The following is a 57671-nucleotide window of genomic DNA, read 5'->3' as shown; positions in this document are numbered from 1 at the left end:
TATTAGGACATTCCTTGGCGAGACAGTTATCGACAGTACTGGTAACAAACGGAAATACCGGCGAGCCTTCAGTCACATTAACCAACTCACCAATATCACCACTTTGTGTGCCATTGGCCCAAGATCGCACTTTGACAAAATCGGCCAATGTTTGCGCGTCAAGTTGGCCACGCGATTGTTGATATTGCTCCAAACGATATATACAAAGGTAGTTGGCGCGGCCTTTTAATAATGCCACTTGTGCATTACTGGCCAGTGCTTTTCGAATTAACGGTAAGTCTTTATGAAATAATTGTTCTTGGAGGTTTTTTGTCCCAGTTGAAACAATAATTTTTTTCTGTCCCTCATTATTTTCAGCATTGGCTTTGTTAGCCAATAACGCCGGAATTAGGTAGGCAAATGTTTTGCCGGTACCTGTCCCCGCTTCAACAATGAGCGAACTTTTTTGCTCGATAGCTTTAGTAACTTCTAGTGCCATATCTAGCTGAGCTTGGCGTGGAGAAAAGCCATTAATAGCTTTCGCTAAAGCACCTTGATGTGAAAACGCATGTTCAACAGCACTCATAAAGGTACGACATTGGTAAATTTGCGCTCATTATAATCATCACAGACAAAAATAACAGAAAAAATAACGCTAAGCTTGACTAATAATAGCGCTAATATGATGCAGTTCCAAAAGCATTAATGGCAAAATAGAATAGCTAATAAAATGCAGGATAAGGTGAAAAATAAAATGGGAGTCGAGAGTAGAATAGAGAATAAAATCAAGAGTTAGGTGGAAAATAACTACAACGTATACTTTAAGTCATGCATTGATATTACTAGCTTAACTCAGACGGCCTAATTCGGGTTTATGTCAATAGCTTAATTTTATACAAAAATATCTAGGTGGGGTTTATCATCTTTTTCTGAATGAGTGCACTCACTATCCTCAAAAATATCAATATTATGACCAGTATTATCGGTTGGCACTGGCGATATTTCAACAACTTCTGGCGCTGTCTTGTCAGTACTTTCTTCTTGATCAAATGATTGTTTAAAATATACTGCCGGCTCCTCTAAACCGTCTATATCGTCAGAAACAGCATGAGTTGCAGCCGCTTTCATCAACGCTTTAACTTTTAAGCCAATAGGTTTTATAGGAACAGGGACAACACGGGTTAATACGGTAGTGAAAATGTCCATTGTTATCTTCCTAATTAAAATATAATGTATCTGCTTTACTATAGCTATGTGGTCATCGTTATATATCGGCAATACTCGCTTAATCTTTACTTTTTCTACTCTACACACTTTAGAACAAAACAATACTAGCTTAGTTCAAAAAATCATATTGAGTTAACATTAAACACTTGCTCTAGCTTAAGAATCCACGTATCGTTGAATCTAAATTAAAGTAAGTACTTTAAAAAGTTTTTTTTCAGTGGCTCTTATAAAATCATTTAAAGTCACTTAAAAGTAACGCTTTAACTTAAAAAATAGCCAAATAAATTATTATCTTACAACTATGCTAACTGAAGCAATAATAGAGTAAATACAATATGACTTTAAACTTGATTGCCATTCATCACCATCATCACACAGATTAGCTGCTCAGGTTTATTCGCTGAGGGCTATGAACCTTTCAGCGGTGTAAGATAAATAAAAATTAATTTCTAAACCCCCGAAAGAGTTCATCTCTCTCGGGGGTTTTCGCATTTTTATGGCTTTGAAATTGTATATACATGCTTTTTTGAACAATGATAAAACACATAAAAAGCGACTAAATAGCACAAAAAATTTAAAAATTAATAGGAAAAATCATGACAACAGAACCACGTTTACGCATTGCAATGCAAAAATCAGGTCGCTTAAGCGACGACACACAAGCGTTATTAAAGCGTTGTGGCCTTAAACTCAATGTCTCTGATCGCCTATTACTTGCTCATGTTTCTAACATGCCAATTGATATCATGCGCGTACGTAGTAGCGATATTCCAGGCTTGGTCATGGACGGCGTTTGTGATTTAGGTATCGTTGGCGACAACACCTTGGAAGAAGCCGCATTAGAGCGTGAGTTAATGGGCCAAAAATCAAAATATATTCGCACCTTAGGTTTAAACTTTGGTGGCTGCCGTTTGTCAATAGCTATGCCGGAAGGCTTCGATTATAAAGGTATAAAAAGTCTAGATGGCCTTAGATTTGCCACCACCTATCCACAGTTACTGAATCGTTTTGCCAAAAACAACGGTATTAACGTCGAATTTTGCTTACTAAAAGGCTCTGTTGAAGTCGCGCCTCGTGTTGGCTTGGCTGATGGCATTTGTGACATAGTATCAACAGGCGCAACATTAGAAGCGAATGGTCTAGTTGAAGTAGAAGAAATTTTTCGCTCGCACGCGTCATTAATTCAAACCAACAAGACTTTAATGCCAGAGAAACAAGCGATTCTTGACACTTTATTACCTCGTATTCAAGGCGTGATGAAAGCCAAAGAAAGTAAATACATCATGCTGCATGCACCAAAAGACAAAATCGCCCAAGTAAGCGCGCTTATGCCAGGTAAGGAAACACCCACTATATTACCTTTAGCTGGACGTGAAGACATTGTTGCTGTGCACGTGGTCGCGACAGAAACATTTTTTTGGGAAACCATGGAGCAACTTAACGCTTTAGGTTGTAACTCTATTTTAGTAATGCCAATTGAAAAAATGATGGGCTAACACATGAATATAAATAACCAAAATACCAGTAGACTAAAAGACCTAATCACCTGGGAAAATTTGTCCAGCGCTGAACGTAATTATGCACTTGCCCGCCCGGCCATTGCAGAAAGCGCTTTGTTATCACAACAAGTAGAAAATATTCTCACCAATGTAAGAAAAAATGGTGATAAAGCCTTATTCGATTTTACCGAAAAATTTGATGGCGTATCGCTTGACACTTTAAAAGTGACACCAGAGCAAATTGCTGCAGCAAAAACCAGATTAACGCCTAAACGATTAAAAGCCATTGAAACAGCTTATGGACAAATAAAACGTTTTCACCAGGCACAAATCAGTGCTGACATTCGTGTTGAAACTACGCCCGGTGTTGTATGTACCTTAAAAACTGAAGCTATTGCTAGTGTCGGTTTGTATATTCCAGCCGGTAGCGCACCATTACCATCAACGGTATTAATGTTAGGTGTACCAGCACAATTAGCACAATGCCCACGCAAAGTCCTAGTTTGCCCGCCCAATAAAGACGGCCAATTAGCTGACGAAATTCTAGTAGCGGCTTCATTATGCGATATTGAAGAAATATATAGTGTCGGTGGCGCACAAGCTTGTGCCGCATTAGCTTTTGGTACACAAACAATTAAAGCGGTGAACAAAATTTTTGGTCCGGGCAATAAATATGTCACCGAAGCCAAAAAACAACTATCACAGCAAGTCAATGGTTTTGCTATTGATATGCCCGCAGGACCGTCAGAAGTACTCGTTATAGCAGACGCTAATGCTAATGCAGGATTTGTCGCTGCTGATTTATTATCGCAAGCCGAACATGGTCCCGATAGCCAAGTTATTTTGTTATCAGATAGCATGGCACTTATCAACGCCGTTCAATTAGCCTTAGCAGAGCAACTAACCCTGTTGTCACGAGCAGAAATAGCGCGTCAAGCCTTGCAGCAAAGTCGATTGATACTGACTAAAGACTTATCACAAGCCATTGAGATATCAAATGAATATGGTCCAGAGCACTTAATAATTCAAACCGAAAATGCTCAGCAGTTATTAACTGAGCTACGTAATGCGGGTTCAATTTTTGTTGGCGCGTATACGCCAGAGTCGGCGGGTGATTATGCTAGCGGTACCAATCACGTGCTACCCACTTATGGTTATTCAAAAGTGATCAGTAGTTTGTCACTGGCTGACTTTTCAAGACGCTTTACTGTGCAAGAAATTACTCGTCAAGGCTTAAGTAGTTTGGCAGAATGTATTTGCGAGCTTACCGATGCTGAAGGACTAGACGGTCATAAACGTGCCGTCACTATTCGCTTAGAAGCCCCGTTAGAGCAGACAGGTAACAACACAGAAGCTGGCTTTGATCGTGAGAGTAACAGCGACTCTAACCAGAGTACGGAGGCATAAATGAGCATTGCAAAAAAACTTGCCCGCAAAGAACTCATAGATATGGTGCCTTACCAGTCTGCCCGCAGACTTTATGCTAATAGTGGTGCAATGCAAGGCAAAATTTGGCTCAACGCTAACGAAGCTTCAGGTCCAGGTATTTACCAAGTCAGCAGCGACAGTATCAATCGCTACCCTGACTTTCAGCCAGAAAGCCTGATCAATGCTTATAGTGCTTATAGTGCTATCGCTGCAGAAAACATGCTAGCCACTCGTGGCGCAGATGAAGGCATAGAGCTGATCATTAGAACCTTTTGCCAAGCATATCAAGACAGTATTGTCATCTGTCCGCCCACTTATGGCATGTATGCTATTAGCGCTGAAAATCATGGTACCGGTATTATTAAAGTGCCATTAACGACAGAGTCGTCATTAGATTTAGCCGGTTTAAAAGCACAAGTCGGTCAAGCAAAAGTGGTGTTTTTGTGCTCACCGGGTAACCCAACGGGTAATTTACTGGCACAGCAAGATATTAAAACCGTGCTTGAACTCTTTGCCGACTCAGCCATTGTTGTGGTTGATGAAGCCTATATCGAATTTAGCCCTGAACAATCGGTGTCTAGTTGGCTTAAAATATATCCACATTTAGTCATTTTAAGAACACTGTCAAAAGCTTTTGCTTTAGCGGGTTTACGTTGCGGATTTACCCTAGCTAATCGAGACATTATTTCGATGATCAGTAAAGTCATAGCGCCTTACCCTATATCAGCACCCGTTGCCGATATTGCTAGTGCCGCTTTAGCACCACCTGGCCTCGAACAAGTGAGTATTCGCGTACAAGAAACTGAAATTTTACGTAAACAATTAACCGCATGGCTAACCCAGCAAAGTTGGTGCAGCCAAGTATTTAAAAGTGATGCAAATTTTGTTTTGTTTCGTTGTCAAAATGAAACAGTAAAAAACTTTATTTTTAATGGCTTGGTAGAGCAAGGTATTTTAATACGTGATCAATCAAAACAGCAAAATTTAGCCAACTGTTTACGCATTAGTATTGGTAGTGAACGCGAACTTGGTCTATTACAGCAAACTATCACCAATAGTTTTATCACAACAACAGCCCAAACCGTGGCAAAAGAGAATTAATATGAGCCAACAAAATATTTTATTTATCGACCGAGACGGTACTTTAATTGAAGAACCTATTAGCGATAAACAAGTCGATAGTTTAGCCAAATTAGTTTTTGAGCCTAACGTGATCCCCGTGTTAATAGCCTTGCAGAAAAAAGGCTTTCGCTTAGTCATGGTATCAAACCAAGACGGTTTAGGTACCAAAAGCTACCCACAAGGTGAATTTGATTTGCCACATGACAAAATGATGGCCATGTTTGCATCGCAAGGGGTTAACTTTGACGACGTACTCCTTTGCCCACATTTTGAAGCAGACAATTGTAGCTGCCGTAAACCTAAACTAGGCTTAGTCAGTGACTATTTACAGCAAGGTAAAGTTAACTTTGCCAACTCTTATGTTATTGGCGACCGAGAAACTGATATCGCGCTTGCTGCCAACATGGGTATTAAAGCGCTTAAATATAACCGTCAATCGCTTAATTGGAACGACATCGCTGAGCAACTACTGACTAGTTCAAGAGTGTCGAAAGTCGTTAGAACAACAAAAGAAACCAATATCAATGTGGCGATCAACCTCGATAAAATCGGTGATATTAAGATCAAAACCGGTTTAGGCTTTTTTGATCACATGCTTGAACAAATTGCTGCACATGGTGGTTTTAGCATGCAAGTCAGTGTTGATGGTGACTATCACATTGACGAACACCACAGTGTTGAAGACACAGCTTTAGCTTTAGGCCAAGCGCTTAAGCAAGCCTTGGGTGACAAACGCGGTATTGGTCGCTTTGGTTTTGTTTTACCGATGGACGAATGTCGTGCTGAGTGCTCGATTGATCTTTCTGGTCGCCCTTGGTTAGAGTTTGATGCCAAATTTACTGATAATGTGGTCGGACAAATGTCGACCCAAATGGTGCCACATTTCTTTCGTTCATTGGCTGACTCGATGGCAATCACCCTGCACCTTTCAACGACTGAAGGCAATTGTCATCACCAAGTGGAAAGCTTATTTAAAGTGTTTGGTCGTGCTTTGCGTCAAGCCATAGCGGTTGACGGTGATGACCTACCTAGCACAAAGGGATGTTTATAGCATGAGCGAAAACCCGCAAGCTAACTTTGTTATTGTTGACACCGGTTGTGCAAACCTGGCATCGGTAAAGTTTGCCGTCGAACGTTTAGGTTTTACTATTACTATTTCTGATGACACCCATGTTATAAAAAATGCAGACAAAGTTATTTTACCTGGTGTGGGCAGTGCTCGCCACGCCATGGAAAATATCAGGGCAAAAGGTTTAGTGGCTACGCTACAACAGCTTACCCAGCCGGTGTTAGGTTTTTGTTTGGGCATGCAATTAATGGCTCGTTCTTCTGCAGAAGGTGTGGGTAAAGATGAGGTGGTTGAATGTTTAGGCTTGATCCCTACCGATATTCGCCCACTTGAGGCTAAAACCTTACGTCTGCCACATATGGGTTGGAACACCCTAACTCAGGTTAGCGACCATGCCATATTTACCGGCATCAAGGTTGATGACTATTTTTACTTTGTGCATAGTTTTGCGGCGCCCATTTCTGAATATACTGTTGCCCGCTGCCACTATGGTAGTGAATTTTCTGCTGCCATTGCCAAAGATAACTTTATCGGCTGCCAATTTCATCCTGAACGCTCTAGTGCGCTTGGTAGTAAAATAATTAAGAATTTCTTGGAGATGTAAGCGATGATGATCCCAGCAATCGATTTAATTGACGGCGAAGTCGTGCGATTATTTCAAGGTGATTACCAACAAAAAACCAATTATCAATACACCGCAAAAGAACGACAAAATGCTTATGCTAAAGCGGGTGCAACTGTCATGCACTTTGTTGACCTAGACGGTGCAAAAGACAGTAATAAACGCCAATTAACCTTACTAACAAGCTTAGTAAAACACGACAGCATGATCATTCAAGTGGGTGGCGGTGTGCGTTGTAAAGAAGACGTGCAACAGCTACTTAACTTAGGCGCTGATCGTATTGTTATTGGCTCACTCGCAATCAAAGAGCCAACATTAGTGCAAGCATGGCTAACAGAGTTTGGTGGTGAACGTATTGTACTGGCACTCGATGTAAAAATTGATGCTATGGGTAATAAAACCCTACCCACACACGGTTGGATAAAAGACAGTGGCGTTAATTTAGAAGCCTTATTAGATGATTACATTACCGCTGGTTTAATTCATGTCTTGTGTACGGACATCAGTAAAGACGGTACATTAACTGGTAGTAATGTTGCCTTGTATCAAGAACTTTGTCAGCAATATCCAAGCATAAAATGGCAAGCCTCAGGCGGCATTGGCTCATTAGATGACATCAAAGCCCTAATACCAACGGGTGTTAATGGCGTAATACTGGGTCGCTCACTGCTTGAAGGTAAGTTTACTTTAGAGGAGGCAATCGCATGCTGGCCAAACGCATAATTCCTTGTCTTGATGTTCGCGATGGTAAAGTGGTAAAAGGTGTACAATTTCGTAACCATGAAATTATTGGCGACATCGTACCGCTCGCGCAAAAGTATGCACAAGCGGGTGCCGACGAGCTGGTTTTCTATGATATTACTGCCAGCTCAGATGACCGTGTAGTAGACAAAAGCTGGGTTAGTCGCATTGCTCAAGTTATCGACATTCCCTTTTGTGTTGCCGGTGGTATAAAAACTGAAGAAGATGCAAAGCAAATTTTAATGATGGGTGCGGATAAAATATCCATTAATTCACCGGCGTTAAGAGACCCAAGCTTAATATCTCGATTAGCCGATATTTTTGGTCAGCAGTGTATTGTGGTTGGCGTTGATAGCTTTTTTAATCAAGACGCTAATAATGGTGCGGGTGAATACCAAGTTTACCAATTTACCGGCGATGAAACCCGGACACAAAAAACTAAATGGCGCACCCTAGATTGGATCCAAGAAGTACAAAGATTGGGCGCTGGTGAGATTGTACTTAATTGTATGAATCAAGACGGTGTTCGCCAAGGTTATGATATTAAACAACTTAGCCAAGTGCGTAAACTGTGTAATGTGCCGTTAATCGCTTCAGGTGGTGCTGGTAAAATATCACATTTTGTTGATGTTTTTCAGCAAGCTGATGTTGACGGCGCGCTCGCTGCTAGTGTTTTCCACAAAGCTATTATAGCGATGGATGAATTAAAGCAAACCCTTAAAAATGAAAAAGTTGAGATCAGATTATGCTAATTACACAAGACAATGTTAGCCAATTGGCATGGGATAAAATGACGGGCATGATCCCAGCCATTATTCAGCATCAAGATACCGGTGCTGTTTTAATGCAAGGCTATATGAATCTTGAGGCTTTAGAGCAAACTTTAGACTCTGGCTTAGCCACATTTTATAGCCGCGCTAAACAAGCACTTTGGTGCAAAGGTGAAACCAGTGGTAACTATTTAAAGGTTAGCCAAGTAGTCACTGATTGCGATCAAGACAGCCTGCTCATTGCCTGCCAACCGCAAGGTCCTACTTGTCATTTAGGCACAGAATCTTGCTTTCCTGAACAAGCCATTAGCCAACAAAACTTTCTCAGTCAACTTGAACAAGTGATTGCTAGTCGTAAAAATGACGCGCCAGAAGACAGTTACACCGCCCATTTATTTTCCCGCGGTACGACCAAAATTGCGCAAAAAGTGGGCGAAGAAGGTGTGGAAGTGGCGTTAGCTGCTGTTGCTGAAACCAAAGAAGATTTATTAGGTGAATGTGCCGATTTGTTTTATCACACCTTAGTGCTGCTTCAAGATCAAAACATTAACCTAAGTGAAGTGATGGCGGTATTGCAATCAAGGCATCAAAAAAAGTAAATGACAACTAATAGCACGCTATGACCAAGGTTTATTGGTATTTCTGCTATTGATGATCATAAGAAATAAATCAAGGCAGGCGTTAAATGGCCCAATAGTTGATTATTGGGCTTGAGAACAATACTACTGCCTTGAGGTATTTTTACTTGTAAAAGTGGGTAATAATTTTGTGAAATTTATCTTCAGTCAGGTGAGTCCGTTATAAGTAATGAAAGAAATACCGCCAAAACTTCAAGTCTACTAGGTAAATATCTTCCACTGACTAAAAGCTCATATCACGCTGACATTATTTTATCGATCAATAATTAAATCAATTACTTACTGACTATAGCAGCGCTAAAAACTTTCCAAAAACAGTCAGGTACTAGCTAAAAATGTGTAATATAATTCAAAGTCATATTTTATATTGCTTGTAAAGCATCGCTAAGGATTGGGAAATATTATTTGATTAAGCAGTATCTTATATTATTACTCACACTTAAAAGACTTACAATGTGAAAAAATTATAGAGCATCAAAGGTTAGAACCACAGTTTACCAAGAGAACTTGAACCCGATATACTAGCGTTAGACTATATTTTGATTCTTGACCAAATCACCATAAAAAAACTTAGAATACTGAATACCCAGAACTCAACATCAATACAAACAATAAATAATTGATTATTTCAATCAAAAGCGCGTGGGCGCTATTTTTGATAAACAAACATAATCAACATCGATTAATTGCAAGATCTTCGACTTTAACTAGTCATTTTTTGTTAACATCGTCGCCGTGTTTAATGTTCAAATTTGCTGGTGTATATAAGGCATATACAAAGAAAATTCTACATTCCACCAACCCTTAATTAACCTTTAATTAACCTTTAATTAACCCTTAATTAACCTTTAACTAATCACCTAATAACCCTTAGCTAACCTTTAATTAACCCTGAATTACCTTTTGAATATTTTATATAATTCAAATAAAAACAATAACTTTCATTAAGTAGAGGCAAAAAAAATTCTTCAGCTAATGTAATAGTAATGGCTAGAAAATACATTAAGTCTTTTGCTTAATAATGTATGTCAATTAACGCACTAAACGGTTAATCTAATAAATATTCATAAACTCTTTTTATGTTATTTTAATCACTTAAAATAGAATTTTTATTCATTTATAATATGATGCGGTAATAAAAATGTTGCAACGTACATTAAAAGAAAAAATATTACTCTCCATAACTGGCATCACTGGCCTAACTGTTTTCCCACTGCTTATTGCTAGCATTAATGACGACAATCTGGCACACATGATTGTCGACTTGTTGGCAGTTTCTGTAATGGTCGGCACATTTCTGGGTGTTTGGTACACAAGGAATGTTGAATTATATAGCAAAATAGTAACCATCTTCATTTTCATTATTACAATGATAGCTGTGTACATAAAAGGTATCAGTGTTATTTACTGGTTATATCCCGCCATCATCTTTTCTTTTTATTTGATGAAGCCCTTACTTGCTTTGCTGCTTAGCCTTACGTTCATATTAATATCTTGTTCATTAACCTATAACCAATTCGATAGTTTCACCTTCAGTCGAGTTGTGATAACACTAATTTTAACTCTTATTTGTGCTTTTGTATTTTCTAAATATATAGAAAAAGAAAATAAGAAGTTCATAGAAAATGAAAAATTCAACCTCTTACGTAATAAAATTTTAGAGCTTATTGCATGTTCTGCCAAGCTATCTGATGTATTGGACGCGATTGTCAAAGCTGTCGAAAATGAAAATCCTGATGCTATGTGCAGTATATTATTGCTTGATAAAACAAAAAAAATCTTACGTTAGGGGCCGCACCGAGTTTGCCAGATTTTTACAATCAAGCCATCGAAGGTCTAGTGATAGGTCAAGGAGTAGGCTCATGCGGTACCTCCGCCTATATCGGCAAAAGAGTTACCGTGATAGATATCGCCACTCATCCTTATTGGGCGCAATGGTCAGAGTTAGCAAAAAAAGCAAATCTATCCAGCTGTTGGTCAGAGCCTATTATCAACAACCGAGGTAAAGTGATAGGTACATTTGCCATATATTTTGAAAAACCAACCTCTCCAACAACAAAAGATTTTAGGTTAATCGAACAATTTGCCAGTTTGTCTCGCATTGCAATCGAACGAGAAAAGGTAGATCAACTGATTTGGCATCAAGCCAATTTTGACCATTTAACACAATTACCCAATCGCAGCTTAGTGAACGAATATATAGTCAATATACTTAAAAAGGCGAAACGTGAAAATACCCAATTTACTATTGCCATGCTAGATATTGATAACTTTAAAGATGTAAATGACTCTTTAGGCCATAGCACTGGTGATGCTTTGCTGGTAGAAACCTCAAAACGCATTAAAAATTCTCTCAGAGAAAGTGATATTATAGCTAGGATAGGGGGTGATGAATTTATCATTGTGCTAACCAATACTAATGGTGTTAAAAACATAGAAATTCTTGGTAAGAGAATATTAACCGCTTTAGCTAAGCCATATCTTTTTGAAGAAAAAGAAATATATTGTACTGCCAGTATTGGTGTGGCAATTTATCCTAATGATGCCGACAATATTAACCAATTACTGAAAAATGCTGATCACGCTATGTATAGCGCCAAAGTAAAAGGTCGTAATACCATGCATTACTTTACTGATAGTATGCGTACAAACTTCCTCAAACGTATGCAATTAATTCAAGACCTGCGCATCGCGGTAAAAGAACGGCAATTTTTTATTGTTTATCAACCAATTGTAAATTTAAAAAATAATAACACTTATAAAGCAGAAGCATTAATTCGTTGGCAGCACCCAAAAAAAGGCCTTGTTTCACCGTTAGATTTCATTCCGATTGCTGAAGAAACTGGATTGATTATTGAATTAAGCGAGTGGGTATTCCAACAGGTTTTACAGGACCTAAAGTTATGGCGAGGGACATATTGCGAAAATTTACAAATCAGTATTAATACCTCTGCTGTTCAGTATAAAAATCACAACAAACAAATTTTAAACTGGATTGAGCAATTAAAGCAACACAACATCCCTAGCCACGCGTTGACCATTGAGATCACTGAAAGCCTGCTAATGGAAAGTAATGTCCTAGTGGATAATATTATTGCTGATATTAGGCAACAAGGTGTGGTGATTGCCATCGATGACTTTGGCACCGGTTACTGCTCATTTTCATATCTTAAAAACTTCTCGGTTGATTACATAAAAATTGATCAAAGTTTCGTCAAGGGCATGTCATCAGATAACAATGATATGGCACTATGCGAAGCCATCATTGTCATGGCGGATAAGCTTAATATAGAAGTGATTGCTGAAGGGATTGAAACCGCGCAACAACGACAGTTGTTAGCTACAGCCGGTTGCACTTTTGGCCAAGGATATTTATTATCAAAACCTCTACTGAAAAAAGATTTTGAACAATTCTTAATTAACGGTAATAACGAAAAAAGTGAATTTTAAAAAAATGAAAAACAATGGCTTAAACTGGCAGAATAAAACTTTCTCGCAACTAACTAATGATGAATTATACGATTTATTAAAATTACGAATTGATATTTTTGTTGTTGAGCAAAGCTGTTTTTATCCTGACTTAGATGATCACGATCGCCACCCAAAAACACAACATCTATTTTGCTATCAAAACGGTGTTATGACCGCATATTTACGTATTTTACCCAAGGGCTTAACCTATTCAGATAACATTAGTATGGGTCGTGTCGTTACTGCCTCATGTGCTCGTGGTATAGGACTTGGCCACGAACTAATGCGAGTTGGTTTAGTTGAATGCCTGAAGTTTTTCCCAAATGACATAGTGAAAATATCAGCTCAAGAACATTTAGAGAAGTACTATAATCAGCACGGTTTTGAACGTGTCAGTGAAATGTATTTAGAAGATGACATTCCCCATATTGGTATGCTAAAAACCCATTAAAGCATGTAATAAAGGTAGCGTTAACGCTTTAGCAAGGGTTTAAGCACTAGGTAGCTTTTATCAGCTATATCACCGTTCATTCTCACCAACCTTGCCTAAGGGTAACAATGTAGCCCGGAGGAATTGTTTTGTGATTTTTTTGTAGGTCGGACTTTAGTCCGTCAACTCTAAGCGAACTGTTAATTAGAGCAGCAATAAACATCTGCAGCAGGTTTTACTTTTGTCGGTCTTGATAGCAAAAAAAGTTAAATTTCATTTAACCTGATGGACTAAAGTCCACCCTGCATAAAGCCTATGGGTGAAAATATAGCGCTGGGAAATTGTCTTTTTATTTTTGTGATTTTTTGTAGGTCGGACTTTAGTCCGTCAACTGTAAGCGAACTCTTAATTAGATCAGCAACAAACATCTGCAGCAGGTTTTACTTTGTCGGTCTGATAGCAAAGAAAGTTAAATTTCATTTAACCTGATGAACTAAAGTCCAGCCTACATAAAGCTTTAGGTTTTGTTTGGCACAAAAAAACACCCCTTCATACTAAACATAAAAAAGCTCGCATGAGCGAGCTTCATATTTAATAACTTAGCATTCAGTGCTTAACTTATGATATTAACTTATGATAGCTTCTCATCTAACAATGAGCTCACTTGTTCAACTGGTTGTGTGCCATCAATCGTTAAATAGGCACAAGCGTTAGCTTTAGCTTCGCCTTGGTAGTAGTCAACTAATGGTTTAGTTTGTTCGTGATAAATGCCTAAACGCTTACGTACAGTTGCTTCTTCGTCATCAGGGCGAACAGATAACTCGTCACCCGTTACATCGTCTTTACCGTTTTCTTTTGGCGGATTGTAAACGAGATGATAAACGCGACCTGAACCGGCATGCACACGACGGCCTGCCATGCGTTCAACAATCACTTCATCTGGTACATCAAACTCAATAACATGGTCAACAGAAACACCACTCGCTTTCATTGCATCAGCTTGTGGAATTGTGCGTGGGAAACCATCAAGTAAGAAACCCGCTTTACAGTCGTCTTGGGCTATACGCTCTTTAACCAAACCAATAATTAATTCATCAGATACGAGCTGCCCTGCGTCCATCACTGCTTTGGCTTTTTGGCCGAGTTCAGTGCCTGCTTTAATCGCAGCACGAAGCATGTCACCCGTAGATATTTGTGGAATGCCAAATTTAGCCATTAAGAATTGTGCTTGAGTCCCTTTACCGGCACCCGGTGCACCTAATAAAATAATGCGCATTTAGTATAACCCTATTTAATTAATGAATTAGTATTGTGAAAGAGCAAACACTATACATATTCAAAGGGCTTCAAACAAGTAGCAAGCGGTGCAAAAAAACAAAAAAGGAGCTAAAAAGCTCCTTTTTTTGACTAAAGTCTAATGATAGTCGGATGATAATATGACCTAGATCATTATTTAACCTAGCTGTAGTTTATTTAGTTAGGCTCAACATTAGTTTGTTCAAACGGGCAACAAAAGTTGCTGGGTCTTTCAAACTGCCCCGCTCTGCTAACATGGCTTGTTCAAATAAAACTTCAGTCCATTGTGTGAACTTTTCATCGTCTTGCTCTTCAGCAACATGCTTGATCAAGTCATGCTCAGCGTTAATTTCAAAAATTGGCAATGAATCTGGTACTTCTTGACCCACTGATTGCATCAACTTCATCATTTGGCTACTCATATCATGTTCATCAGCAACAATACAAGCAGGTGAATCGGTTAAGCGTTGTGAGATTTTAACGTCTTTGGCTTTACCTGCAAGCGCTGCTTTTATACGAATAACAACTGAGTCGAATTCTTGCTCAAGTTTTTCTTGTGCTTCTTTCGTTTCAGCATCATCCATATCACCTAAATCTAAACCACCACGGGTAACTGACTGTAATTGCTTACCATCAAACTCAGTTAAATGGCTCACTAACCATTCATCAATACGGTCAGCCATCAATAATACTTCAATGCCCTTTTTGCGGAACACTTCTAAATGCGGGCTATTTTTAGCCGCTTCAAAACTATCAGCAACGACATAATAAATTTTATCTTGGCCTTCTTTCATACGTTCAACGTATTGCGCAAGTGAAACACTTTGCAGGCTGTTATCTTCATGAGTAGAAGCAAAACGCATGAGTTTAGCAATAGCATCTTTATTAGAAGAATCTTCTGCTGGACCTTCTTTTAGTACTTGACCAAATTCGTTCCAGAATAGCTGATATTGCTCAGCATCTTTGTTGCCCAGTTTTTCAAGCATTTTTAAAACACGTTTAGTACAACCCTTACGTATGGCTTGAGTGATTTTATTATCTTGTAAAATTTCACGTGATACGTTTAAAGGCAAGTCATTTGAGTCCAATAAGCCTTTTACAAAACGTAAATAGCTTGGCATGAATTGCTCGGCGTCGTCCATAATAAACACACGTTGAACAAATAATTTTAAACCATGCTGTTTCTCACGGTTATGCATATCAAACGGCGCTTTAGATGGAATGTAAAGTAATGAAGTATATTCAGTTTTACCTTCTACTTTATTATGTTCCCATAAAAGTGGGTCACCGAAGTCATGTGATACATGCTTATAAAACTCTTTATATTCTTCGTCAGTAATCTCAGATTTTTCTCGTGTCCAAAGTGCGGTGGCTTTGTTCACTGGCTCCCATGTAGCAGGAACAGCATCGCGTGCTTCAACAGCTGGTTTTGTTACCTCACCTTCGTCATCTTTTACTTCTTCAATCGCGTCAACACCCGGTACTTCCGGTGTTAACATTTCAACTGAAACAGAGATATGGTCTGAATACTTAGTGACAATAGTCTTTAAACGCCAATCATCAGCATACTCACTTTCTTCTTCTTTTAAGTGAAGAATAATGTCAGTACCACGGTTGGTTTTTTCAATTTTAGCGGTAGTGAATTCACCTTCACCGGCACTTGTCCACTCAACACCTTCCGAAGCATCAACACCGGCAGCACGTGAACGCACAGTGACCGAGTCAGCAACGATAAATGCTGAGTAAAAGCCGACACCAAATTGACCAATTAATTGTGAGTCAGACGCTTGGTCACCAGAAAGTTGTGAGAAAAATTCAGCAGTACCTGATTTGGCAATAGTACCTAAATGCTCAACGATTTGGTCATGCGTCATACCAATACCGTTATCAGAAATAGTCAGGGTATTGTTTTCTTTATCGCAACTTACACGCACACGTAAATCACCGTCACCTTCATATAAATCAGCATTCGATAATGCTTTAAAACGTAATTTATCAGCGGCATCAGCAGCGTTTGAAACTAACTCGCGTAAGAATATTTCTTTATTTGAATAAAGTGAGTGGATCATCAACTGCAATAGTTGCTTTACTTCGGTTTGAAAACCGTGAACTTCTTTTTGGCCTGTCTCAGACATCTGGAAACTTCCTACTCTAACTAGCATTAAAATGATTGTTTATCGTGAATATTAAACATCATTATCCAATATTCACTCGATAGTTAACATGTGGGGGTAGCGATAAGGTTTTCAAGCAAAAAATTAAAAAAACATCAGAGATAATAGTTCTGTTTGGCTTTATCATTGCTTGGCTTTAGTTTTATTTCTCGCTATTTTTATATACTCTTAATAACAAATAATGATTTGCTTTCAGTAACTTCTGTCCTTACATTAGACCATTAGCTTGTCTGTGCTCTAACGACAAAAATTGGCTCAATTACTGTCCTTTCATCAGTATTGACCGCAAGTGATAACACAGGAATTTAACATGTTGCTTGATCGAAATAACAATGCCGCGATTTTATTGGCTGGCATTCTAGCCTTAGTCGTTGGTGTTGGTGTCGCGCGTTTTGCCTTTACCTCATTACTCCCAGCCATGCTGGAAAGCCACCTCAGTATTGCTTTTGCTGGTGTACTCGCATCAATTAACTATATCGGTTATTTATCAGGTTCAATTTTCTCTATTTTTATTAAAGATATTCATGCCAAAGTGAAATTTTTCCGCATTGGCTTAGCCTTGTGTGTTATCACCTCACTGCTACTAGCTTTTACCGAAAACAATACTATTTGGTTACTGTCTCGCCTATTTGCTGGCTTTGGCGCAGCTATGGCATTAGTGGTTGGCTCTGCCATCGTAATGTCAAAACTACAAAACACCAATAAAACCAAAGCAATGGGTATACACTTTAGTGGTTTAGGTTTTTCAATACTGGTGTCTGACTTAATCATGCGCAGTGTTTTTACCTATAGTGACAATTGGCAACATGCTTGGTTAGCTTTAGCGATTGCGGGGGTAATATTCGCCTGTTATTCCACCTATATACTCAGTTTTGATAAGCAAGGTGCGAACAAGGTTATTAGCCACAAATTTGATAAATCGTTATTTACTCCACTGGTTATTGTGTTGGCGCTGGCCTACTTCACCGAAGGTGTTGGCATGGTGGTACAAGCGACCTTTCTTCCTGACATTGTAAACTCACTGCCGGGGTTAGCCGGGTATGGCGGCTATGCTTGGTTAGCGGTTGGTTTAGCGGGGATTCCTTCTTGCATTATTTGGATGCGTTTAGCACACAGGTACAATAGTATCGATATTATGATGGTGGCGATGGCACTGCAGGTAATTGCTATTTTAATCCCGACCTTCTCTGCCAATATATGGCTTAATTTACTCAGTGGCGTATTGTACGGTGGCACTTTTATTGGCCTTGTTTCACTGTTTATGAATTTTGGTGGCCAACTAGCCGGTAAAAACCCCGTGTTTATCATGGGGGTGATTACGGCTGCTTATGGCGTTGGGCAAGTGGTTGCCCCACTTTATTGTGTCGCGTTAATTGCGCAATTTAACAATTATAACGCGGCACTTTATTTAACTGCTTTTATTGTCCTATGTGGCATATTATTACTCAAATATGCGAAAAATAATTTAATGATCCATAACCCACTTACTAGTAATTTATAGATGATTAATTAAAACGCTCTGTTCTACAACAAGGATGTTAAGTTATGATATCTTACTTTTAAAAGGCGAGAGAGGAAGTAGTATGTTAGCCAAAATTACTTTCACGGGTGATAGTAAGTGTTAGGCCATTTTTTTTAGGTCGGACTTCAATCCGTCAAAGGTTTAGCGGGCGATTAAAGCAATGACTCAATAAACATCTGCAGTGGCTGTTATTTTTGTTTATCGGCATTTGTGCTGAGGACAATTTAACTGTCTGAATTAAAGTCCAACCAAGCGAGTAAAACCTAATAGCCACTAACCGACAAACTTTATACCTGTCCACCATAACACAACATATTAAAAACATTGGTAATATCTAAAATTTTGATGATTAAAACTGAGCTTAACTAGCCTTTGTTCAACCAGTAAGCTTGTTGAAAAAATTTAAGCATCACTTCTACTAAAAGGTAACTTCTTCACCTTCATTTAAAATATGTAAAGGTATTGGCGAGTTCATTGCTTTATGCATTTTTAATAAGCGTAATAACGGTGAATGAGAACTATGATCGCCCATTTTCCAACTATTATTGCCATAACCCCATGGGATCATGACTTTACAATTTAGCGCTTGCGCCGCTACTAAAGCATCTTCTGGCGTGGTGTGAACATAGCGATACCATGCACTATTTTCTCGATGAAAATACGAAGCAATGGGCATCAAGCAAACATCCATATCACCATAACGCTGTTGAATATCTTTAAAATGCTCAGAATATCCGGTATCGCCCGCAAAAAATACGCGTTGACCTTGGTGTTCGATAACCCAACCGCCCCAAAGCGTAACGTCTTTATCTTCGTATAAATAAGGGATTAAAATTCGACTACTAAAATGATGCGCAGGTACAAAGTTAATCTTCAGCTCGGCTAATGTCGTTGTTGAAAACCAAGCCATTTCATTAATCTTATAGCCGTTATTAGGAAAATGTTCTGCAAAACCCAAAGGCACAAAATATTGCGCATCGGTGCCAATTTTTTCAATATCAGCTTTGTTAAAATGATCATAGTGAATATGTGAGTATAATACAGCGTCAACATCGCTAATTTCACTGAGTGATGGCCACTGTGGTTCATTACGAAAAAAGCCTGCGCTGAACTTAAAAGCCCAATTAACTGGCCAATCAAACTGCTCACTAACCGGGTCTAGCAGTAGCCTACTACCCTCAGGACTTTCGATATAAAAACTGGCATGGCCAAGCCAGCGAAAGCTAAAACCCGTATTAACCTTAGGTGGCGATTGTTCACCAATAAAGCGACAATTTTCAGCCAGTGTTTCACATTTCACCACTGGTGAGGGCTGATAACAACTTTCTTTACAGGTAATTAAGTAACTTTTTTTACCGGGGTATAAATTAGAAAAACGTGTGGGTTTAGCTAAAATTTCTTTATATTTTATGACAGAATCAGCTTGTTCTATCTGCCTTAACTGATTTTTTGCTGTGCAGCCAGTGAGTAGAATAAAGCAGACAATACTCATTACCTGCAACCCCATCATTCTTCGTAAATCAAACATTATTTGCAAGCCAATAACACCTAAAACTGAGGTTTATCAAGTGCTCACTAAATGCTAACCCTGGCTTAGATTTATTGAGACTAAAAGCTATAATTTTTACGACCTGACAGTGCATGTGACAAGGTATTTCCGTCAACATATTCTAGTTCACCACCGACCGGCACACCGTGAGCAATACGTGAAATTTTAACTTCGTAGGTTTGAGTCAGTTCAGCAATAAAATGCGCGGTGGCTTCTCCTTCCACGGTCGGGTTGGTCGCTAAAATAACTTCGCTAAATTGCCCTGTCGCCAATTGTTTTTCCAAAACGTCTAAACCTAAATCGTCTGGACCAATACCATCAAGGGGTGATAAATGTCCCATTAAAACAAAATAAAGCCCTTGAAACTCACCCGTTTGTTCAATAGCAATAACATCACCTGGCGTTTCAACAATACACAATTGCGCCGCTATTTTACGCTTCGGACTCAAACAGATATCGCACAAGGCCTCTTCAGTAAATGTACGACATTGTTCGCAATGACCAATATTTTCCATGGCCCGAGCCAAGGTTTGTGAAAGCTTGTTACCGCCATGACGGTTTCGCTCAAGTAAATGAAAGGCCATACGTTGCGCTGATTTTGCACCAACCCCAGGTAAACATTTTAATGAATCAATAAGTTCTTGAACTAACGGGCTAAATTTCATTACAACTCTTTCTAGGCTTATAGCAAGCCGACAAATTAATGGCTCGACTTGCTATTATTAATATTTGCAAAGTACTTGGCTAAAGAGTTATTGCCATTAATCCTATGACTCTTTATCAAGCAAACGAATAATTTTCAAAATGGAGTTTATCACTCGATTTAACGATTGATAATAAATAATTAAAAAGAATTTATTATCTTCAAAATCGCTAATTCCCCCCAAAGTGTTAAAATTTCAGTATGATAGTCTGAGACTATTTAGCCAAATTCGGCAGTCATCTATAAGGGCAGTTAATGCTAATCAATATTTTCATCACGCTGGCGTTATTGCTCTTAAGCTTTTTTGGCTTACAACGGCTGTTTACGCTACCCAAAAACGTCTGGTTACTTTTCTTAGTGCAACCATTAGTGATGGCCGCATCGCCAGTGATTGTTTTTATTGGCGGTATACTTGCCACTAGCATGGGCGCTGATCCTGCACTAGTTACCCTACCAGTTACTATGATGATACTCGGCGTGGCCAGTGGTGCTATTCCAGCGGCGTTATTAGCTAAAAATAAAGGTCGCCGTTTTGCGACATTCACTGGCTTCACGTTAGGTTTTTCCGGCACACTGGTCGCCATGTTTGCTGCCTTAAACGCCCATTTTGAATTACTCATTTTAGCCAGTTTTTTACTAGGTATTAGCACCGCCTTTACCCAACAATTACGCTTTGCCGCGATTGAAAGTGTTAGCAACCGCAATGAAGTGCCAACGGTATTATCGATTTTAATGCTCAGTGGCATTTTTTCTGCTTTTTTAGGACCTGAAATAGCCGTAACCGCAAAAGACTGGTTAAGTTCACCACACGGCTATGCCGGTTCTTTCTTATTTTTGTCTGGGCTATTTCTCCTTGCTATGTTGCTGATGTTGAACTTTACTAATCCTGAAGTAACAACTAGTGATAACCAAGGGGAAGCTAGGCCCTTAAGTGAAATAATCAAACAACCTATTTTCATTATCGCCATATTGTCAGCCGCTATTGGTTTTGCCCTGATGAGTTACCTGATGACCGCAACCCCTCTGAGCATGCACAAACTTCATAGTCATAGTTTAAACGATACAAAATGGGTGATCCAAAGTCACATTGCCGCCATGTTTATTCCATCATTATTTACCGCCTTATTAGTCAAACGCATTGGCTTAAAAAACTTAATGCTCGCAGGCACCATCATTTATGCAGTGGTCACAGTTATTGCCTTGTCGGGTGAACAAGTGATGCATTATTGGTGGGCACTAATTTTATTGGGCATTGGTTGGAATTTTCTTTTTCTTACCGGCACCTCGCTTTTACCACAAAGTTATCAAGCTAGCGAACGTCATAAAGTACAGGCAATTAATGACTTTATTATTTTTGGTTTTCAGGCTATCGCGTCATTAATGGCTGGCTGGATATTGTTTAAAGCAGGTTGGCATGTGGTGGTATTAACCGGTTTACCTTTTATTGTCATCTTATTCGTTGTTAGCTGGTTTTACTTTAAAAAAGAACGTGAAAAAACAAATCAATCCTCTGCCACCAAAGCCACTGCGCTTAATGCAAAGCAAAAAAGCCAAGTGTCATCATGAGCACTTTAACTATTTTACAACGTGGTGAGCCGGTTTTATCTGCTATCGCAAAACCAATACCTAATGTTCACACGGCTGAGATAAAACAGCTAATTGAAGATCTAAAAGTTACCGTTGCCCAAGCCAATGGTGTTGGTATTGCCGCGCCGCAAGTGGGCAAAAGTGTGCGTTTATTTATCATGTGTTCTGCGCCAAGTGAACGCTACCCTAATGCGCCATTATTAGCGCCTGCGGTTGTCATCAATCCAGAAATACTCAGCGCCACTACCCAGCAAGTGCTAGGCTGGGAAGGTTGTTTAAGTGTGAAAGGCAAACGAGCTTTGGTTAGTCGTCATCAAAGTATCTATGTGCGATATCTCGATGAACAAGGCCAGTCGCATCAACAGACTTTCATTGACTTTCTTGCGCGTATTTTTCAGCACGAGTTAGACCATCTTGATGGTATTACTTTTATTGAACGACTCGACCATGAAGCTGATGCCATTGATGAACAAACATGGCGAGCAACAATGGCAAGTAACTAGGTAACCAAGTAAAAAATAATGAATAAAACCCCTTAACTAACGCCTAATAACTTTGCTTATTCATCATATATTTTGGCTTGTAAATCAACTTACTGATTTTATACTGTTAATTACCTATTACCGATAAGCAACAAGCAACAAGCAATGACAGATTACTCATCACTCAAGCTAACTATCCCATAACATTCTCAATGGAAAAACAATATGCTACAAGCTATTATCGACTACCATCTTGATGACGAAAATCATTGGGTAGCCAAACTACAATGTGGCCATTTCCAACATGTTCGTCATCAACCACCTTTTATTAACCGCCCATGGGTACTCAATAAGACAACCAGACACGCGATGCTAGGTCAGCAGCTAAACTGTATAAAGTGTGATCATGTTGCCGCTAGAGACTTTCCTGCAATCGAATCAACGTCATCGTCTTAATCGACTTATACTTGTGCGGTTTCAAAGTTCAGACTCGCTCAAAGGGATTGCAACTTAAATTGCATCTTGAAAAAGCACAACAACTGAGTAATGATTAAATCATTACTCAGTGTGGTTATCGACTCAACATACTTTTATGCACTGAGTTGACCAAAAAAAAGATAACGCTTACCTGAACAGCCCAATAGAGTACTTATACCTACCCCCCTAACAAGGGTTCAAAGCTTAATTATTAACAATACAAGGATTTTTCGATGATTGATTTTAATAACAAAGGTTTTTTCAAGCTTAAGCAAGACACTGATTATGCTGAAAAAGTAAGCAGTCTACTATTAGATGATGAACAAATAGTTGACTCATATAAAACCATGCGTGACGGTGTAGTCTTTACCAATAAGAGAATAATCGCGGTTAATGTTCAGGGTATTACTGGCAGCAAAAAAGATTTCACCTCTTTACCTTACAAAAATATTGTTGCCTACTCTATTGAAACATCAGGTACCTTCGATCTTGATTCTGAACTAGAAATATATTTTTCTGCCCTAGGTAAAGTGAAATTTGAGTTTTCAGGGCAATGCTCAATACTAGCAATATCAAAAATAATCTCTAGCTACTTATTATAAGTGCTGACAGTGCGTTGGTTATTATCACTAAGCTACATACCACTTATTTTTGATGTCAGGCTATAGTGATTTTAGCTGTTTTATCGCTAATATAAGGCCTACAATAGTCAACAAATTAAACCCATGATAATTCTCTGCCCTCACTTACCCACGGTTTTTATTTACCAAGGTTCATTTACTAAATCTCATTTACCAAATCGACCAACGGCTTTTACTGACCAACAAAAACAACCTCTTCACCACACTCAAGCCACAGTGGATGCTTTGCCATTACTCGGGTAAACATCGGGCTTTGTAGGTAACGATTCAGCCAATTTTTCAGCTTAGGATATGGTGATTGCAAATACCACTGGCGCTCTATGCGGGCAAATTGACGAATAAATGGCAACAGAGCAATATCAGCTAAACTCTCTTGTGCGGAAAATAAATAGTCATGCTGTATTAAGCGTGACTCCAATAGTTGGATATAATACTCACATGCGGCTCGGCATTCATTCAGGTTAGTTTCATGGTAACGCTTTGCGCATTTATAAGCTTCTAAACGCAATTTAAATTCAACATCAAACTCGGCAATGAGTGCCAACATTTCATTTAACTTTTCGTTAGGCTTGTTGGATTTGTTGGGGAAAGTAGTTACTTTTTCGTCTGGCTTTATAGGTAAAGTGACCCTGTTATCAGTATGAAGTAAGTTGTTGGGATCAGATTTTTTAAGCGCCCAGAGCATAATATCTAGACTTTCATCGATAACGATACGGTTATCTCCTGCTCGATTTGTATTTGCTTCGCTTAATGCTTTATTCCCTTGGGCATTATCCTCCTTAAACGGGCTGTTTTCATCCAAGACTAAAATCGGCACGGTAGCTTTGGGGGAAGCTAAAATCATCGCAGCAGGTTTATCCGTTAATACCAGATCACGCAGCGCAACCGGTTGATGTGACTTAAAAATAGCAATACGTGCTCGCATTGCATAAGGACAGTTTCTTAATGAATAAAGGATAGGTAATGCCATAACACTCAACTATTAAATTAATATTCTTTATAAACGGCAACTTTAACGGTATTCATTGGTGAAATATACGGGTAAAATCCCTGCTCTTAAATTTAGCGAAAAAAATAAGTTGTACCAATGGATCATAAAATAGAATTATTAGCCCCCGGTGGAGATGTTGACGCGATTAAAGCGGCCATTATAGCGGGTGCCGACGCGGTATATTGCGGCTTAGATACCCTAAATGCCCGTAATCGCGCCGCTAATATATCCTTTGAACAGCTGATTGGCATCATTCGTTTGGCACACCAATACCAATGCCAAATATTTTTAACCTTAAATGTGATCATTTTAGAACGTGAATTTAAGTCTATTGCCAAGTTACTCAGTAAACTGGTTAACACTACGTTAGACGGCGTTATCGTACAAGATATCGGCATGTTTAATATCATTAAGAAGCATTTTCCGACCTTAGACATTCATGCTTCAACCCAGTTAACCACTCATAATGTCGGACAAATTCCGTTCCTAAAAAAATTAGGTGCTTCGCGGGTTAATTTATCAAGAGAATTAAACTTACGTGAAATTACCGCCATAACCGCTGTGTGTCGTGAATATAACCTGTTAAGCGAAGTATTTGTTCATGGTTCGCTTTGTGTTGCCTTTTCAGGTTTATGTTATTCAACGTCTGCCAGTGTTGGCAATTCAGGTAACCGCGGTCGCTGTAGCCAAGCTTGTCGAGAAGAATATGAAACCACAGCCACAGGTCATAATTTCCCATTAAACATTAAAGACAACTCTGCCTTTTTTGATTTGCCCGCCTTAATCGACGCTGGTGTGCATTCGTTTAAAATTGAAGGACGTATTAAAGGCGCAAACTATGTACATACTGTGGTGGATAGTTTTCGTAAACAAATTGATGGCTTCCTCAATACCGGCGAATTAACCGAAGATGGCGAACGCCTTTACAAAGTATTTAATCGTGACTTTTCCAATGCCTTTTTAAGAGGCGATTTAAATCAATCAATGTTTATTGATAATCCGCGTGATAATTCAAAAGTTCATGCCATAAATAAACATAACGCCACTGAAAGCCAAAACCATTCGCCAGCTAAGTTTCAAGATAAGTCGCAAGATAAATTACAAGATAAGTCGCAACAAATTTCAGTGGTACAAATTCATGAGGTTGAGCAAAACCTACAAACTGACAAAAATGAAATTGAAGCCGAAGTAGTTGAAAAAATAAAGCATTTAAGTATTGAAAAAGTACCACTAACATTACGTTTTTCTGGTCAAGTAGCACAACATTTAGAAGTTAGCGTAACCACTACCGGCTTCTCTGTTGAACAAAATAGCTTCACTGTGCAATCCACTAGCTTATTACGCGCCAGTGAAAACGCCAGTATTGATAAGGCCACGATAGAAAAACGCTTTAAAAGCTTTAACAACGCCGAGTTTTTACTGACCGAGCTAAACTGTGACAACTTAAATACCGGCTTAAGCATTCCGTTTAAAGAGTTAACCGCGCTGAAAAATCAAATCGCCAGTTTTTTAAATAATGCTGTTGATATTATTCCAGAAGTGACCTTGCCGCCATTAGTTAATCATCCAAAAGTAGCCTCTCAACTCAGCAGTCAAGTTAGCAGCCAAGCAAAAAATGAATTGTCTATTTTGATCTGTGACGAAGCCGATGCTGAGTTAGCGCATATTACCCATGCCGATATTTATTTTAAATTACCTGATGCTTATAAACGTGACTGTACAAAATATGTTGCTTTTTTACAGGACAATCCGCGTTTAATTCCATGGTTTCCTGCTGTGCTAATTGGTAAAGATTATGACGCTGCCGTAACTATTTTAGAGCAAGTCAAACCGCCATTAATTGTCACTAACAATACCGGTATTGCTTATAAAGCCAATGCTTTAGGCATAAAGTGGATAGCAGGGCCATTTTTAAATACCACTAATTCCTACGCACTGTTAGCGATGAAAGAAGACTTTGACTGTAGCGGTGCCTTTATTTCTAACGAAATTAACGCCATGCAAATGAAACATATTGCTCGCCCAGAAAACTTTAAATTATTTTACAGTATTTACCACCCTATTTTGTTGATGACTAGCCGACAGTGTTTCTTCCAACAAAGTGTTGGCTGTGAAAAACCACGTATCGACAATGGCTGTATGCTCTCTTGTGATAAATCAACAACCATCACTAATCTCAAAGGTGTGTCGTTCGCGATTGATAAACAAAAAGCCGGTTACCCGAGTATTTATAACCAAGATCAGTTTTTAAATATGGAAATTATTGAAGACTTATCTGATTTATTCGACGGTTTTATGATTGATTTAACCAACATAGGTACCGGTGATCGCCAAGCGCCTGATAAGGCTTTGTTGATCAGCCAGTTTGAAGAGTTATTAGCTTATAAAAAGTCTACTGACGAGTCTAAAAATCCGATAGATAGCCATTCATCAGCAAAACAACAGCTGAATAAATTAGTGCCTGAATCAACCAACATTCAATATCATAATGGTTTGTAACTCAATCACTCGCGATTGTCCTGTCTTAAAATAACATCAAAGCCACTGACATTTTTCAGTGGCTTTTTTAATGCGATATGTAATTAATTCAATATAATTTTGATACGATATATTTTTGATGCAATATAGTTATGGCACAGATTGGCCATTTCTAGCTTCTAATAAGCGATACCAATCTTCACGCGAGTAATCTAGTGTTAAAGCTTGTTTAGCGGCAACAATGCGCGCTGGTGTGGTTGACCCTATTATGGGGCAAATATTGGCTGGATGTTTTAATAACCAAGCCAGAATAACTTGCCAAGGCGCGCAAGCATATTTTTCACTTTGGTGGCTTAATTCGTTTTCAATTCTTTGTTCATCTTCACCTGAAAAAGTATTTCCCCAAGCAGAGTAAGCAACACCACCTAAAGGACACCAAGCAATCGGTGTAATACCATGCTGCTGACATTGATCTAAGGTGCCATCCAGTAAGCTGTCAATATTGTGAATATTAATTTCAACTTGATTCACCAACAAGGGCATAGCTAACGCAGACTTTAATAATTGAACTTGCGACGGTTTAAAGTTACTAACACCAAAATGCTTAACTTTGCCACTGGCTTTTAATAACGCAAAAGTTTCAGCTACTTCATGCACATCAAATAAATAATCTGGGCGATGCAATAAAAACATATCTAAGTGATCGGTATTTAAACGTTTAAGTGAACCTTCAACACTGGCCAACAAGTATTGCTGGCTAAAGTCATAACGCGTGGGGGCATAAGTGCTGTGCTCATTATTGCGCGGTCGAATACCGGCTTTAGAGGTGAGAATAATTTGCTCACGTAAATGTGGTTTTTCAGCTAACAGTTCACCAAAAATACTTTCGCTTTCACCAGCACCGTAAATATCCGCATGATCAAAGTGATTATAACCCGCCTCTAGCGCTGCTATTATCGCTGTTTTTCCTTTAATACGATCACTTGCACTATTGTCACCGGCAATACGCATGCAGCCGTATATAAGGCGAGAAGATTCGATGCTCGAGTTACCCATTGAGACTTTTTTCATGTCTTTACTCTTCATTATTATTGATTAAATATACTTAAAATTCTTCATGTGTTAGCTATTGATCAGCCGCATGTGCTGGCCATTGAACAACCGAATGTTTAATTAAAGCCTTTAAAATATCATATCGTTATTCTACATATATAGGATGGTGATGAATATAATCATCTTTTTCTTCGCGATTAAAATAAAACAGCTTATTGTCATAAAAAAAGCTGTTTTATTACGACTTAGCTTGCCAATTAATAATAGAACTTGGTGTCTCTATTTTGCATTGATAAATACCCAACAGCATATTGCTTTCACTAATTAGCAGGGTTTTATTATTGAGTTATAATTCCTGAAAATAAGCTACACATAGACTTAAATCTAGTAAGGTCGCTATATTACTTTTCGCCTTTATCAATTGCTAATCTATAAATGTAGCTGTAGTTAGTTTTAACTGTATGGTTAACGGAGTTTAATCTAGCTATAGTTTTTGTCGGATAATCCCAATAGATTATCAAAAATACTCATTCAATATTAATATACTAAACACTAAAAAGAGTGCAGCGATGACTTAACTAAACGTAAACCAATGGAGAACATAAAACAGCCCTTATGATGACCATAACTGCACAAGGATTTATTGTGAGAACATCTGTAAAGTATTGCTTAATATTCTTATTAAAAGTTAACAGTAAAGGTAAAAAAATGAAGTTTTAAAAATTGGCCTAGGTAAACAGCACAATATAAAAGTAACCTTTAAACGGCCAATAAAATACTAGGTCATGATGGGGGCTTTTGTTGAGTCGTTTGAACAAGTTTTAATCAAGGTTGAACAACCCATAGGCATGATTAACACTTTCAGCGAAATTAATTCAGCACAGCAACCACTAGCTTGCTAGAATATCGCTGTTTAAGTGAAGGCTTAACTTAAAGTCACATTAAAATCATTCAGCATATTCAGCATATTTTACTCATGTAACATAAATAACATAAGCAACATTAAGGGCTACGCTTTGCAACATTTAGTTTGGGATTTTGATCCTGTATTTTTCTCCATTGGACCATTGACTATACATTGGTATGGCGTGTTATTCGCCACCGCTATTTTATCTGGCTTACAAGTCATGAAGTGGATTTTTCAAACCGAGAAACAAGATTTAGTCGCGCTAGATAACTTACTGGTCTATATCGTTATTGGTGTTATCGTCGGTGCGCGTTTAGGGCATTGTTTCTTTTATGACCCAAGCTATTACCTTGCTAACCCACTGAAAATAATAGCTATTTGGGAGGGTGGCTTGGCCAGTCATGGCGGCGGTTTAGGTGCTATTATTGCGGCGGGTATTTATAGCAAAAAAAACCAGATGAACTTTCTCTGGTTACTCGACAGACTCGCGATATGTACCGCGCTGTTTGGTTTTTTTGTTCGCAGCGCAAACTTTGTTAACTCTGAAATATTAGGCACACCGAGTAATGTTCCTTGGGCGGTAGTTTTTGCCCGTATTGATAACCTCGCTCGCCACCCCGCTCAACTTTATGAAGCTTTGTCTTATTTAACAATATTTTTTGTTTTGATGATTTTTTATAAGCAGAAAAAAGCCCAAACACCACCCGGTGCTATTTTAGGTATTTTCTTAGTTTTAATTTTTACTACTCGCTTTCTTATTGAAATGTTAAAAGAAAAACAAGCGGCCTATGCGGCTGACATTTCCTTAACTGCAGGGCAAATGTTAAGTATTCCGTTTTTTATTGCCGGTGTCCTACTAGTTATTTGGTCAATTAAAAACAATAAAAAAGTAAAGTAGTCTTAACAAATGGCGAACAGAAAATAAAAAATTATGGCGAATAAAATAGGGTTAACAATTGATGAGTAAAAAATATTATGTGGTTTGGAAAGGGGCAGAAACTGGGGTATTTGAACAGTGGAATGATGTTAAAAGCCACACCCAAGGACGTGCCGATGCACAATATATGGGTTTTGCATCAAAAGCTGAAGCCGAGGCGGCGTTTCAATCAAGCTACACTAAAGCATTAACTAAGCGCTCAATGAGTAAAAGTGCCGGTGCTAAACCTGCCACTTCTGCTGCCTACGTTAAAGCGGATCGTAGCGCAGTAAGTAATAGCTTAGCGCCTGTTAAACAAAGTGCTGATATTAATATTTATTGTGACGGTGCTTGCTCTCCAAATCCAGGGAAGTCAGGCACGGGCATGGCAGTATATCAAGAGCAGCAGCTGATTGAGTTGTGGTACGGTTTATATGAGCCGATGGGCACTAATAATACCGCCGAACTTAATGGCTTACTTGCCGCATTTAACTACGCACAAGATCATATTAAACAAGGTAAAACTGTGCAAGTGTTGTCTGACTCTAGATATTCAATTGATTGCATCACTAAGTGGGCAAAAGGTTGGCAAGCTAAAGGCTGGACTCGTGGCAAAGGTGAAGAAATTAAAAACCTTGAAATAATTAAGCAGTGTTTTGCGCTCTATCAAGCATTGAAAAGTCATTTAATTATTAGTCATGTTAAAGGTCATGCCAATATAGAAGGGAATGAACTCTCCGATAGAATGGCGGTATTAGCACGCGTTAAGTGCACAAAAGGTTTTGTGCAATATCAAGACACACTTGATATTAAAACTATTTTGGCCATGGCTTCGGGCTAAAATAGATTAGTCTTTTATGGCCCTTTTATTAGTGCTTTGAGCTATTTTATACTGGTAAGAAATAACCCATTGAAATGTTCACCAAGTGAATGAGCTTGCTATTATGTAAATTAAGCACCAAAAGGCAGCCTTAAGCTGCTTTTTGGTTTGAATTACTTGGATAATTTACCCTTAATAACGCGACTATTTTACCCTTTAGTGAATGCAGCAATAATCACTCAAAACGCCATATACGACTTTAAATCTATTTTTGCTTGTAGGGCACAGCTAATGCCGTTTTTATCAATAATAAAAGCACCTGGGCTTTTAAGCCTTTAGCATTAACCTATTCAAGGTTTAAACCTGTATTCGCTAAGTAATGGGTTAATTTATCATTCGCTGCTTTCATCATGGCTTTGCTTTATCAGTCGAGCGAGATCAATTCTTCTGCTTTTCATCCCTGATTTTTTATTTTTTCACCTAAATTTAAATCGATTCAACCGCGAAAAAATTTACATGGGCAAAAGTTTAAGCTGTGAGCGTCGACATGGCCGTGATTGACAGGATTAAAACTACGTTTGTGCGCCTTTGAAATAAATAATAATGACTTATGGGCTTTTAGCTTATTAAAAATGTTACCTAATAAGCTAAAAGCCCTTGCCTAGTGCTACATATCCCAGTATCCTTCGCGGCCATTTTATATTTGGATATCAACATGATCGGATTTGATTACGGTACATCGAACTGTGCTGTCGGCGTAATGAAAAACAACACGCCAGAACTATTATCTTTAGGTGATCATGGTCGCTATATCTCCTCAACTTTGTATGCGCCCAGTCGCGACATTATTGTCAACTGGCTGCACGATAATTTGGCTTTGACAGAACAAAAAAGCTTTCAACAGCAACGTCAAGCACAGCTAAACAAAGGAAAAAACTCACTACGAGAGCTGACCTTAGATGGCTACCCAACCGAATTATCGTTTGGCCAAGCCGCATTAAATAACTATTTACAAGAGCCGGACGAAGGCTACTACATAAAGTCACCAAAATCGTTTCTTGGTGCCAGCGGCTTAATGCCACAGCAAGTTGATTTATTTGAAGATATTGTTGCCGCTATGATGAGCAATATAAAAACGCTCACCGAAGAAAGTCTTGGCAGAAGTGTTAATCAAACCGTTATTGGTCGCCCTATTAACTTTCAAGGTATGAAAGGCGAAGAAAGTAATCGACAAGCTATACAAATATTAACCAATGCAGCAAAACGGGTTGGCTTTAAAGATGTTGAATTTCAATTTGAACCTGTTGCAGCCGGCTTTGAATATGAAGCTAGTCTCACTAAAGAAACCAAAGTATTAGTGGTTGATATTGGCGGTGGTACCACTGATTGCTCAATCCTTTTAATGGGACCAGAGCATGCTGCGTTAACGGATAGAACCAATGATTTATTAAGCCACAGTGGTGAACGAGTTGGTGGTAATGATTTTGATATTGCCTTTGCTCTTAAAGGTATCATGCCGAGTTTTGGTTTAGATAGTTTATTAAAGTCTGGTAAAACAATGCCAAGTAACAGTTACTTTCAGGCCATGGCGATTAACAATATTAGTCATCAAACACAATTTTACAGTGCCGAAAATAGACGGTTTTTACAGCAACTGATCCGCGATGCAGAACATCCTGAGTTATTAACTCGTTTGTTAACTGTTCAACAACAAAAATTGAGCTATCGTGTAGTTAATGCCGCAGAGCAAAGCAAAATTGGCTTAACCGAGCAAACCGAGCAGCAAATAGATTTATCTGATATCTATGAAGGGCTCACTGTTAAGCTTGATAGGGATGGTTTTACTGAGGCATGTCATCGACAACTCAGTGCGATAGCCGCGCTAATGAAAGATGCAATTGCCCAAGCTGACTGTCAGCCTGATGTGGTGTTTGTCACTGGAGGTAGTGCTAAATCACCGATGTTAAATAAGTTTTTACAATCACAATTTCAACATACCCCTATTGTTGTTGGTGACCATTTTGGCAGCGTAACGGCTGGCCTAACGCGCTGGGCTAACACTATCTATGCATAAGCTATTGGTTGAGCAAAAAATTTAGCCCTATTTAAAGTCATTAACGCTAGCAAATAATAAAGTTTATGACTTTAAATATTAATATTTTATAGACAGTTACTTTAATAAATAGCTTTTATTAAAGTAACTTATATTGATAAATTTTGTTGATAAGTGTTAAACACGACTTGAGTTAAAAGAGGTATGAATAGTCTGTTGCTAAATGGCTAAGTGCCTGTATTTATGACCTTGATAGCTAATAGAACTATCGCAAGGTAAGTAGATTAATCTCGCTTTAAGCTAGTGTAATTTATCAACAACAATAAGCTAAAACTTTTGAAAACAGTAGCTATTGTTAATCACTCGTTGCAACTGCGTCAAAACACTAAAACTTACCAATAAACTTTGCTTAAAAAATATTCTCAACTGTTCTGTGCTGGTTTCATTGCTAAATTTAGTCTTTTGGAAGGCATTTATCAACGACTACATGACCTGATATTTAGCCTACTTAGTGAAGATCAAATCAGCTTTTTATCGACTCTACCCACTTGTTTTTTTTATGATTAATATCTCAAATAAAATTTTGTTATAAAACTGAATAAGTTCAGGATAAAAATGACTACGCAGCTGCATTCATTTGATCAACCGCCTCTTCTACTGGTCAATATTTTTTATAGAGCCGCTCAGACGTTAAAGCATCAAAGACATCGCAATAGCGAGGATACGACCCTCGAAAGGAATTTCTTCGCCTTTTACTCTTTGTCTCACTAATAGCCTAATTGCCAGAGCTAAGGTCGATGAAAGCCTGCCTGAGGAAAAGTAACCTGTGCTTATAATGATTATAACTTACAATTTCATACACTTTGACAGTATTTTTACGGTTAAAGTCGCCAATGTTTTCGGCATTTATTTCAGCATTAGCACTATGGGTGAGTAAATGAACTTGCTTATAGTTTGCCACTATTCGCCGGTATAATGGCTTATTAATATAGTGAAACAGTCATAACCTCAAGCTATAGAGCATTATTTTTTTTTTGCTTATACATGGCTGCGTCAGCTTCTTGTAGCATTACTTCTATTGATTTATCCGTGTCATGCTTAAAATAACTAACACCAGCACTGTACTGAATTTTGTAGGGTTTATTTAAGGTTTTATTTGCTTGCTCAATAGCGCTAGCAAATCGCTCTAGTGCTATATCTGCTCTCCCTGAGTAATAGTCAGAGTCATTTAGCATAGCCACAAATTCATCTCCACCGAGTCGAGCGATCAAATCACAGTCTCGAAATGAATTAAGCATTATTTTGGCAAAAGTGGCTAAGACGAAATCACCTTCGTGATGGCCATATTCATCATTAATAATCTTAAATTTGTTTAGATCAAAGAATATAAACGACATTGACATTTGATTACGTCGACATACTTTTAAACTATGCTCGGCCAAAGTCAAAAAACCACGTCGGTTAGAAATCATAGTTAACTCATCTAAGGTAGCGAGTTCAATAGATTTGATTTCTTGTTCAATTATAGCCCCTAGATCTTCAAGTAACTGCTGGTCTTCTTCGGTAAAATGTTTAGGTTCTGTATCGATAAGACACAAAGTGCCTATATTAATACCTTGCCTAATCTTTAAAGGACAACCAGCATAAAAGCGAATTTCTGGACCGCCAGTCACAAGAGGATTATCGAAAAAGCGTTTATCTTTTAAAGTGTCAGGCACTATGAATAAGTTATCTTGATTAATAGCATGTGCACAAAATGAAATGTCGCGAGGCGTTTCCAAAAGTTCGAGTCCCTGCGCGGATTTAAACCATTGACGGTCTTCGTCAATTATACTGACTAGCGAGATTGCTACGTTAAACATGCGTTTAGCCATACGAGTGACTCGATCAAAGCGCTCTTCATGTGATGAGTCAAGAATCTTTAAGGTTCTAAGCGCATACAAACGTTCGACTTCATTTTCGGGCACTTCAGGCTTAATCATTTGGGATAACTTAATTTAAAATTAACGCTGTTAATATTATATCAGCAAATTAATATGGTTTCTTTAAAAATAAAACGCTTTTAAAAAAGAGTTATACAAGAAATCATCGGGCTAGGCTGTGACCAATTGAGTCGCTAAATCATTACTTAATAAAAATAAATTTATTCATATAAAACATTAATTTACATTATTTTTTCTGGATGTATTTAAAGCCATTTAGGCTTTCATTCGTTACCCAGCTGAATCACTTAATAAACATAAGGTAATAGTTGCATAATATTTAGCTGTTCTCATTTAACGTTTTTATTTTCATACGACAACTAAGTCCAAAATTAAATGATTACGTTTATATTTTGAAAGGACAAGGAGATATTTACTGGTTTGGATGGGAGTCTGAACATGGCCAAAACGATGTTCTGCTCACATGAATTTTGGGTAGTTGTGATTGAGATTAACGTACCCTGCTAGATTTAAACCAGAAAAAGTGGGCAATAATGTTAGTCTTTTTAAAGATTTAAATAGTTAGTTAAGCACTTAATATGAGACTTTATTATTCTCCACAGTGTTAGGGTTAAAAAATAAATGACAACTTGCACCAATGAGCATAAACCAAAGCAAGCCAAAGTGGCGCTAGTGGTTTAGTAGGACAACATTTGTTTCAGCAACTATGAGCCAGTAAAACCTATGGCAAGGTTATCGCCTTAGTACGTAAACCACCATTGATAGAAGATACTAAACTTGAACAATGGCAAATTAAATTTGAACATCTGGAAGCAGAATTGACCTCAAGCATCTCTTTGGATGATAAATCTCAGGATATAAGCGCTAACAACAAGATAAAACGATTGATCATATATTTTGCACCTTGGGCAGTACTATGAAAAAAGCCGGTTCTAAAACTGCTTTTGCTGAAATTGACCATCATTATCCGCTGCTTATTGCCAAATACTTTTATGGTCAACAGACCACTTTATTTGCCATAGTTACAGCAATGTCAGCAAATGAAGCATTTGCTGACATTGCTGTATTTTATAACCAGATAAAAGGCAAAATAGAAAAAGATTTAAGTAACTTAGATGACCAACATCTGGGTCTATTTCGCCCGTCAATGTTATCTGGCCAGCGAGATGAATGTCGACTTGGCGAGCAATTAGGTACAATAGTGATGATCGCGCTAGCTTTTATGATCCCAAAAAAACACCAAGTAATTCAAGCAAAGAAAGTAGCAAAGGCTATGCTATTTTATGCAGAAAATCCTCCAGTGGGTGTTAGTATTATTCAGTCAGATCAGCTGCAAAATTACTAAGTGTTTTACCTGTCATGCGATAGCCAACCCACTCTTCTTGCGCGACAGCACCGAGTGAGTGATAAAATTCTCTTGACGGTGTATTCCAATCTAAACAACTCCATTCAAACCGTGCGCAGTCTTTTTCCACAGCAATTTTTGCCATAGCTTTTAACAGCTTAACACCTGCGCCTTTGCCACGATATTCTGGCATAACGTATAGGTCTTCTAAATAAAGACCTGATTTTGCTAACCAAGTTGAATAATTAAAAAAGTAAATGGCTGAGCCAACGGCAACCCCATCTAGCTCGCAAATTAAGGCAAAAACATGACTGTTTTCAGCAAAAATGCTGGCTTTTATTGTTTGCTCGGTGGCTAATACTTCGTGTTCCGCTTTTTCATAAATAGCGAGATCGATAATAAATTTAAATAATATACTGGTATCGTCTGCTGTTGCTGTTCTAACGACTAAATTGCTCACATTTAACTCCTGACTAATTTATTGACTCATTTACTGGCTATTTCAGATAACACTGAATATTAGCAAATTATTGATTATTTAGCGCGTATTGTGCACGGCTAATTATTGCGCTTGAAAGCTGCTTAAACACCCCTTTCAATAATACCCAATGATGCCAGTAAAGTGTTCTAATAATTGGGTTTTCTGGCATTAAATTGATCAGCTCTCCCGATGCAAGTTCTGCTTGTATTTGCAATTTAGGGATCAAACAATAGGCTAAACCTTGTTTGGCAAAATTAACAAAGGCTTCTGAAGAGCGTACGGTGTGACACGGGTATGAACCACCTTTTAAACCAAAGGTTTGTTCAATATATTTAATATGCATATCATCTTTTTGATCATAAGCAACCGCGGGAGTTCTTACCAAGGTTTGTTTATTAATCCCTTCAGGAAAGTAGCTTGCAATGAAGCTTGGCGCGGCAACTAATAAATAGTGCATATCGCCTAGTTTTTCTAATGTACAGCCAGGTAAAGCATGATCATATGTACTAATCGCACCAATAACCTCACCATCTTTCAAATAATTAATGGTTCTATTTTCATCAGCCAATCGAAAATTTACCGCTAGGTTATATTGATGACTAACGTCACCGACTGCTGTAATTAACCATGTGGCTAAACTGTCAGCATTACTGGCGATATTGGCGGTAATGGTTTCATATTTTTTATTACCTGAAATATCAGGAATAATGTCTTGTTCAAGTAATTTTACCTGTTGATAATGGCCAAGTAATTTTTTGCCAATAGCAGTTGCCACTATCGGCTGTGCCCGAATTAATACCGGTTGGCCTATAATTTGCTCTAAACTTTTAATACGCTGAGACACGGCAGATTGTGTGATAGCTAATACCGATGCCGCTTTGTCAAAGCTTTGCTCATTTAGTACCACGCTCAATGCATGCAATAACTTATAATCTAACAAGACCATTTATCTCTTGATGTTAACAACATTTATTACTAATGCTAGCAAAAAAACATTAGCAAAACTAATTAAAGATTAAAATCATTAATTATACTTATGATTTTTTTTTCTTTAAATTATCCATAACGACTCAGCACAACATGAAATTTTAGGAGAAAAAATGTTTTCCCCCCTACTGCAAGGCCTTTTTTTAGGGGCCAGCATGATTATACCTATTGGCGCGCAAAACTCCCATATCCTCAATCAGGGAATTAAAAAAAATCATCACTTTTTAGCCGCTTCAATTTGCATGCTTTGTGATGTTACCCTTATTGCATTAGGAGTGTTTGGTGGCGCACAGCTTATTGCGACATCGCCAACCTTGGTAACAGTAATTTCTTGGGCAGGTATTATTTTTTTACTGGCTTATGCTAGCTTGTCATTTCGCCAAGCATGGCTTAATAACAGTACCAGTGAGCCAAGTTCAGCCGATAAAGTAAACAAGAAACCTGGTTTGGTTATTGTTTCAACGTTAGCGGTAACACTGTTAAACCCACATGTTTATCTTGATACAGTATTGGTATTGGGCAGTGTTGGCGGACAATTTCAAGGTAATGAAAAAATCGCTTTTGCACTCGGCACTATGTTGGCATCTATGCTGTGGTTTTATAGCTTAGCTGGAGCGGCAGCAAAAATGTCACCTTGGCTTAACCAAGCTAAGGTGAAAAGAGTTATTGATATGCTTGTTGGATTAATCATGTGCGCCATCGCATGGTCATTATTTAATAGCCTAGCGATTTAAGACAATCTTTTATGCCAATTTCCAGCGTGATACAGCGTACAATTTTCTTCGCTATCTAATTCTATTTGGTTTTTAACACTGTTAAGCTTTATGCCAATATCTGCCAAGCTATCGGCTATTAATAACGCTAGGTGCTTGCTATTAGATGACTTTAGATAACTGGCTAATTTTTTATTGCTATCAAAAACACAAACAACTTTTAGACTGTCTGGAAAATTATCGAAATTAACGGTATGGGTTAACCACTCAAAGCCGTCAATTTCTTCTAGCGCTGATTGGCATACTTCGGTTAACGACTTTATTATTTGATTGTCTATTTTCTTATCTGATTTACGCATTATTTATTAACATTACCTTTAAACTTTATCTTCGATGAATACACTTTCTATAATACCACTTTGATTAAGTTTTTGGTCTTGTTGTAAGCAGAGATATTAAAATAGCTTTTAAGCAAGGTAAACTACCATCATTATTATTAAGCTTTGAAGATCTACCTTTAGCAACTTGGGTTAAATTTAAGATATCTGGTGGGTTTATATTGTCTAAACTAATTCGTATATTGATTAAGTATAATGTTGAGTCACTAATGCAAAAGTTTTTCATTCGATATAACTTAAGGCTAAACGGTTTAATACTTCTATTTGAGCGCTAATATTACCGATTTTATAACCGTGCACAGCCATTTTTTTCAAGTAAAATATGGCATTAGAATAATCGCCACGAATAAAAAAACATCTAGTTAATGTGCTCAAATGAGCCCATCAGTAAACTGTCCTTTTAACCTAAATTAAGGCTAAAATAGCACTGTTAAGGTGGTTTTTCCATCTAGCTAATTACCGTCATTGATTTTTAACTTAGCGATATAAGCATAAGTGGTTACTTGCAAGCTAAAGTATACTCTTGCGTCGACTTAGTTTAACAACTATTCAACAAAAAACGATTGTTATCACTAGTTAAATACTGTGATTTTTTCAATTCAGCATAATTTTCTGTTGGTGTTTTGGCGTATACTTTTGTCACTAAAAAAGCCACCAAAAGTAAGGTAGTAATAATGGTGAGGTTAAGTAGAGTGATTCTTCTAGTTAAGGTCATATTATAAATTCCATTTTTGACAAAGATCCAATGTTTGAATAAAGTTTAACTTACTATTGTCATAAAAGTATAAAACTTGTACTTTTATTTGAAAGCGTTATTTAATGATATAACTCAAAGTAACTCCGCTTCAGGCCTCTTACTTTAAAACGCCCCAGCGTAATAATTAATTTTGGCTACCAAACAGTAAATATCAATTATTAAAGTTTACTATTTAAAGTGTACTAAATGATCGTTCATGACAGTTAAAAGACCATCAAAAAAGTATCAAAAAAGTAACCAATGCCATATATTACCCATGAGCAGTATAAACTCAAATTTTTCAAGCTATAACTAAGTTAATCAAATTTCATATATTAATCACTCATTAATCGCTGAATTTTTTATCACATTTAGCGAAGTTATAAATATAATATTCATCTTAAAGCTAAAAATTTGTCCTTAAGATAACGTATAGTAAAAACGTTCAGCAATTAACGCACTTTATGATGAGATTACTCATCAAAGTAAGACATAGTGAATTGATTCAGGCTTGGTAATAAAACCGACAAGAAGTGAAGGATAGAAGTGAATAACGCTAAACTCACCCAAGACGAAAACCTTTCCATCAAGGTCAGTTACCAGTTGTTGCCTACTGACCACCAAAGACTCGATTTATACTTTTCTTTACCGGTTGAAATGGGTATTGGCCCTAAAACCCTAGACGAGGAGCATTACTTTCATAGCAGTATAGAAAATCATAGTGCTTATTACTCAGACCAGCTGCACTTACCATTGGTAAGAAGCCGCTTTATTAGCCAAAAAAAAGGTGAGCTAAGTGACTATCGACTTAACCTCAATTTATTTTCTTATCAAATTTTAATTGCCCTTGACACTGATATAAAGCAAACGATTAAACTCAAAGAAAGTAAAGATTTCTATCCACAAGCCATTGTACTAGCAGAGTTAATTTCTGGTTTATTAAAAAAACTAAGACGATATACACCATCGGATAAAAAGCTTAGTCCATTTTTTCAAAATGCTGACAATTACCTTAGTTGGCAAGTGGAGCAGTCATTTTTAAAGTTGCTATCTCGAGGACCAAAAAGTAGTGACTTTTCCACTGAAAGAAACTTCTTATTTGCGCTATGTCGCAGTGAAAATGAATACCGTGCAACCAATAAATATAATTCAGAAGTTACCTTAGCTGACCCTAACCGAATCACCAATAAAATGCGTTTACTGCAACGGTTAATCGAATACGGCGTAGTACTGCAAAAAGAAATGAAAAGCCTCAATCGTAATTTAAAACGTATTGTACGTGGCACAGTTACAGCGATTATTATGGCTTTTGTGATGTTGTTAGTGCTAAATGCGCGGGCAAACTTTACTGAAGTCACTATTGCCTTAGTAGGCATGTTAGGCATTGTTTATGGTTTAAGGGAGATATTTAAAGACGATATAACCCGTGTTATTTGGCGTAGCATTCAAAAAGGCTTACCTAAGTGGAGAAATATTTACACAAATAGTGTTAATAAAGCGCGTATCGCTAGTCAAACCATTTGGCTAGAATACATTCGTAATAAAGACCTACCTCAACAAGTTGATAAGTTATTTCAAACTCGGCGTCATCAAAACAAACAAGCGGCACAATTGTTACATTTTCGCAGCGACACTAAAGTTAATGCTAAAAGTTTTTTACCTGGCTATGATGAAATCCAGCAACGTATCTATTTTAATTTAACCCCCTTTATTCGCTTCCTAAAAAAAGGTGAAGGTCGTTTATATTCACTTGATGGCAGTAAAATAACAAAACAAGCAGTTGAACGCCGTTACCAAATTAATGTCGTATTAATGCAAACAGACAAAATAGATTTGCAACAAATACAACGTTTTAAGATCACACTGAATCGCTCGACCATTATTAATATTGAAGCCATGAAAATAGATGACGACGATTAATAGCGACAAACTAACGGTCAAACTAAGAGATTAGACTAGGTATTGTTAGAGTGAAGAATAAGCATGTAAAAAGTTCTGTGGTGCTCTATTTTTATAATCTACTCAGACTGAATAAAAATTACTATATTGCTGAGTTTAAGATAATGTCTACCTTGCTATTTATGTCACTTGTTAAGCGTTTGTTGCTTTACCTTATGCAAAAAACTGCCTACAATAACTTCGAAATTATCCTAGTAACGCTTATGCCCTTACTACCGGTAAACGACAAGCTGTTTCATGGAACGAAAACGATCCAACCCACGGATAGGGCCAGCATTTTGGATCACCCTCTATAGCTTGGAGTTTCTCATGATTGATTTATTATTTAATATCATTGGCATGTCTGGAACCGTTCTTATCGTTGGCGCATTTATAATGTTACAACTAGAAAAATTAAATCCTAAAAGTTTGGCTTATAACCTAACAAACCTTTGTGGCGCAATATTACTGTTAATTAGCCTGTGCTATAACTTCAATTTGGCGAGCTTTGTTATTGAACTATTTTGGATTGTCGCCTCGGTAATTGGTTTAGTTAAGTATTATAAAAGGTCACCAGAAACAGTAATTACCGACTAACGGTTACTTTTGGCAACAGCAACCTTTGTCTGCTAAGTTTTAAAAATTGAATAGGCAAAGGTTTTCGTTGATTAACCCCCCACATATTGTTTTTTTATACACCAGCTTAGAGTTTATCTCCTAATTTAAGTCTTAGTACTTGTAATAGGTTATTTTACACGTATCATGCCGACCTATTTTTGTTTTTATCATCGGAAAACCCCTGTTTCATGAGAAAATTACTTACCTCGCCAAATGCCATGTCGCTTAGCGCTACCGAACAAACAATTTACCAAAATGCCTTGTCTTTAGTCGCCGATCTCAGCCTTAATTTAATGGCAGTAAAAGTAGAGAGTCATCCAGATAATTTTCTTAACTGGTGCAGAGAGTTATACCGAATTTGCTTACACGACATCAACCAAGATTTATTAGAACCTAGTCAACAAAAACCCTTAAAAAAACTACAAGACACTATGTCAAACGGTGTTAGTGCTTGCCAATTAAAAATGGCCCGTATTATCCCATGGCCAATATTTACTAGTTTTGTACAAGAAAACTCAGGATTACAAGCCTTACCGGAAAGACTTAAACTCTTAAATTATATTGCGACAATACGCTGTAATAAATTAGCTGAAATGATTGATGAAGACCGATTAGTTTTTGCAGGCAAGCATAGCGCTCAGCATGATATTAGTGTTTATGACTTTGATGTTGAATGGTTTGCCGGCACACGCGGAGCAAAAACCTTTCACCAGTTATTAAAGTCTCACCCAAAAGATTTTGATCAAGCGCTTGATCATATTCCGTTAGACGGTGACGTAAGCTTAATAGACTATCAAAACTTTGTTAATGCCTACAAAGCGATATTTGCCAGCCATACTAATGAAGAGAAAGCGCCCTTAAGTGTAGCAACTCGTTTATTGGCTATGCGTCGCCCAGACCAATTTATTGCCCTAAACAGTGGTAAAATAGATACCCTCTCGCAAGGCTTAGGCTTAGTAAAACTCAACAACCAAAGCTTTGATGATTATTGGCATGAGATGATCGAAGCCATTAGAAACACGCAATGGTGGCGCAGTGAAATGCCTAGTGATGAAGTTGAACTTCAGCTTTGGCAAAATCGAGCCATATTAATTGATTTGTTTTTGTTTGCTGACAATTCGTTGGCTCAAAACTCTAACTATATTCGTATGCGTGATAAGCCTAAGAAAATTAAAGTTGGTGTCGCTAAAGCGGTAAAACGTAGTAAAGCGTCAGCCGAAGCTATTGTAGATAAAGCTTTTGAATCAGATGATATTCCTGACTTTATTCTCAATATGCGTAGCACCATAGTGAACAGCGTTAAAGATGGTAAAACCGTTGATCAAGCGATCACCTTAATGCGTAACATTTTTGGTTAGTGCTTACTTTGAGTTCAGCTTACTGAAATTAAATTATTATAAGCCCAATAATATTGGGCTTTTTTATAGTTAAAATATAAACTACTTCTCTATTTTTTTATTTGCCGTTAATTTCTGCTGTTGACCCCGTTCACGGGCCAGTAATAACGTAGTTAAATACAGTTTTGTCGGTAATGAAAAAAGTAAACCAAAGGCAATACAGCAGGCACAAATAATAATACCAGTAACACCCATTTTTGTTGGTAGATCTACATATAAAAGTAAGTAATATCCTACAATAAGTAGCATAATTCCTATCAAAATAAAAAATTTAATTAAACGTACTTGTGCTAATACCGACATAAACCCCCGCTAAGATAAACTAAATTTACTATGCTCAAACAACGTCTGATTTTCTCAAAAGCAAGAACATCATTAAAAGTTTTTCAATAAAACACTATCCACATTACTCGTCTCTGTAAGAGTAACCTAACACTAACAAATATTAATTTATGGTGTTAAAGGTTAAATCGTTCACAAGTGTTATATCAGTATCTATAGTCACTCAACATCAAGATGCACAATAAATAATGACTACTAACTACTGAATTTGTAAAAGTTAGATGTTTTACCCTATTATTTGGCTGGTTATTTAGTCTAATAATGCAGAGACTTTGACTCGGATCAACTAATAACTTAACCTTTAACGCGAAATTATACGAAGCTGACTAATTATTTGATCATTTATACGGGCTATAAGAAAAAATTCTTGGACTTTATTTCACCTTTACTTAATCAGTAGAACAAGCTGTTATTGAATAAAAACCTTGTATTTTGCGGTATTACCTAGGTATAAAGTAGACTCGCTAATCCATAAATTTGCTATTAAACAGATGTAGTTGACATTCTGTGATAAATTAATTGTACCTTGCCCAAACAAAGAGAATTCAGAAACAATTATGCTGATACGCAAACAGCGCCAATCTTCTATAGACTGGTCTAAATACCTCAAATCTGGCAATCGAGTTTTTATTGGCTCTAATGCCGCAGTTCCTAATGCCTTAATTGATAACCTTATTGCCAATAGCGCTGGTTTACATGATATTGAAGTTGTTCATATTTTAACACTTTCAGACAACGTTTGGGCTGATAAAAAGCACCAAGACCTATTTAAGGTCAACGCATTTTTTATTGGTGGCGAAAAAATTCGCACAGCAATTAATGAAGGACGCGCTGATTATACTCCGACATTTTTATCTGAAATTCCAAGGCTATTTAATGAAAATATTTTACCCTTAGACGTCGCCTTAATCATGGTCGGTCCACCCGATGAATACGGTTATTGTTCGCTCGGGGTCACGGTTGATATTGTGCCAGCAGCCATTAAAAAAGCTAAAGTGGTTATCGCACAAATTAACCTTAAAATGCCACGCACTAATGGTCATAGTTTTGTCCATATGAGTCAAATTGATGCCCACATCACCGTTGAACAATATTTACCCGAATTGCCTGAGCCTGAAATTGATCAGGTCACAGAACAAGTAGGTCAATACGTGGCTATGTTAGTAGAAAACGGCGCTACTATCCAAATTGGTATTGGTAAAATTCCATCAGCTGTTTTGCGTTACTTAGCCAACCATAAAGATTTAGGTGTGCACAGTGAATTAATATCTGACGGTATTATCGACTTAATGCTTTCCGGTGTTATCAACAATCGCAAAAAAACCTTTCATAAAGGAAAAACCGTCATCAGTTATTGTATCGGCACTCGCCGCTTATATAAGTTTGTTGATGGTAATCCCCATGTAGAGTTCTACCCGAGCGAACACATTAATTCACCAGTAAACATTGCCCGTAACGACAACATGGTTTCTATCAATAGCGCCATCGAAGTTGACTTAACTGGGCAAGTGGTTTCTGACTCTATCGGCTATTATTTTTATAGTGGTATTGGTGGCCAAGTTGACTTTATTCGTGGCGCTTCACTAAGCAAAGGCGGTAAACCCATTATTGCGCTGCCATCAACGACCAAAGATGGTAAAATATCTCGTATCGTTGCACACATTACCGAAGGTGGTGGCGTAGTAACCTCACGGGGTCATGTGGCTTATGTAGTCACTGAGTATGGTATAGCTTCGCTGCAAGGTAAAAGTATTCGCGAACGCGCATTAGAATTAATTCGTATTGCCCACCCTAAATTTCGTGCTCAACTGCTTAAAGATGTGCGAAAACATTATTGGGTCCCTGAATACCAAGAAAACACGCCAACATCAGTACCTGAACTGGGTAAAGTTGAGATCAAACGTTTCACTTTTGCTGATGCTGAATACTTCCTTAGACCCTTATCGCCTTCAGACGAACGTAAACTACAAGAGTTTTTTTATTCTCATAACCAAGAAACATTAATGATGCGATACAACCATCATATGACACAAATGACCAGAGAGAAGTCTTGTGATCTCGTCAGTGTCAACCAACAGGTTGATTTAGCCTTGTGTTTAACTGAACGAGATGATTTAGGTGAATCTATACAAGGTGTTGCTCGCTATTATTACCTTGAAGCAAGTAATAGTGCTGAAGTTGCTTTTGTTATTAAAGAGAGTAAACGTGGCAAAGGTATGGCAAAAGCACTACTGAGTGAATTAATCGCTATCGCTAAAATGCGTGGTTTAACGCAATTGATAGCTTGTGTGCGACGAGACAATGCTCCTATGTTAAAAGTATTTGAAAATGCAGGTTTTTTAAGAGCACCTTCTCAAGATTATGACGAAGTAAGCTTGGCTTACACACTATAATTAATCAACTTGGTATAAGTACACAACAGAACATTTAAACAACTAACCTACCATTAAGTTATAAATAAGTTATAAATAAGTTATAACTAACTTAATAACTCAGAGATAAAGGAATGTAGATATGACAGTCGGCATAATTAGTCACCACCATTGCTTGACCCATGATATGGGTGAGCATCACCCTGAGGCGCCAGAACGTATGGCTGCTATTCAGGATCAGCTTATTCGTAGTGGTTTGGATTATGTTATTCGACAATTCAACGCAAAACCTATTGATAAAGAACTACTTTATTTAGCACATGACAAAAACTATATCGAATCAATTTTTGCCAATGCCCCGAGTGAAGGCACTTATCATGTTGATGACGATACCATTATGACGCCAGATACGCTTAATGCCGCCTTACTTTCTGCAGGTGCTGCCAAAGACGCAGTAGACTTAGTGATGTCAAAAGAAATTTCATCAGCATTTTGTGCGACTAGACCACCCGGCCATCATGCTGAATATAATAAAGGTATGGGTTTTTGTTTTTTTAACAATGTCGCTATTGCCGCCGCTTACGCCAAAGAGCAATATAAATTAAAGCGTGTTGCTATTGTTGATTTTGACGTTCATCATGGCAATGGTACAGAAGATATTATAAAAAATAAAAAAGGTTATTTATTTTGTTCTACTTATCAATACCCATTTTATCCATTTGAAATTAAAGAAAGTACTACGCCACCCATCATTAACACACCATTAGCTGCGACAGCAAAAAGTACTGATTTCCGACAAGCTATTCTTGATACTTGGCTGCCGGCATTGAATAAGTTTAAACCAGAAATAATATTTATTTCTGCCGGGTTTGACGCGCATATCGAAGATGATATGTCACAAGTGAGTTTAGTTGATGAAGATTATCGTTGGGTAACTGACCAACTTAAAACGCTTGCTGATAAATATGCTCAAGGGCGAATTGTCTCAGTACTTGAAGGAGGATATGCTCTGAACGCTTTAGGCAGAAGTGCGGTCGCACATATTAATGGCTTAATTGGCTATTAGTTGAGATGAAATCACCGCTAGCATTTAGCTTAATTAAACTTGACCTAAAGCGTTTACTTTAGGTCATATCAAGGTCAATAATAACCTTTAAGGCCCTATCAATATCGCTAGTAGCTATTTTTCTTCAAAAGTACGAACCGCTGGTTTAACCAATATTTCAAGATAAAATGCACTTAACTCTGCCGCTACAAGCGTATCAATTTCTTGGCTAATCGCTGTCACATGAATAACGTCAGCTGTTTGCTCTGACTTACCAATTTTACAATCAAAATCCCAATAATCAGCACCTTCAGGTAAATTTTTATTGCGCTCACGTTTTAAATATTTTTTAGCTTCGTGTTTCGCTGACTCAACCATTCTAGCGACTTTAATTTTAGGGTGAGTTAACTCGAATGTTTTTTTCATGAAATTCCTTGGAGGAGATAAAAGTACACTTTATAGTAAATTTTTGTCATATAAAGCCAATATTACTATTTTACGTAAACATTTAAGTAATAGCCATACTTCATCTAATTGTTAGGTAAATAACCTCAAGGGTACCTAAATTTTATATCTTAGTCGATTCAAGTGTACTTTTTCGCAACATTCACAAGCGGGCAAACTAGGGGGTGTCTTGGCATTATTTCATCTGATGTAGGTATAATTAGATGGCTTTAATTCACTAGGGGTAAGAATTGAGCAATATCATCAAGCGCACTCATAGTCAAAAGAAGATATGTTTGAAAGAGGCCTGAATATAAAAAAGGCCGTTTAATAACGGCCTTTGGTTTTTAAGTTTTAGTTTTAGTTTTAGTTAATACTAACTGAATTGATTTAGGGACTTTCAAAAGCGTTTGACTGCTCTACTTCAAACTTCTTTTTTTGCTTAGCAGATAGTACACCTTTACGATGTGCTAAAGCAGCTTCAAGTTTACTCGCTGCACTTGCTATCGCGGCATACAATTCTTTGTCAACTGCGTTAACTGAGACAGTAGCGCCTTCATAAGTGGTAGAAACTTCTAATTTTTGTTGATTGGGCTCTACGGTGATAATGACCTCTAAGGTCATTAAGCTTGGGAAATGTTTAGCAACTTTGGCAAATTTGTTTTCAACTGCTTGGTTAATACCGTCGGTAATTTCAACGTGATGTCCGGAAATAATTATTTTCATATTGCTACCTTATTGGTTGTCTTCAATTATATATTCAGGGCGAAAGTGACAAAATACAATAGCTAAAATTAAATATTTTGTCATATTTACGCTATGCAATTGAAAAGTCTGTATTAAATTAAGATAAACTTAGCTCTACTCTATGTTTAATCGCCTACTTTTCAACCGTGATATTAAGCTAACCAGTGCCAATACTATACCACCGGCGATAATACCTGTGATGCCATTAAGTAAAATCGATAAAATACTTTCAGATAAACTACCAAAATATTGTCCTACCCAAAGTTCAAGGTAATGAAATTGACGACCAAGCCATGAAAAACTATGAACAATAATACCGCCACCAACCAAAAACATCGCAATGGTACCTACCACAGTTAATAGCTTCATTAAAAATGGCGCAAACATCAATAAACAGCGACCCATAGTGCTTTGCAAAGCCTTAAAGTGTCCTGACACCGAGTTTTTCAGCAGATAAAGACCTAAGTCATCTAATTTGACAATACCAGCAACCAGCCCATAAACCCCAACGGTAATGGCTATAGCTAATGTTGAAACAACCAGCACTTGTGTTTGAAACGCCGCTTCTTGTACTGTGCCTAAAGCAATAACCACAATTTCTGCTGAAAGAATAAAATCAGTGCGAATAGCGCCTTTTATTTTTTCTTTTTCAAAAGCCGCTATGTCAATATTTTCATCGTTAACGGCGTTAACTAGTGCTTGCTGTTCATCTGCCAAGGCTTTTTTACTGTAAAGAAATTTATGGGAAAGCTTTTCAAAACCTTCAAAGCAAAGAAATAAGCCCCCAATGACTAGTAACACAGTGATCAGTGGTGGTAAAAAAGCACTAATGAACAAAGCAGAAGGCACTAAAATCAATTTATTGAGCAACGAGCCTTTGGCAACAGCCCAAACCACAGGTAACTCTCTATCAGCCTTAACACCGGAAACTTGTTCGGCATTCAGTGCCAAGTCATCGCCGAGAACACCTGCGGTTTTTTTTACCGCGACTTTTGATAAAATAGCCACGTCATCGAGTACCGTTGCAATATCATCAAGTAAGGTTAATAAACTCGAACCTGCCACCTTAAACTCCTTTTATAAATAGCATTTTACCAAAGCCATTAAATTGCTATTGCACGTTAATTAATCAGTTATTTTTTTAACATCGACTTTAAATTTGCAAACGGGTTATAGGTTGCGGTGTCTTGATTAGTATCACCCGCTTTAATTTCTGTCTGATACTTTGCATGATCGGTATATTTTGCATGCTCATTATCATGGCAGTAAATACAGAGTAACTCCCAATTAGTACCGTCATTTGGGTTGTTTGTGTGATCATGGTCGACATGGTGCACCGTCAACTCTCTGAGATTTGAATATTCAAACGCGCGCGCACAGCGTCCACAAACCCAAGGGTATAATTTCAATGCTCGGTCGCGATAACCTTGCTCTTCGCGTTTATAATTAAGGCTAGAGCCTAATGTATCTGAGGACATAATATTAACTTTTCAGTAAAAAATATCTTTATTGTATGAGTAAGGCAACATAACTGCAATAAGGCAATTAGAATACATTAATTAAGCGCGTTATAAGCTTATCTTATTTATCAAATACTTGGTTAAAAACAATAAATCTTGCCACACCCCCTTACCTGCTCACTTTACTTTTGAGCGATAACTTGCCATGATATTTTATAAAATAAAAATGCGGAACTGTGATGAAAACAGTCGAAGAACAATTATCAAATTATAAAAGTGTGCACTTGAATAAACGTAATATCCACACTCACTTTATTGGCGTGCCACTGATTGTTTGGGCGATTACCGTCTTGTTAAGTTTAAATACTTTTACCCTTGTGCTAGCAGAACAAACAGTTACCTACACACCCGCAATAATACTATTCACTATTACTATGCTGTACTACTTTGCATTACATATAAAATTAGCCATTGGCATGTTGATCTATGTCGCTGTAAACCTATACCTTGCTAGTTTAGTCGCCGATATGGAAAACGTATTATGGCTAGCCATTATAGTGTTTGTTGTGGGTTGGATTATTCAATTTATTGGCCATATCTTTGAAAAAGCTAAACCGGCTTTCTTAGATGATATGATGGGTTTAGCTATTGGCCCTTTATTTTTGATGGCCGAAGTTTATTTTATGCTAGGCTGGGAGAAAAAATTAGCCAATAATATCATCCCCAAAGCCATAGAAAAACGTCGTTTAATAGAGCGATCACAAAAATAATTTAGTCCGTTGCACAGCAAAAATAAGTCAATACAGTCTTGAGAAGTTAACTAGGTTACAAACACTAAAAAGCACTAGCGTAAGCTCCAACTTACAGCAGAGAAAATTAGGGTACAGTTTGTACACCACAGCTATAAAACCATGCCATTTCAAGCTATTTTGAACGCACTGTTAGCGTTAAATCCAATAACGTTAATGCCAGCCCTACCAACAACCCTACCATCATGATCAATCACTACTTTATATCATCCTTTTGCTCAATACATTTTGACTGTTTTAAAATAATTTTATTAACATTAAGTTAGCAATAGCTTTGTGATTAATAACAACCTTGTCATTAACACTAAAATATGATCACCAATAATTGATAGTTTGCTATTATTAAATTAACAGCTTTAACCTATAAAAATCTTTAGTACTGATCCTGAAAGAGTCAAATGATGCTATCAAATGATAATAACAACAAGCAAGCTAAAGCAGCACTCATTAGTATAGAGGCTTTACAAAACGCTATTTTCAACAGTGCCAACTTCTCCAGTATAGCCACCGATGCTGAAGGTGTTATTCAAATATTTAATATTGGCGCCGAACATATGTTGGGCTACACGGCTAAAGAGGTAATAAATAAACTCACACCAGCCGATTTTTCTAATAAAAAAGAACTCATTACACGAGCCCAAGCACTCAGTGTCGAATTTAAAACTCCCATTGACGCAGGTTTTGAGGCCATGGTTTACAAAGCTAGACTCGGTATTGAAGATATTTATGAACTAACCTATATTTGCAAAGATGGCAGCTACTTGCCAGCAATGGTCTCGGTAACACCATTGCACAATCCTCATGGTGTGATTATTGGCTACCTATCAATTGCTACCAATAATACCTTGCGTAAAAAAGCTGAATTAGCGCTCATGGAGGCCAAAGTTTTACAGAACGCTATTTTTAAAAGTAAAAATTTCTCCAGTATCGCCACCGATGCCAAAGGAGTTATTCAGCTATTTAATGCCGGTGCAGAGCATATGCTGGGTTATAGTGCTGCGGAGGTGATGAATAAAATCACACCAGCCGATATTTCGGTTCAACAAGAGCTGATTGAACGGGCTGAAGGCCTAAGTACTGAATTTAATACTAACATTAGTGCTGGCTTTGAAGCTTTGGTTTACAAAGCGAATCATGGCATTGAAGATATTTATGAACTGACCTATATCCGCAAAGATGGCAGCCAGTTTCCAGCAGAAGTGTCAGTAACGGTATTGCGTGATGCCCAAAACATTATTATAGGCTACCTATTAATTGCTAGCGATAATACCGCACGTAAGAGAGAGGCTGAAGCTTGCCTGCAATTAGCCGCTAGTGTTTTTACCAACGCCTGTGAAGGTATTTTCATTACCAATGCTACGGGATCAATTATTGACGTTAATAATACCTTTACGACGATAACCGGCTATAGTCGTGACGACGTTATTGGACAGCACCTACGCATGCTTCAGTCGGATCAACAAGCACCTGAGTTTTATGACAATATTTGGCGATTGTTATTGGAAAAAGGTTTTTGGTCTGGTGAAGTATTGAGCCGACGTAAAAATGGTCAAGTGTACAGCGAAATGCTGAACATGAGTTCAGTCAAAAATATTACTGGCCAAACAAGTAACTACGTGGCGTTGTTCTCTGATATTACCCCAATAAAAGAACACCAAAATCAACTAGAACATATTGCTCATTACGACATACTGACTAATTTACCCAATCGTGTTTTACTTGCCGACCGATTATCTCAAGCCATGCTACAGTGCAGCCGTCATCAACAGTCACTCGCGGTGGTATTTATAGATTTAGATAGCTTTAAGAATGTCAATGATGCCCATGGTCATAAAGTGGGTGATGAACTACTGATTGCCCTCTCACTTCGTATGAAAGAGGCGTTACGTGAAGGTGATACTTTAGCTCGGTTTGGCGGTGATGAGTTTATTGCGGTATTAGCTGATTTATCCAAAGTTGCAGACTGTGATCCGGTATTACAACGGCTGTTATTGGCTGCGTCTAAGCCGATTACCATTAATAACATTTTATTAAAAGTCTCAGCCAGTATTGGCGTTACCATCTACCCGCAAGACAGTGCTGATACCGACCAACTAATTCGCCATGCCGACCAAGCCATGTATGTCGCTAAAAAATCAGGTAAGAATCGTTATCACTTATTTGATACCGCTCAAGATGACGCCATTAAATTACAGCAAGACAATCTTGAAGCCATTCGCCGCGCATTAGACCACCATCAATTTGTGCTCCATTATCAGCCTAAAGTTAATATGAGAACAGGCTTAGTGACCGGTGTTGAAGCACTTATTCGCTGGCAACACCCAACACTAGGCTTATTAAATCCTATTGAGTTTTTGCCGTTTATTGAGAATAACCCCATGAGTATTGAGATGGGTGAATGGGTTATAGATACCGCGCTGAAACAAATCAGCACATGGCTAAAAATGGGCCTTAATCACCCACTAAAAACAAGCGTAAATATTGCTGCATTACAATTGCAGCAGCCTGATTTCAGCCATAGATTAACAAAACTACTGGCCGCCCACCCCAATATAGCGCCACGTTATTTAGAGCTAGAAGTGCTGGAAACAATTGCTCTAGATGACGTACATCACGTTTCAGCCACCATGAATAAATGTATCGCGTTAGGTGTAAGCTTTGCCTTAGATGATTTTGGCACCGGCTACTCGTCTTTAACTTACCTGAGACGATTGCCCGCAGACTTGATCAAGATAGATAAGAGTTTTGTCCAAGACATGTTAATTGATCTTGATGATTTTGCCATTGTTGAAGGCGTAATAGCGTTAGCTAACTCATTCAAACGTCCGGTCATTGCCGAGGGTGTTGAAACGATTGAACATGGCACTGCGCTACTGCAACTAGGTTGCGACTTAGCACAAGGTTATGGCATTGCCAAACCGATGCCAGCTAGCGACATTCCTAACTGGATTAATAACTGGCAGCCTGATGCGAGTTGGCAAACATAATAAAAAAAATATAATTAACAATCGATTGAAAAAATCCATCTTAAAACATATTGACAGTCTAAGTTAATTGCTGGCAAGCTTTAACCGTAAAAAGCCAACTGTAAATTATTAGAGCCGATTATTAGGCCCTTTAGTTGGCTGTATTTAAGTACTTAAGCAATTAAACTTCAACAACTCTATTTCGACCTAGGTCTTTTGTTTTAGAAAGCGCACTATCTAAGCTATGATAAATTGATTCAAAATCAGTAATAGATTTTTTAATGTAGGTAATGGAAAAACTTGCTGTAACCCTTATCTCTTTTGCGTCATTTAATAACATAGGATTGTTTTCAAAACTACTGAGGATACGTTCAACAATAATTTGCGCTGATACTTTTTCTAAATCCTTTAAACAAACGACAAATTCCTCAGCACTAATTCTGCCAAATAAATCTTGCTGTCGAATATTACCTTTAGTTAATTTGACAATATGTCTCAGTGCTTTATCACCAATAACATGTGAATATTTATCATTAATGGCTTTAAAGTTATCTAGGTCGAAAAGGATAATAGCGTGTATATCATTATTATTGGTGTTTTTTAGGTTCGCTATTTGTTCAAAAATAGCGCGTCTATTGTAAATACGGGTTAATTCATCAGTTTCTAACAATATTTTTTGTTTGTTTTTTTCACGCCATATAAATAAGCCGATAGCGAGTAAAACAAATATTAATAAACTGGATAGAGCTAAAGTGATTTTTGATTGCTCTAATTTTGCTGAAACTAAACTAAGTTCCAGTGTCACTATATCTTGTTGCAATTCGGCAATGTCCAGAGTAAAAGCCGAGCTTTGTTGATCAATCAAAGACTGCTGATTAATATTAATGTAACTTTCAAAGTGTTTTTGTGATGCTTCAGCCTGATTTTGAGTAATATAATATTTGGTCAAAAACTCATACAGATAGCTTAGGCTTGATGGGTTTGTTTGCTTAATTAATGCTGCTTTCTTTGCGATAAAGCTATTAACGCATTGAGTTCGATTATTTTCTACACAGGCTATCGCTTTATACAACAGCATTTTATTATTTGATTGCGACTTTTCAATCCTACTTTGATAGGGCTCAAATTCATCAATAAGCACTAACATTAGAGCAAACTTTTTTTCCATGTAGGCAATTTTTATTTTCAAAATCAATAATAAAACTTTGTAATCTTCAGTCTCTGTGAAAAGCTCTGCTCCTGATTCAAATTTTCTAAAATAACGCTTACCTTCTTCAATTTCACCTGCATCTAATAATTCAGTCGCAATAGAATAATAAGTCCAATGTATATCGAAATCATCCTCGATATAAGACAACTGTTTTTTAAATGCGTTCGCGGCAAGCGTAAACTGCCCCAGAGATGAATATATTTGAGCTATGCTCAGGTATATATTAGCTATAAAAGGGTTATCGCCTTTATTTAACTCCCGCAGCCTAACAAAGGCTTTAATTTTCTCAACTGCGGTCATTTCAGCACAATACTCAAGCTCAGCCATATCTAAGTACTTTAAAAACGTTGGTGACGCACTGGTCACCAACGGCCGATTCTTATGCAAAAAATCGCAGGCTTTTGTTGGTGAATATCGATAATAAAAGTTTGCTAAATCATAAATAGCGAAAGATAAAATATTCTTATTTACTTCACTAGTGGGCAAAAGTGTTATTTCTTTTGAATATCTTAAATAATCGTCACTGACCCCATACTTACAGAAAATAACAGTCGATTTTTGCCAGAGTAATTTTGAGCGTGCTTGAGTCGATAGATTAGGCGAGTTGGTTAAAAACCATTCAACTTGATCACTTAACACCTTGTCCACTGGACAAGTATAATTATGTGATGGTTGAATACTATTCAAAGTAAGATTCAGGTCATTGGCGAATGCCGAATTAATTACAGATAAGAAACAAAAATATATCACAGGAAATATAAAAAATTTATTAGCCACTATCTTAAAGATATTCAAAATCCGTTATTCCTTTAATGCTTAATATATAAATTAAAAGTGTAATTGCTATATAGAGCGATTTTTCAAACTACTCATCAGCCGCTCTAAAGTTAAATTTGAGCAAACCAACGACCTTAGTCATAAATATTAGGCTGAAATTTTTCGCATAGGTGCTCATTTATACTGTATTTTACAAAAATATGACTGTAAACCGAGTAAAAAAAACACCTAAACGTTTAAAAACTGAAATATTTTCAATGTAATAGATATAATTAACAAAAATATAGGTGGAGTTATTTTGTTTCATAAAACAGGACATTCTGTTGCATTAGCCATGCTATTTTGGAACTCAACGTCATCCGCTAATTTATAATATTCAACATTATAAATACTCGATAAGTAAAATTAAAAATTATCACTATTACTTTGAATCGTTTCTATTTTTACACAATAAATAACATTTTCACACAATAAATAACATTCTCACTCAATAAATAACATATTTACATAACCAGCCACACACTTACACAATAAGGTACACATTTATCATTAACTTAAAAACCAACTTAATTCACATAGCCGGTCATTTCTAAAAAGCCACTGCCTTGATGACTGCCAGAAAATTTCACCATACCTTCAAAATACTCAATACCAAAGCGCATAATTTGCTTATTGTTAATTACGCTAACCTCAATATCGATATCGTCCTGGGTAATGACAATTGAAAACTGTTCTGGATAACGTGAACTGTCATTTGATGATTGCGACTTGGTATACGCTTTGATCCTAGTCAAGCTGATATCGCTTGATGATAATGTTTTAATTGTGCCATCGCGCCGCATAATACTGCCATAAAGGTAATCTTTAATGTCTGAACGAATTCGATAAACCATTAGCGCCGTATTTTCATTTAAGCGCAGTGAAAACCAGTCCCAACCTTGTTGATCTTCTGCCAACATTTGTGAACCCCACTCACGATCAAACCAGGCATTACCCGTTACTTTTTGCCATTTATTTTGCCAAAACACTTCGCCAATCACGTTAATAAAAGGTTGTGAATAATAATAACTGGCGATCGCTAAGCTATGATGTTTTTGGCTAAAGCCGTTTTCGCCTTGTAGAAAATACGGTGTTTGTCCTATCAGCGCTTCATCAAGGCTTAAATTCAAATTTACCTGCCAGCGTTGTGTTTGCTCAGCTAAGCCTGTAACGGTTGGTTCTACAACAATTACCTTATCACTCATTGGCTGCTGAACCGTCAATTGATTCGCAAGTGGCTGTTGCTTTGATGAACTCGCTAACGGTTGCTCAGTATTAGCAATAATAACATTACCATAGCGTAATTTAGCTGGTAATAACTCTTGCGTTGATTGCCACTGCCAATTATCAATTACCGCCTTAAAAGGTTGTGTTGTAATTTCCACGTTACCTAACTCTTCGCGCCCGCTGCGAAAAGCTGATTGATGCTGGTTTGCATCCGCTAATGCAGCATGAGCAAAGTACCAATGTTTATCTTCTACTCCTCGACGAAATAAAGTCCACTGCGCGGCCAATTCCTCTCCACTTTCTGTGGTTAAATTAGCAGTTAAATACCACCATTCTTGTTGGAATTTTTTATGTGGAGCTTGTGCTTGCTCAAATGTAATAACATGGTCTTTACTCGGTTGCTCAAAATCGCCAAGCGTATCACTAAGCCCTTTCAAAGCTGAGCGCTTTGCTGGCTTTTCATCACTACAGGCCGCAAGTAGAAAAAAACTAAGCAGTGTTAGCAGAAAAATCTTACCCAATACCGGATGGTTTATCATGACAAACTAGCTCTAACGTTAAGTTTATATAATGGCAGGGCTAATGCGGGGATCAACATCAACATACCGAGTACACTACTAACCACAAATGGCCCTATTTCAAAAACCAAGGGCATTGACCAACCAAAAGAGGCTGGTAAAATCAAGCTCACCAGCGCATTTGCCAAGGCGCTAGCAACAGGCCAACTTAACAAAATAGCACCAAAAGCTAACAGCAACCATTGCCATAGCATATGGCTAAAAAGCTCAAACTGGCTGTAACCTAAACTGCTTAAAATATGTAAGTCGGGTTTGCGGGCTAACTCCAGACTATTCGCTGATAAAAACAAACCTAAACAAGCAATAGAAAGTAATACAAAAGCAATAGCTTGTGTTAAAGCAAAGCTTTGCTCAAATACAGCTAACGCCAGTTTTTTGATTTGCTCAGGTTGGTACATTTGGCTGCTGTCTATGCCGACATCATCAATAAGCGCTTGTTTAATAACATTGGCAT

General features: G+C 37.6%; 49 protein-coding genes and 1 other annotated feature (2 of these 50 cut by a window edge). Of the genes, 29 read left to right on the top strand and 20 right to left on the bottom strand.

Going from position 1 to position 57671, the window contains the following annotated elements; translation table 11 throughout:
- Both H4J46_RS15455 and H4J46_RS15450 read right to left on the bottom strand, forming a co-directional pair.
- Positions 1-565, bottom strand: partial view of an ATP-dependent DNA helicase gene (locus tag H4J46_RS15455; protein ID WP_182234411.1) — the beginning only. It extends 1388 nt beyond the left edge of the window; the window shows 565 of its 1953 coding nt (coding positions 1-565); its start codon is at positions 563-565; the stop codon falls past the left edge of the window.
- A 305-nt stretch (positions 566-870) separates the two neighbouring features.
- Positions 871-1185 (bottom strand): hypothetical protein, encoded by a 315-nt coding sequence (locus H4J46_RS15450; protein WP_182234409.1) that lies wholly within the window; start codon positions 1183-1185, stop codon positions 871-873.
- Between the two features lie 379 nt (positions 1186-1564).
- Positions 1565-1698: a sequence feature (His leader region), on the top strand.
- Positions 1699-1802: 104 nt separating this feature from the next.
- Between H4J46_RS15450 and hisG the strand changes: the two genes are divergently transcribed.
- The 11 genes from hisG (at position 1803) to H4J46_RS15400 (ending at position 13017) form a co-directional block, all read left to right on the top strand.
- Positions 1803-2702, top strand: a complete 900-nt coding sequence (gene hisG, locus H4J46_RS15445) for an ATP phosphoribosyltransferase (protein WP_182234408.1) — start codon at positions 1803-1805, stop codon at positions 2700-2702.
- Positions 2703-2705: 3 nt separating this feature from the next.
- On the top strand, positions 2706-4112 hold the full coding sequence (gene hisD / locus H4J46_RS15440; RefSeq protein WP_182234407.1) for a histidinol dehydrogenase: 1407 nt from the start codon (positions 2706-2708) through the stop codon (positions 4110-4112).
- On the top strand, positions 4113-5234 hold the full coding sequence (gene hisC, locus H4J46_RS15435; protein WP_182234406.1) for a histidinol-phosphate transaminase: 1122 nt from the start codon (positions 4113-4115) through the stop codon (positions 5232-5234).
- A 1-nt stretch (position 5235) separates the two neighbouring features.
- Positions 5236-6306 carry a bifunctional histidinol-phosphatase/imidazoleglycerol-phosphate dehydratase HisB gene (hisB, locus tag H4J46_RS15430; RefSeq protein WP_182234405.1) on the top strand — a complete coding sequence of 357 codons (1071 nt, stop codon included), beginning with the start codon at positions 5236-5238 and terminating at the stop codon, positions 6304-6306.
- Position 6307: 1 nt separating this feature from the next.
- Positions 6308-6928, top strand: coding sequence for an imidazole glycerol phosphate synthase subunit HisH (gene hisH / locus H4J46_RS15425; RefSeq protein WP_182234404.1), 621 nt, complete (start codon positions 6308-6310; stop codon positions 6926-6928).
- 3 nt (positions 6929-6931) lie between these two features.
- Positions 6932-7669 (top strand): 1-(5-phosphoribosyl)-5-[(5-phosphoribosylamino)methylideneamino]imidazole-4-carboxamide isomerase, encoded by a 738-nt coding sequence (hisA, locus tag H4J46_RS15420; RefSeq protein WP_182234403.1) that lies wholly within the window; start codon positions 6932-6934, stop codon positions 7667-7669.
- Positions 7651-8439: an imidazole glycerol phosphate synthase subunit HisF gene (gene hisF, locus H4J46_RS15415; RefSeq protein ID WP_182234401.1), complete on the top strand. Its 789-nt coding sequence runs from the start codon at positions 7651-7653 to the stop codon at positions 8437-8439. The genes hisA and hisF overlap by 19 nt, the downstream gene beginning before the upstream one ends.
- Positions 8433-9056 carry a bifunctional phosphoribosyl-AMP cyclohydrolase/phosphoribosyl-ATP diphosphatase HisIE gene (gene hisIE, locus H4J46_RS15410; RefSeq protein ID WP_182234399.1) on the top strand — a complete coding sequence of 208 codons (624 nt, stop codon included), beginning with the start codon at positions 8433-8435 and terminating at the stop codon, positions 9054-9056. The genes hisF and hisIE overlap by 7 nt, the downstream gene beginning before the upstream one ends.
- Before the next feature lie 1180 nt (positions 9057-10236).
- Positions 10237-10884 (top strand): hypothetical protein, encoded by a 648-nt coding sequence (locus tag H4J46_RS16940; protein WP_220463050.1) that lies wholly within the window; start codon positions 10237-10239, stop codon positions 10882-10884.
- A gap of 14 nt (positions 10885-10898) precedes the next feature.
- Positions 10899-12545, top strand: a complete 1647-nt coding sequence (locus H4J46_RS15405) for an EAL domain-containing protein (protein ID WP_220463049.1) — start codon at positions 10899-10901, stop codon at positions 12543-12545.
- A complete protein-coding gene (locus tag H4J46_RS15400) occupies positions 12535-13017 on the top strand; it encodes a GNAT family N-acetyltransferase (RefSeq protein ID WP_310650254.1) in 483 nt (160 codons plus the stop codon). Before H4J46_RS15405 ends, H4J46_RS15400 begins: the two co-directional genes overlap by 11 nt.
- Before the next feature lie 610 nt (positions 13018-13627).
- Here H4J46_RS15400 and adk read toward each other — a convergent pair.
- Both adk and htpG read right to left on the bottom strand, forming a co-directional pair.
- Positions 13628-14272 carry an adenylate kinase gene (gene adk, locus H4J46_RS15395; protein WP_182234397.1) on the bottom strand — a complete coding sequence of 215 codons (645 nt, stop codon included), beginning with the start codon at positions 14270-14272 and terminating at the stop codon, positions 13628-13630.
- 193 nt (positions 14273-14465) lie between these two features.
- On the bottom strand, positions 14466-16427 hold the full coding sequence (gene htpG, locus H4J46_RS15390) for a molecular chaperone HtpG (RefSeq protein ID WP_182234395.1): 1962 nt from the start codon (positions 16425-16427) through the stop codon (positions 14466-14468).
- A 349-nt stretch (positions 16428-16776) separates the two neighbouring features.
- On the opposite strand from htpG, the gene H4J46_RS15385 reads away from it, so the two are divergent.
- Positions 16777-17967, top strand: a complete 1191-nt coding sequence (locus tag H4J46_RS15385) for a YbfB/YjiJ family MFS transporter (protein ID WP_182234394.1) — start codon at positions 16777-16779, stop codon at positions 17965-17967.
- A 439-nt stretch (positions 17968-18406) separates the two neighbouring features.
- On the opposite strand, the gene H4J46_RS15380 is transcribed toward H4J46_RS15385, so the two are convergent.
- Together H4J46_RS15380 and recR are read right to left on the bottom strand one after the other, a co-directional pair.
- Positions 18407-19516, bottom strand: coding sequence for an MBL fold metallo-hydrolase (locus H4J46_RS15380; RefSeq protein ID WP_259365900.1), 1110 nt, complete (start codon positions 19514-19516; stop codon positions 18407-18409).
- An 80-nt stretch (positions 19517-19596) separates the two neighbouring features.
- Positions 19597-20202: a recombination mediator RecR gene (gene recR / locus H4J46_RS15375; RefSeq protein ID WP_182234393.1), complete on the bottom strand. Its 606-nt coding sequence runs from the start codon at positions 20200-20202 to the stop codon at positions 19597-19599.
- A 293-nt stretch (positions 20203-20495) separates the two neighbouring features.
- On the opposite strand from recR, the gene H4J46_RS15370 reads away from it, so the two are divergent.
- From H4J46_RS15370 to H4J46_RS15355, 4 genes are all read left to right on the top strand, one after another.
- Positions 20496-21806 (top strand): MFS transporter, encoded by a 1311-nt coding sequence (locus tag H4J46_RS15370; protein WP_182234392.1) that lies wholly within the window; start codon positions 20496-20498, stop codon positions 21804-21806.
- The gene (def, locus tag H4J46_RS15365; protein ID WP_182234391.1) at positions 21803-22330 is read left to right on the top strand and encodes a peptide deformylase; all 528 of its coding nucleotides are present in this window, start codon (positions 21803-21805) and stop codon (positions 22328-22330) included. Before H4J46_RS15370 ends, def begins: the two co-directional genes overlap by 4 nt.
- Positions 22331-22534: 204 nt before the next feature.
- Entirely contained in the window at positions 22535-22765 is a 231-nt protein-coding gene (locus H4J46_RS15360) for a DUF3565 domain-containing protein (RefSeq protein ID WP_182234390.1), read from the top strand.
- Positions 22766-23019: 254 nt separating this feature from the next.
- Complete coding sequence (locus tag H4J46_RS15355; RefSeq protein WP_182234389.1) at positions 23020-23388, top strand: PH domain-containing protein; 369 nt, start codon at positions 23020-23022, stop codon at positions 23386-23388.
- Between the two features lie 211 nt (positions 23389-23599).
- Here H4J46_RS15355 and H4J46_RS15350 read toward each other — a convergent pair whose 3' ends face one another.
- The gene (locus H4J46_RS15350) at positions 23600-24397 is read right to left on the bottom strand and encodes a glutathione S-transferase (RefSeq protein ID WP_182234388.1); all 798 of its coding nucleotides are present in this window, start codon (positions 24395-24397) and stop codon (positions 23600-23602) included.
- A gap of 117 nt (positions 24398-24514) precedes the next feature.
- On the opposite strand from H4J46_RS15350, the gene H4J46_RS15345 reads away from it, so the two are divergent.
- Positions 24515-26917, top strand: coding sequence for a peptidase U32 family protein (locus tag H4J46_RS15345; protein WP_182234387.1), 2403 nt, complete (start codon positions 24515-24517; stop codon positions 26915-26917).
- 129 nt (positions 26918-27046) lie between these two features.
- Here H4J46_RS15345 and H4J46_RS15340 read toward each other — a convergent pair whose 3' ends face one another.
- The gene (locus H4J46_RS15340; RefSeq protein ID WP_182234385.1) at positions 27047-27967 is read right to left on the bottom strand and encodes an aldo/keto reductase family oxidoreductase; all 921 of its coding nucleotides are present in this window, start codon (positions 27965-27967) and stop codon (positions 27047-27049) included.
- A 998-nt stretch (positions 27968-28965) separates the two neighbouring features.
- Between H4J46_RS15340 and lgt the strand changes: the two genes are divergently transcribed.
- The 3 genes from lgt (at position 28966) to yegD (ending at position 32666) form a co-directional block, all read left to right on the top strand.
- Positions 28966-29754, top strand: a complete 789-nt coding sequence (lgt, locus tag H4J46_RS15335; protein ID WP_182234384.1) for a prolipoprotein diacylglyceryl transferase — start codon at positions 28966-28968, stop codon at positions 29752-29754.
- A 61-nt stretch (positions 29755-29815) separates the two neighbouring features.
- Positions 29816-30613, top strand: a complete 798-nt coding sequence (locus tag H4J46_RS15330) for a ribonuclease H family protein (protein WP_182234382.1) — start codon at positions 29816-29818, stop codon at positions 30611-30613.
- 694 nt (positions 30614-31307) lie between these two features.
- On the top strand, positions 31308-32666 hold the full coding sequence (gene yegD, locus H4J46_RS15325) for a molecular chaperone (RefSeq protein ID WP_182234380.1): 1359 nt from the start codon (positions 31308-31310) through the stop codon (positions 32664-32666).
- A 992-nt stretch (positions 32667-33658) separates the two neighbouring features.
- Here the strand turns inward: yegD and H4J46_RS15320 are convergent.
- Positions 33659-34627, bottom strand: a complete 969-nt coding sequence (locus H4J46_RS15320) for a sensor domain-containing diguanylate cyclase (RefSeq protein ID WP_182234378.1) — start codon at positions 34625-34627, stop codon at positions 33659-33661.
- Positions 34628-35471: 844 nt separating this feature from the next.
- Here H4J46_RS15320 and H4J46_RS15315 point away from each other — a divergent pair.
- Entirely contained in the window at positions 35472-35933 is a 462-nt protein-coding gene (locus H4J46_RS15315; protein ID WP_310650260.1) for a hypothetical protein, read from the top strand.
- Here the strand turns inward: H4J46_RS15315 and H4J46_RS15310 are convergent.
- Positions 35902-36393, bottom strand: coding sequence for a GNAT family N-acetyltransferase (locus H4J46_RS15310; RefSeq protein WP_182137566.1), 492 nt, complete (start codon positions 36391-36393; stop codon positions 35902-35904). The two genes, H4J46_RS15315 and H4J46_RS15310, sit on opposite strands and share 32 nt — an antisense overlap.
- Before the next feature lie 67 nt (positions 36394-36460).
- Positions 36461-37360 carry a LysR family transcriptional regulator ArgP gene (locus H4J46_RS15305; RefSeq protein WP_182234374.1) on the bottom strand — a complete coding sequence of 300 codons (900 nt, stop codon included), beginning with the start codon at positions 37358-37360 and terminating at the stop codon, positions 36461-36463.
- Between the two features lie 154 nt (positions 37361-37514).
- On the opposite strand from H4J46_RS15305, the gene H4J46_RS15300 reads away from it, so the two are divergent.
- On the top strand, positions 37515-38135 hold the full coding sequence (locus H4J46_RS15300) for a LysE/ArgO family amino acid transporter (protein ID WP_182234372.1): 621 nt from the start codon (positions 37515-37517) through the stop codon (positions 38133-38135).
- Here H4J46_RS15300 and H4J46_RS15295 read toward each other — a convergent pair.
- Entirely contained in the window at positions 38132-38473 is a 342-nt protein-coding gene (locus H4J46_RS15295; RefSeq protein ID WP_182234370.1) for a Fis family transcriptional regulator, read from the bottom strand. The two genes, H4J46_RS15300 and H4J46_RS15295, sit on opposite strands and share 4 nt — an antisense overlap.
- 1321 nt (positions 38474-39794) lie before the next feature.
- Between H4J46_RS15295 and H4J46_RS15290 the strand changes: the two genes are divergently transcribed.
- The 3 genes from H4J46_RS15290 to H4J46_RS15280 all read left to right on the top strand — a co-directional run bounded on the left by H4J46_RS15290 (position 39795) and on the right by H4J46_RS15280 (position 43162).
- Positions 39795-41168 (top strand): hypothetical protein, encoded by a 1374-nt coding sequence (locus H4J46_RS15290; RefSeq protein ID WP_182234368.1) that lies wholly within the window; start codon positions 39795-39797, stop codon positions 41166-41168.
- 348 nt (positions 41169-41516) lie between these two features.
- Positions 41517-41783, top strand: coding sequence for a hypothetical protein (locus H4J46_RS15285; protein WP_182234857.1), 267 nt, complete (start codon positions 41517-41519; stop codon positions 41781-41783).
- Between the two features lie 209 nt (positions 41784-41992).
- Positions 41993-43162, top strand: a complete 1170-nt coding sequence (locus H4J46_RS15280; protein WP_182234366.1) for a hypothetical protein — start codon at positions 41993-41995, stop codon at positions 43160-43162.
- A gap of 81 nt (positions 43163-43243) precedes the next feature.
- Here H4J46_RS15280 and H4J46_RS15275 read toward each other — a convergent pair whose 3' ends face one another.
- Positions 43244-43504 carry a hypothetical protein gene (locus H4J46_RS15275; RefSeq protein ID WP_182234364.1) on the bottom strand — a complete coding sequence of 87 codons (261 nt, stop codon included), beginning with the start codon at positions 43502-43504 and terminating at the stop codon, positions 43244-43246.
- A gap of 596 nt (positions 43505-44100) precedes the next feature.
- Here H4J46_RS15275 and H4J46_RS15270 point away from each other — a divergent pair.
- Together H4J46_RS15270 and H4J46_RS15265 are read left to right on the top strand one after the other, a co-directional pair.
- Complete coding sequence (locus H4J46_RS15270) at positions 44101-45936, top strand: GNAT family N-acetyltransferase (RefSeq protein WP_182234362.1); 1836 nt, start codon at positions 44101-44103, stop codon at positions 45934-45936.
- A gap of 121 nt (positions 45937-46057) precedes the next feature.
- Positions 46058-46981 (top strand): histone deacetylase family protein, encoded by a 924-nt coding sequence (locus H4J46_RS15265; protein ID WP_182234360.1) that lies wholly within the window; start codon positions 46058-46060, stop codon positions 46979-46981.
- A 114-nt stretch (positions 46982-47095) separates the two neighbouring features.
- Here the strand turns inward: H4J46_RS15265 and H4J46_RS15260 are convergent, their stop codons facing one another.
- The 4 genes from H4J46_RS15260 to H4J46_RS15245 all read right to left on the bottom strand — a co-directional run bounded on the left by H4J46_RS15260 (position 47096) and on the right by H4J46_RS15245 (position 49629).
- Entirely contained in the window at positions 47096-47386 is a 291-nt protein-coding gene (locus H4J46_RS15260) for a DUF6172 family protein (RefSeq protein WP_182234358.1), read from the bottom strand.
- A gap of 408 nt (positions 47387-47794) precedes the next feature.
- Positions 47795-48130 (bottom strand): ribosome hibernation-promoting factor, HPF/YfiA family, encoded by a 336-nt coding sequence (gene hpf / locus H4J46_RS15255; RefSeq protein ID WP_182234356.1) that lies wholly within the window; start codon positions 48128-48130, stop codon positions 47795-47797.
- 135 nt (positions 48131-48265) lie between these two features.
- Positions 48266-49216 (bottom strand): DUF808 domain-containing protein, encoded by a 951-nt coding sequence (locus H4J46_RS15250; RefSeq protein ID WP_182234354.1) that lies wholly within the window; start codon positions 49214-49216, stop codon positions 48266-48268.
- A 68-nt stretch (positions 49217-49284) separates the two neighbouring features.
- Positions 49285-49629: a YajD family HNH nuclease gene (locus H4J46_RS15245; protein WP_182137552.1), complete on the bottom strand. Its 345-nt coding sequence runs from the start codon at positions 49627-49629 to the stop codon at positions 49285-49287.
- Positions 49630-49850: 221 nt separating this feature from the next.
- Here H4J46_RS15245 and H4J46_RS15240 point away from each other — a divergent pair, with 221 nt between their 5' ends.
- The gene (locus H4J46_RS15240; RefSeq protein ID WP_182234352.1) at positions 49851-50381 is read left to right on the top strand and encodes a DUF962 domain-containing protein; all 531 of its coding nucleotides are present in this window, start codon (positions 49851-49853) and stop codon (positions 50379-50381) included.
- 437 nt (positions 50382-50818) lie between these two features.
- A complete protein-coding gene (locus H4J46_RS15235) occupies positions 50819-53407 on the top strand; it encodes a bifunctional diguanylate cyclase/phosphodiesterase (protein WP_182234350.1) in 2589 nt (862 codons plus the stop codon).
- A gap of 160 nt (positions 53408-53567) precedes the next feature.
- Here H4J46_RS15235 and H4J46_RS15230 read toward each other — a convergent pair whose 3' ends face one another.
- The 3 genes from H4J46_RS15230 to H4J46_RS15220 all read right to left on the bottom strand — a co-directional run.
- Entirely contained in the window at positions 53568-55283 is a 1716-nt protein-coding gene (locus H4J46_RS15230) for a diguanylate cyclase (RefSeq protein WP_182234348.1), read from the bottom strand.
- Positions 55284-55939: 656 nt separating this feature from the next.
- Positions 55940-57178, bottom strand: a complete 1239-nt coding sequence (locus H4J46_RS15225; RefSeq protein ID WP_182234346.1) for a lipocalin-like domain-containing protein — start codon at positions 57176-57178, stop codon at positions 55940-55942.
- Positions 57175-57671, bottom strand: the final stretch of a protein-coding gene (locus tag H4J46_RS15220) for an FtsX-like permease family protein (RefSeq protein ID WP_182234344.1). Its footprint extends 1918 nt past the window's final position; only the last 497 of its 2415 coding nucleotides appear in the window; its start codon lies beyond the right edge, outside the window — the gene reads right to left on this strand; the stop codon is at positions 57175-57177. Before H4J46_RS15220 ends, H4J46_RS15225 begins: the two co-directional genes overlap by 4 nt.

The sequence above is a fragment of the Colwellia sp. MB02u-6 genome, from assembly GCF_014077095.1.
Taxonomy (GTDB): domain Bacteria; phylum Pseudomonadota; class Gammaproteobacteria; order Enterobacterales; family Alteromonadaceae; genus Cognaticolwellia.
This window is presented reverse-complemented; position numbering and strand designations above follow the sequence as displayed.

What these genes read in the sequence shown, in the direction of transcription:
- H4J46_RS15450 (WP_182234409.1), bottom strand. Translation starts at nt 1,185, where the DNA reads ATGGACATTTTCACTACCGTATTAACCCGTGTTGTCCCTGTTCCTATA.
- hisG (WP_182234408.1), top strand. Translation starts at nt 1,803, where the DNA reads ATGACAACAGAACCACGTTTACGCATTGCAATGCAAAAATCAGGTCGC.
- hisD (WP_182234407.1), top strand. Translation starts at nt 2,706, where the DNA reads ATGAATATAAATAACCAAAATACCAGTAGACTAAAAGACCTAATCACC.
- hisC (WP_182234406.1), top strand. Translation starts at nt 4,113, where the DNA reads ATGAGCATTGCAAAAAAACTTGCCCGCAAAGAACTCATAGATATGGTG.
- hisB (WP_182234405.1), top strand. Translation starts at nt 5,236, where the DNA reads ATGAGCCAACAAAATATTTTATTTATCGACCGAGACGGTACTTTAATT.
- hisH (WP_182234404.1), top strand. Translation starts at nt 6,308, where the DNA reads ATGAGCGAAAACCCGCAAGCTAACTTTGTTATTGTTGACACCGGTTGT.
- hisA (WP_182234403.1), top strand. Translation starts at nt 6,932, where the DNA reads ATGATGATCCCAGCAATCGATTTAATTGACGGCGAAGTCGTGCGATTA.
- hisF (WP_182234401.1), top strand. Translation starts at nt 7,651, where the DNA reads ATGCTGGCCAAACGCATAATTCCTTGTCTTGATGTTCGCGATGGTAAA.
- hisIE (WP_182234399.1), top strand. Translation starts at nt 8,433, where the DNA reads ATGCTAATTACACAAGACAATGTTAGCCAATTGGCATGGGATAAAATG.
- H4J46_RS16940 (WP_220463050.1), top strand. Translation starts at nt 10,237, where the DNA reads ATGTTGCAACGTACATTAAAAGAAAAAATATTACTCTCCATAACTGGC.
- adk (WP_182234397.1), bottom strand. Translation starts at nt 14,272, where the DNA reads ATGCGCATTATTTTATTAGGTGCACCGGGTGCCGGTAAAGGGACTCAA.
- htpG (WP_182234395.1), bottom strand. Translation starts at nt 16,427, where the DNA reads ATGTCTGAGACAGGCCAAAAAGAAGTTCACGGTTTTCAAACCGAAGTA.
- H4J46_RS15385 (WP_182234394.1), top strand. Translation starts at nt 16,777, where the DNA reads ATGTTGCTTGATCGAAATAACAATGCCGCGATTTTATTGGCTGGCATT.
- H4J46_RS15380 (WP_259365900.1), bottom strand. Translation starts at nt 19,516, where the DNA reads ATGTTTGATTTACGAAGAATGATGGGGTTGCAGGTAATGAGTATTGTC.
- recR (WP_182234393.1), bottom strand. Translation starts at nt 20,202, where the DNA reads ATGAAATTTAGCCCGTTAGTTCAAGAACTTATTGATTCATTAAAATGT.
- H4J46_RS15370 (WP_182234392.1), top strand. Translation starts at nt 20,496, where the DNA reads ATGCTAATCAATATTTTCATCACGCTGGCGTTATTGCTCTTAAGCTTT.
- def (WP_182234391.1), top strand. Translation starts at nt 21,803, where the DNA reads ATGAGCACTTTAACTATTTTACAACGTGGTGAGCCGGTTTTATCTGCT.
- H4J46_RS15360 (WP_182234390.1), top strand. Translation starts at nt 22,535, where the DNA reads ATGCTACAAGCTATTATCGACTACCATCTTGATGACGAAAATCATTGG.
- H4J46_RS15355 (WP_182234389.1), top strand. Translation starts at nt 23,020, where the DNA reads ATGATTGATTTTAATAACAAAGGTTTTTTCAAGCTTAAGCAAGACACT.
- H4J46_RS15350 (WP_182234388.1), bottom strand. Translation starts at nt 24,397, where the DNA reads ATGGCATTACCTATCCTTTATTCATTAAGAAACTGTCCTTATGCAATG.
- H4J46_RS15345 (WP_182234387.1), top strand. Translation starts at nt 24,515, where the DNA reads ATGGATCATAAAATAGAATTATTAGCCCCCGGTGGAGATGTTGACGCG.
- H4J46_RS15340 (WP_182234385.1), bottom strand. Translation starts at nt 27,967, where the DNA reads ATGAAAAAAGTCTCAATGGGTAACTCGAGCATCGAATCTTCTCGCCTT.
- H4J46_RS15330 (WP_182234382.1), top strand. Translation starts at nt 29,816, where the DNA reads ATGAGTAAAAAATATTATGTGGTTTGGAAAGGGGCAGAAACTGGGGTA.
- yegD (WP_182234380.1), top strand. Translation starts at nt 31,308, where the DNA reads ATGATCGGATTTGATTACGGTACATCGAACTGTGCTGTCGGCGTAATG.
- H4J46_RS15320 (WP_182234378.1), bottom strand. Translation starts at nt 34,627, where the DNA reads ATGATTAAGCCTGAAGTGCCCGAAAATGAAGTCGAACGTTTGTATGCG.
- H4J46_RS15305 (WP_182234374.1), bottom strand. Translation starts at nt 37,360, where the DNA reads ATGGTCTTGTTAGATTATAAGTTATTGCATGCATTGAGCGTGGTACTA.
- H4J46_RS15300 (WP_182234372.1), top strand. Translation starts at nt 37,515, where the DNA reads ATGTTTTCCCCCCTACTGCAAGGCCTTTTTTTAGGGGCCAGCATGATT.
- H4J46_RS15295 (WP_182234370.1), bottom strand. Translation starts at nt 38,473, where the DNA reads ATGCGTAAATCAGATAAGAAAATAGACAATCAAATAATAAAGTCGTTA.
- H4J46_RS15285 (WP_182234857.1), top strand. Translation starts at nt 41,517, where the DNA reads ATGATTGATTTATTATTTAATATCATTGGCATGTCTGGAACCGTTCTT.
- H4J46_RS15280 (WP_182234366.1), top strand. Translation starts at nt 41,993, where the DNA reads ATGAGAAAATTACTTACCTCGCCAAATGCCATGTCGCTTAGCGCTACC.
- H4J46_RS15275 (WP_182234364.1), bottom strand. Translation starts at nt 43,504, where the DNA reads ATGTCGGTATTAGCACAAGTACGTTTAATTAAATTTTTTATTTTGATA.
- H4J46_RS15270 (WP_182234362.1), top strand. Translation starts at nt 44,101, where the DNA reads ATGCTGATACGCAAACAGCGCCAATCTTCTATAGACTGGTCTAAATAC.
- H4J46_RS15265 (WP_182234360.1), top strand. Translation starts at nt 46,058, where the DNA reads ATGACAGTCGGCATAATTAGTCACCACCATTGCTTGACCCATGATATG.
- H4J46_RS15260 (WP_182234358.1), bottom strand. Translation starts at nt 47,386, where the DNA reads ATGAAAAAAACATTCGAGTTAACTCACCCTAAAATTAAAGTCGCTAGA.
- hpf (WP_182234356.1), bottom strand. Translation starts at nt 48,130, where the DNA reads ATGAAAATAATTATTTCCGGACATCACGTTGAAATTACCGACGGTATT.
- H4J46_RS15245 (WP_182137552.1), bottom strand. Translation starts at nt 49,629, where the DNA reads ATGTCCTCAGATACATTAGGCTCTAGCCTTAATTATAAACGCGAAGAG.
- H4J46_RS15240 (WP_182234352.1), top strand. Translation starts at nt 49,851, where the DNA reads ATGAAAACAGTCGAAGAACAATTATCAAATTATAAAAGTGTGCACTTG.
- H4J46_RS15235 (WP_182234350.1), top strand. Translation starts at nt 50,819, where the DNA reads ATGATGCTATCAAATGATAATAACAACAAGCAAGCTAAAGCAGCACTC.
- H4J46_RS15225 (WP_182234346.1), bottom strand. Translation starts at nt 57,178, where the DNA reads ATGATAAACCATCCGGTATTGGGTAAGATTTTTCTGCTAACACTGCTT.